The sequence below is a fragment of the Reinekea sp. genome (assembly GCF_046710285.1).
In the GTDB taxonomy this organism is placed as follows: Bacteria; Pseudomonadota; Gammaproteobacteria; order Pseudomonadales; family Natronospirillaceae; genus Reinekea.
Map to the genome: position 1 here is coordinate 1 of NZ_JBKEGY010000020.1, position 57,671 is coordinate 57,671.

General features: G+C 44.1%; 55 protein-coding genes and 7 tRNA genes (1 of these 62 running past the window's edge). 9 read left to right on the plus strand and 53 right to left on the minus strand.

The genetic code is table 11. The annotated features are described in order from the left end of the window. Positions 1-18: 18 nt before the first annotated feature. From ACI882_RS13360 to ACI882_RS13420, 13 genes are all read right to left on the minus strand, one after another. A tRNA-Val gene (locus tag ACI882_RS13360) sits at positions 19-94 on the minus strand. Between the two features lie 161 nt (positions 95-255). Then, positions 256-332 (minus strand) — tRNA-Asp (locus ACI882_RS13365). A 6-nt stretch (positions 333-338) separates the two neighbouring features. Further along, positions 339-414: transfer RNA gene (locus tag ACI882_RS13370), tRNA-Val, on the minus strand. 118 nt (positions 415-532) lie between these two features. Beyond that, a complete protein-coding gene (locus ACI882_RS13375; RefSeq protein ID WP_411746071.1) occupies positions 533-1,810 on the minus strand; it encodes a TRAP transporter large permease in 1,278 nt (425 codons plus the stop codon). Beyond that, positions 1,807-2,280: a TRAP transporter small permease gene (locus ACI882_RS13380; RefSeq protein ID WP_411746072.1), complete on the minus strand. Its 474-nt coding sequence runs from the start codon at positions 2,278-2,280 to the stop codon at positions 1,807-1,809. The genes ACI882_RS13375 and ACI882_RS13380 overlap by 4 nt, the downstream gene beginning before the upstream one ends. A 2-nt stretch (positions 2,281-2,282) precedes the next feature. Further along, positions 2,283-3,275, minus strand: a complete 993-nt coding sequence (gene dctP, locus ACI882_RS13385; protein ID WP_411746073.1) for a TRAP transporter substrate-binding protein DctP — start codon at positions 3,273-3,275, stop codon at positions 2,283-2,285. A gap of 11 nt (positions 3,276-3,286) precedes the next feature. Beyond that, entirely contained in the window at positions 3,287-4,123 is an 837-nt protein-coding gene (locus ACI882_RS13390) for a TRAP transporter TatT component family protein (protein ID WP_411746074.1), read from the minus strand. A 60-nt stretch (positions 4,124-4,183) separates the two neighbouring features. Beyond that, positions 4,184-4,681, minus strand: coding sequence for a hypothetical protein (locus tag ACI882_RS13395; protein ID WP_411746791.1), 498 nt, complete (start codon positions 4,679-4,681; stop codon positions 4,184-4,186). Beyond that, positions 4,681-5,379 carry a flagellar motor protein MotB gene (locus tag ACI882_RS13400; RefSeq protein ID WP_411745645.1) on the minus strand — a complete coding sequence of 233 codons (699 nt, stop codon included), beginning with the start codon at positions 5,377-5,379 and terminating at the stop codon, positions 4,681-4,683. The genes ACI882_RS13395 and ACI882_RS13400 overlap by 1 nt, the downstream gene beginning before the upstream one ends. Before the next feature lies 1 nt (position 5,380). After that, a complete protein-coding gene (locus ACI882_RS13405) occupies positions 5,381-6,619 on the minus strand; it encodes a hypothetical protein (RefSeq protein ID WP_411745644.1) in 1,239 nt (412 codons plus the stop codon). A gap of 149 nt (positions 6,620-6,768) precedes the next feature. Beyond that, positions 6,769-7,899, minus strand: a complete 1,131-nt coding sequence (locus ACI882_RS13410; RefSeq protein ID WP_411745643.1) for a sodium ion-translocating decarboxylase subunit beta — start codon at positions 7,897-7,899, stop codon at positions 6,769-6,771. 11 nt (positions 7,900-7,910) lie between these two features. Then, positions 7,911-9,701: a sodium-extruding oxaloacetate decarboxylase subunit alpha gene (gene oadA / locus ACI882_RS13415; protein WP_411745642.1), complete on the minus strand. Its 1,791-nt coding sequence runs from the start codon at positions 9,699-9,701 to the stop codon at positions 7,911-7,913. A gap of 59 nt (positions 9,702-9,760) precedes the next feature. Continuing rightward, a complete protein-coding gene (locus ACI882_RS13420; RefSeq protein WP_411745641.1) occupies positions 9,761-9,985 on the minus strand; it encodes an OadG family protein in 225 nt (74 codons plus the stop codon). A gap of 301 nt (positions 9,986-10,286) precedes the next feature. On the opposite strand from ACI882_RS13420, the gene ACI882_RS13425 reads away from it, so the two are divergent. Next, positions 10,287-11,222, plus strand: coding sequence for a tRNA-dihydrouridine synthase (locus ACI882_RS13425; RefSeq protein WP_411745640.1), 936 nt, complete (start codon positions 10,287-10,289; stop codon positions 11,220-11,222). A 42-nt stretch (positions 11,223-11,264) separates the two neighbouring features. Here ACI882_RS13425 and ACI882_RS13430 read toward each other — a convergent pair. The 10 genes from ACI882_RS13430 to ACI882_RS13475 all read right to left on the minus strand — a co-directional run bounded on the left by ACI882_RS13430 (position 11,265) and on the right by ACI882_RS13475 (position 18,396). Next, positions 11,265-11,341, minus strand: a tRNA-Arg gene (locus ACI882_RS13430). 40 nt (positions 11,342-11,381) lie between these two features. Then, positions 11,382-11,458: transfer RNA gene (locus ACI882_RS13435), tRNA-Arg, on the minus strand. A 40-nt stretch (positions 11,459-11,498) separates the two neighbouring features. Next, positions 11,499-11,575: transfer RNA gene (locus ACI882_RS13440), tRNA-Arg, on the minus strand. A gap of 36 nt (positions 11,576-11,611) precedes the next feature. Further along, a tRNA-Ser gene (locus tag ACI882_RS13445) sits at positions 11,612-11,701 on the minus strand. Positions 11,702-11,817: 116 nt separating this feature from the next. Further along, complete coding sequence (gene csrA, locus ACI882_RS13450) at positions 11,818-12,009, minus strand: carbon storage regulator CsrA (RefSeq protein ID WP_411745791.1); 192 nt, start codon at positions 12,007-12,009, stop codon at positions 11,818-11,820. Between the two features lie 180 nt (positions 12,010-12,189). Further along, on the minus strand, positions 12,190-13,422 hold the full coding sequence (locus ACI882_RS13455) for an aspartate kinase (protein WP_411745790.1): 1,233 nt from the start codon (positions 13,420-13,422) through the stop codon (positions 12,190-12,192). 2 nt (positions 13,423-13,424) lie between these two features. Beyond that, a complete protein-coding gene (alaS, locus tag ACI882_RS13460; protein ID WP_411745789.1) occupies positions 13,425-16,031 on the minus strand; it encodes an alanine--tRNA ligase in 2,607 nt (868 codons plus the stop codon). A 174-nt stretch (positions 16,032-16,205) separates the two neighbouring features. After that, positions 16,206-16,676, minus strand: coding sequence for a regulatory protein RecX (locus ACI882_RS13465; RefSeq protein WP_411745788.1), 471 nt, complete (start codon positions 16,674-16,676; stop codon positions 16,206-16,208). A gap of 83 nt (positions 16,677-16,759) precedes the next feature. After that, a complete protein-coding gene (gene recA, locus ACI882_RS13470; RefSeq protein ID WP_411748511.1) occupies positions 16,760-17,848 on the minus strand; it encodes a recombinase RecA in 1,089 nt (362 codons plus the stop codon). 86 nt (positions 17,849-17,934) lie between these two features. After that, positions 17,935-18,396: a CinA family protein gene (locus ACI882_RS13475; protein ID WP_411748512.1), complete on the minus strand. Its 462-nt coding sequence runs from the start codon at positions 18,394-18,396 to the stop codon at positions 17,935-17,937. 381 nt (positions 18,397-18,777) lie between these two features. Between ACI882_RS13475 and mutS the strand changes: the two genes are divergently transcribed. Continuing rightward, positions 18,778-21,390, plus strand: a complete 2,613-nt coding sequence (gene mutS, locus ACI882_RS13480) for a DNA mismatch repair protein MutS (protein ID WP_411744658.1) — start codon at positions 18,778-18,780, stop codon at positions 21,388-21,390. A gap of 132 nt (positions 21,391-21,522) precedes the next feature. After that, the gene (gene fdxA / locus ACI882_RS13485) at positions 21,523-21,846 is read left to right on the plus strand and encodes a ferredoxin FdxA (RefSeq protein WP_411744659.1); all 324 of its coding nucleotides are present in this window, start codon (positions 21,523-21,525) and stop codon (positions 21,844-21,846) included. A gap of 65 nt (positions 21,847-21,911) precedes the next feature. Here fdxA and rpoS read toward each other — a convergent pair whose 3' ends face one another. The 16 genes from rpoS to ACI882_RS13565 all read right to left on the minus strand — a co-directional run bounded on the left by rpoS (position 21,912) and on the right by ACI882_RS13565 (position 37,979). Further along, positions 21,912-22,928, minus strand: a complete 1,017-nt coding sequence (gene rpoS, locus ACI882_RS13490; protein WP_411744660.1) for an RNA polymerase sigma factor RpoS — start codon at positions 22,926-22,928, stop codon at positions 21,912-21,914. Between the two features lie 55 nt (positions 22,929-22,983). Further along, entirely contained in the window at positions 22,984-23,799 is an 816-nt protein-coding gene (locus tag ACI882_RS13495; RefSeq protein WP_411744661.1) for a peptidoglycan DD-metalloendopeptidase family protein, read from the minus strand. 149 nt (positions 23,800-23,948) lie between these two features. Next, complete coding sequence (locus tag ACI882_RS13500) at positions 23,949-24,821, minus strand: DUF368 domain-containing protein (protein WP_411746975.1); 873 nt, start codon at positions 24,819-24,821, stop codon at positions 23,949-23,951. Next, positions 24,821-25,486 carry a protein-L-isoaspartate(D-aspartate) O-methyltransferase gene (locus tag ACI882_RS13505; RefSeq protein ID WP_411744663.1) on the minus strand — a complete coding sequence of 222 codons (666 nt, stop codon included), beginning with the start codon at positions 25,484-25,486 and terminating at the stop codon, positions 24,821-24,823. Before ACI882_RS13505 ends, ACI882_RS13500 begins: the two co-directional genes overlap by 1 nt. Next, a complete protein-coding gene (gene truD, locus ACI882_RS13510; protein ID WP_411744664.1) occupies positions 25,486-26,532 on the minus strand; it encodes a tRNA pseudouridine(13) synthase TruD in 1,047 nt (348 codons plus the stop codon). The genes ACI882_RS13505 and truD overlap by 1 nt, the downstream gene beginning before the upstream one ends. Further along, the gene (gene ispF / locus ACI882_RS13515) at positions 26,529-27,020 is read right to left on the minus strand and encodes a 2-C-methyl-D-erythritol 2,4-cyclodiphosphate synthase (RefSeq protein ID WP_411744665.1); all 492 of its coding nucleotides are present in this window, start codon (positions 27,018-27,020) and stop codon (positions 26,529-26,531) included. Before ispF ends, truD begins: the two co-directional genes overlap by 4 nt. Then, on the minus strand, positions 27,013-27,714 hold the full coding sequence (gene ispD / locus ACI882_RS13520) for a 2-C-methyl-D-erythritol 4-phosphate cytidylyltransferase (protein WP_411744666.1): 702 nt from the start codon (positions 27,712-27,714) through the stop codon (positions 27,013-27,015). The genes ispF and ispD overlap by 8 nt, the downstream gene beginning before the upstream one ends. Next, positions 27,711-27,995 carry a septum formation initiator family protein gene (locus ACI882_RS13525; protein WP_411744667.1) on the minus strand — a complete coding sequence of 95 codons (285 nt, stop codon included), beginning with the start codon at positions 27,993-27,995 and terminating at the stop codon, positions 27,711-27,713. The genes ispD and ACI882_RS13525 overlap by 4 nt, the downstream gene beginning before the upstream one ends. Before the next feature lie 110 nt (positions 27,996-28,105). Continuing rightward, positions 28,106-29,407 carry a phosphopyruvate hydratase gene (gene eno / locus ACI882_RS13530; RefSeq protein ID WP_411744668.1) on the minus strand — a complete coding sequence of 434 codons (1,302 nt, stop codon included), beginning with the start codon at positions 29,405-29,407 and terminating at the stop codon, positions 28,106-28,108. Between the two features lie 264 nt (positions 29,408-29,671). Continuing rightward, positions 29,672-31,297, minus strand: coding sequence for a CTP synthase (locus ACI882_RS13535; RefSeq protein ID WP_411744669.1), 1,626 nt, complete (start codon positions 31,295-31,297; stop codon positions 29,672-29,674). Between the two features lie 131 nt (positions 31,298-31,428). Further along, on the minus strand, positions 31,429-32,754 hold the full coding sequence (gene tilS, locus ACI882_RS13540) for a tRNA lysidine(34) synthetase TilS (protein ID WP_411744670.1): 1,326 nt from the start codon (positions 32,752-32,754) through the stop codon (positions 31,429-31,431). 9 nt (positions 32,755-32,763) lie between these two features. Then, the gene (locus tag ACI882_RS13545) at positions 32,764-33,243 is read right to left on the minus strand and encodes a GNAT family N-acetyltransferase (protein WP_411744671.1); all 480 of its coding nucleotides are present in this window, start codon (positions 33,241-33,243) and stop codon (positions 32,764-32,766) included. Positions 33,244-33,315: 72 nt separating this feature from the next. Next, positions 33,316-34,269, minus strand: coding sequence for an acetyl-CoA carboxylase carboxyltransferase subunit alpha (locus ACI882_RS13550; RefSeq protein ID WP_411746641.1), 954 nt, complete (start codon positions 34,267-34,269; stop codon positions 33,316-33,318). A gap of 320 nt (positions 34,270-34,589) precedes the next feature. Beyond that, positions 34,590-35,600, minus strand: coding sequence for a class 1 fructose-bisphosphatase (fbp, locus tag ACI882_RS13555; protein ID WP_411746642.1), 1,011 nt, complete (start codon positions 35,598-35,600; stop codon positions 34,590-34,592). Between the two features lie 252 nt (positions 35,601-35,852). After that, positions 35,853-37,172 carry a diguanylate cyclase gene (locus ACI882_RS13560; RefSeq protein ID WP_411748513.1) on the minus strand — a complete coding sequence of 440 codons (1,320 nt, stop codon included), beginning with the start codon at positions 37,170-37,172 and terminating at the stop codon, positions 35,853-35,855. A gap of 213 nt (positions 37,173-37,385) precedes the next feature. Further along, positions 37,386-37,979, minus strand: coding sequence for a hypothetical protein (locus ACI882_RS13565; RefSeq protein WP_411745810.1), 594 nt, complete (start codon positions 37,977-37,979; stop codon positions 37,386-37,388). A 100-nt stretch (positions 37,980-38,079) separates the two neighbouring features. Here ACI882_RS13565 and ACI882_RS13570 point away from each other — a divergent pair, with 100 nt between their 5' ends. Continuing rightward, positions 38,080-39,063: an LLM class flavin-dependent oxidoreductase gene (locus ACI882_RS13570; protein ID WP_411745809.1), complete on the plus strand. Its 984-nt coding sequence runs from the start codon at positions 38,080-38,082 to the stop codon at positions 39,061-39,063. 173 nt (positions 39,064-39,236) lie between these two features. Here ACI882_RS13570 and cobO read toward each other — a convergent pair whose 3' ends face one another. Next, positions 39,237-39,860 carry a cob(I)yrinic acid a,c-diamide adenosyltransferase gene (cobO, locus tag ACI882_RS13575; RefSeq protein WP_411745808.1) on the minus strand — a complete coding sequence of 208 codons (624 nt, stop codon included), beginning with the start codon at positions 39,858-39,860 and terminating at the stop codon, positions 39,237-39,239. A gap of 74 nt (positions 39,861-39,934) precedes the next feature. Beyond that, positions 39,935-40,711 (minus strand): ferredoxin--NADP reductase, encoded by a 777-nt coding sequence (locus tag ACI882_RS13580; RefSeq protein ID WP_411745807.1) that lies wholly within the window; start codon positions 40,709-40,711, stop codon positions 39,935-39,937. Positions 40,712-40,823: 112 nt separating this feature from the next. Between ACI882_RS13580 and ACI882_RS13585 the strand changes: the two genes are divergently transcribed. Further along, positions 40,824-41,717 (plus strand): LysR substrate-binding domain-containing protein, encoded by an 894-nt coding sequence (locus tag ACI882_RS13585; protein WP_411745806.1) that lies wholly within the window; start codon positions 40,824-40,826, stop codon positions 41,715-41,717. A 4-nt stretch (positions 41,718-41,721) separates the two neighbouring features. Here ACI882_RS13585 and ACI882_RS13590 read toward each other — a convergent pair whose 3' ends face one another. The 10 genes from ACI882_RS13590 to ACI882_RS13635 form a co-directional block, all read right to left on the minus strand. Continuing rightward, positions 41,722-42,036 carry an AzlD domain-containing protein gene (locus ACI882_RS13590; RefSeq protein WP_411745805.1) on the minus strand — a complete coding sequence of 105 codons (315 nt, stop codon included), beginning with the start codon at positions 42,034-42,036 and terminating at the stop codon, positions 41,722-41,724. Next, positions 42,033-42,734 carry an AzlC family ABC transporter permease gene (locus ACI882_RS13595; protein ID WP_411745804.1) on the minus strand — a complete coding sequence of 234 codons (702 nt, stop codon included), beginning with the start codon at positions 42,732-42,734 and terminating at the stop codon, positions 42,033-42,035. The genes ACI882_RS13590 and ACI882_RS13595 overlap by 4 nt, the downstream gene beginning before the upstream one ends. A gap of 195 nt (positions 42,735-42,929) precedes the next feature. Next, positions 42,930-45,128, minus strand: coding sequence for a pilin (locus tag ACI882_RS13600; RefSeq protein ID WP_411746644.1), 2,199 nt, complete (start codon positions 45,126-45,128; stop codon positions 42,930-42,932). 264 nt (positions 45,129-45,392) lie between these two features. Further along, complete coding sequence (locus ACI882_RS13605; protein ID WP_411746645.1) at positions 45,393-46,049, minus strand: HAD family hydrolase; 657 nt, start codon at positions 46,047-46,049, stop codon at positions 45,393-45,395. Then, positions 46,028-46,732, minus strand: coding sequence for a hypothetical protein (locus tag ACI882_RS13610; RefSeq protein WP_411746646.1), 705 nt, complete (start codon positions 46,730-46,732; stop codon positions 46,028-46,030). The genes ACI882_RS13605 and ACI882_RS13610 overlap by 22 nt, the downstream gene beginning before the upstream one ends. Positions 46,733-47,000: 268 nt before the next feature. Continuing rightward, positions 47,001-47,300: a helix-turn-helix domain-containing protein gene (locus tag ACI882_RS13615; RefSeq protein WP_411744351.1), complete on the minus strand. Its 300-nt coding sequence runs from the start codon at positions 47,298-47,300 to the stop codon at positions 47,001-47,003. Further along, positions 47,293-47,601, minus strand: coding sequence for a transcriptional regulator (locus ACI882_RS13620; RefSeq protein WP_411744352.1), 309 nt, complete (start codon positions 47,599-47,601; stop codon positions 47,293-47,295). The genes ACI882_RS13615 and ACI882_RS13620 overlap by 8 nt, the downstream gene beginning before the upstream one ends. A 148-nt stretch (positions 47,602-47,749) precedes the next feature. Beyond that, positions 47,750-48,373, minus strand: a complete 624-nt coding sequence (locus ACI882_RS13625) for a peroxiredoxin (RefSeq protein WP_411744353.1) — start codon at positions 48,371-48,373, stop codon at positions 47,750-47,752. Between the two features lie 199 nt (positions 48,374-48,572). Then, complete coding sequence (locus ACI882_RS13630; RefSeq protein WP_411744354.1) at positions 48,573-51,074, minus strand: ABC transporter permease; 2,502 nt, start codon at positions 51,072-51,074, stop codon at positions 48,573-48,575. Beyond that, positions 51,071-51,760, minus strand: coding sequence for an ABC transporter ATP-binding protein (locus ACI882_RS13635; RefSeq protein ID WP_411744355.1), 690 nt, complete (start codon positions 51,758-51,760; stop codon positions 51,071-51,073). Before ACI882_RS13635 ends, ACI882_RS13630 begins: the two co-directional genes overlap by 4 nt. Here ACI882_RS13635 and ACI882_RS13640 point away from each other — a divergent pair. From ACI882_RS13640 to ACI882_RS13655, 4 genes are all read left to right on the plus strand, one after another. Beyond that, on the plus strand, positions 51,759-52,388 hold the full coding sequence (locus ACI882_RS13640) for an arylesterase (RefSeq protein WP_411744356.1): 630 nt from the start codon (positions 51,759-51,761) through the stop codon (positions 52,386-52,388). The genes ACI882_RS13635 and ACI882_RS13640 overlap by 2 nt on opposite strands. A 73-nt stretch (positions 52,389-52,461) precedes the next feature. Continuing rightward, positions 52,462-53,412 (plus strand): carbohydrate kinase family protein, encoded by a 951-nt coding sequence (locus tag ACI882_RS13645; protein ID WP_411744357.1) that lies wholly within the window; start codon positions 52,462-52,464, stop codon positions 53,410-53,412. Between the two features lie 16 nt (positions 53,413-53,428). After that, complete coding sequence (locus ACI882_RS13650) at positions 53,429-54,616, plus strand: AGE family epimerase/isomerase (RefSeq protein WP_411744358.1); 1,188 nt, start codon at positions 53,429-53,431, stop codon at positions 54,614-54,616. Beyond that, a complete protein-coding gene (locus tag ACI882_RS13655; protein WP_411744359.1) occupies positions 54,616-55,605 on the plus strand; it encodes a LacI family transcriptional regulator in 990 nt (329 codons plus the stop codon). Before ACI882_RS13650 ends, ACI882_RS13655 begins: the two co-directional genes overlap by 1 nt. On the opposite strand, the gene ACI882_RS13660 is transcribed toward ACI882_RS13655, so the two are convergent. Together ACI882_RS13660 and mrcB are read right to left on the minus strand one after the other, a co-directional pair. After that, on the minus strand, positions 55,602-56,219 hold the full coding sequence (locus ACI882_RS13660) for a tetratricopeptide repeat protein (protein WP_411744360.1): 618 nt from the start codon (positions 56,217-56,219) through the stop codon (positions 55,602-55,604). The two genes, ACI882_RS13655 and ACI882_RS13660, sit on opposite strands and share 4 nt — an antisense overlap. Further along, a protein-coding gene (gene mrcB, locus ACI882_RS13665; protein WP_411744361.1) for a penicillin-binding protein 1B crosses the window boundary here: on the minus strand, positions 56,189-57,671 show its 3' portion. It continues 866 nt past the right edge of the window; the window shows 1,483 of its 2,349 coding nt (coding positions 867-2,349); the start codon falls outside the window, past its right edge — the gene reads right to left on this strand; its stop codon occupies positions 56,189-56,191. Before mrcB ends, ACI882_RS13660 begins: the two co-directional genes overlap by 31 nt.

Below are 57,671 nucleotides of genomic sequence, written 5' to 3' on the forward strand. Positions count from 1 at the left end.
AACTACCGCTCCGCATTATGGTGGGTGTGAACGGGTTCGAACCGCTGACCCTCGCCTTGTAAGGGCGATGCTCTCCCAACTGAGCTACACACCCATAATACTGAATTTAACGTTTTCTAACGTCCTTTTATACTTAGGAGAAGTGGCGGAACGGTCAGACACGATGATCCGGCATTCCGGCTCGCGGCCCTAAGCTATGCTTCGGTCGCGATGTTAAGCTGTCACACTTAACGTTCCTTTTATACTTAGGAAAAGTGGCGGAACGGACGAGACTCGAACTCGCGACCCCCGGCGTGACAGGCCGGTATTCTAACCAACTGAACTACCGCTCCGCATTATGGTGGGTGTGAACGGGTTCGAACCGCTGACCCTCGCCTTGTAAGGGCGATGCTCTCCCAACTGAGCTACACACCCATAATGCACATTTAAAAAACACATAACTTTTCAGTTACTAGCTTCTTCAAAAGTGACGCGCATTTTAGCGATTTCTTCAATGAAGTCAAACATTTAGCGCTCTTTTTAGATAAATAAATTAATCTACTAAAAACAATACCATACTTGGCCAATAGGTAATCAGCAACACAACTGCCATTAAAACGAACATGATCGGTATAGTTGCTGCGTATAGTTCAGTGATTGACTTTTTAAATCGATAACTGGCAATGAACAGATTCATTCCCACTGGCGGCGTAAAATAACCAATCTGCATATTCGCTACAAAGATAATGCCTAGGTGTACTGGATCAATACCGTAATCTATTGCGACTGGCAATATCAATGGAACAATAATAATCAGCGCCGCAAAAATATCTAAAATAGCACCTAACATCAGCAAACCCACATTAAGACAAAGCAAAAACGCCCAACGACTATCAATATTCTCTCGAATAAACACAAAAACCTTTGACGGCACTTCCATATCAACAAGAAAGTTGGTGAACGCTAGCGCCACGCCGAGAATGAGAAGAATTCCACCAACCATTTTCATGGCATTGGCTGCGATAGCAGGCAGGGCCTTTAAAGAGACTTCGCGGTACACAAACACTTCGATAATTAGAACATACAAAGCCGTGATTGCCGCAATATCGGAGACCACTAACCAGCCACTGAGCAAGCCACCTAAAACGATCAACGGTATGGCTATTTCCCACTTTGCGATATTCAGTTGAGTTAGCAAGGTTTTAAACTTAAAAGGCGTCAGAGGAATAGACTGATGACGCTGACTCCACAAGCCATAACCCCACAGCGCTAAAATCATAATAAGTGCAGGAATCAACCCCGCCAGAAACAAGTCTTGAATTTCAACGTTAGCAACATTCATTTGTTGCGCCACGATACCATATAGAATGAGAGGAATTGCAGGAGGTAGTAGCAATCCTAAACTACCCGAGGTTGTAATTAGACCAAGTGAAAACCGTTCGGTGTAACCGGCTTGTTTAAGCGCAGGCAACAACAGCGCGCCAAGAGCAATAATAGTCACACCACTGCCACCGGTTAGCATAGTAAAGAATGCACAAGCCAGTAATGAAATCAGGATCATACCACCAGGTAACCAACCGAATGCAGCCTCTGATAGTGCAACCAAACGGTCAGCGGCTTTGCTTTCACTGAGTAAGTATCCAGCAAAAGCAAATAAAGGCAGTGCCATTAAAAGCGTGTTTTCAGTTAATCGAAATAATTCAATGGGCAAAACCATTAAATCAATATCATTAGCCCAAAAACCAACCGCGGCTCCGCCTAAAATAACGGCAAACAAAGGCGCACCGATTAAAGCGCCGACCAGTATCAAGGTTGTCCATAAGGAAGTCATAGTGCGCCCTCCTTTGGCTTCATCAACAAGCTCGCCGTAAACCGCAATGCCATGATGGTAAAACCAACGGGCATAATCAGCTGAAAGGGCCACGCCGGCAATTCTGAAAAAGTAGTGGTTTCGTACAAGTATTCTTCATATACAAAACGTGTGCTATGAAACGCCATGAGGCCGCATATAACTGCGGAGAACGCCAAAACCAACTTTGTGACCAACCAAAGTTTAACACCTGCTAAATAATGCTTTAAGGCATCTATAGCGATATGCTCGCCTTCTTTGGTCGCCACCATTGCACCCAATATTGCCAACCAAAGTACAAATAATCTATTGAGAGGGTCAATCCAGAACATACTAGTATCGAATACGTTTCTTAATATTATTTGTAAGACCGCTAAAATGATCATACATAACAATACCAGCACTAAAAGGCCCCGTTCAATGCGAGCCCAATGCTCTGCCCATTTACGCATGTTTATCCTTGTGATCTTAAGTCTTGCAGTATGAGTAATACTCGATCATAAAAATCTTGGCTAATTTCACCGGATTCGATCAATTTAGCGGTCGCTTTAGCTGACTCTAATTCAAGCGCTTTACGATCTTCAGGTGAGAGTTCTAAAATCTCAATACCTAGGCTCTGTAATGCATTAAAAGCCTTTTTGTTATCTACACGCGCTATTTGGTCGAGCACTTTGCTCGAAGCGGTTAGCTCTTCTTCAATGATGGCCATATCTTGCTCATCAATACCTCGTAGAGCCTTAGTTGAAACCCCCATAACACCATAGGTATACATGAAGGGTGCGTTGGTCAGATATTTAGTTTTGCTATACCACTGCAGCGTAATTGCGCCCACTGGCGGGGCAACGAAGGCATTAATGGCGCCAGTTTGTAGTGCCGTTAAAACATCACCTATATTCAAAACAATTGGGTTTATACCGAAAGATTTGGCTATTTGCTCTGTAAATGGGTCGTTCGCTGGCAACCAAAGTTTTTGTTGTTTAAGCGCTTCCATAGAGGTTGCAGGCTCAGATGTTAAGCCAAATGCAAAGCCCCCTTCAATAACGCCAAAGGTTTTCCAGCCGTTCTCTGTAAAACCTGCATTTATTTCTTCGTCGATGATGGCGCGCACCGCATCAACTTCTGCAAAGTCACGGAAGAGTAAGGGTGCATTAAGCACTTGCGAGTCTTTATAGACATCTGCAAGGCCGCCACTGTGAATAAATGCACCATGCAATTGGCCAATGCGGACTTTACGTTTAACCGCAACTGCATCGCCCATAACACCTCCAGGATAGAATTTTAGCTTAATTCTGCCTTCAGTCCGCTCTTCAATTCGTTTACCTGATGCACGTAATTCATTTAGAACAGAGTTACCGTCTGGGTATTCTGTTGCGATTTTTAATTCCTGCGCGGCAGCACCTAGGGCTATAAATGCCGTGCAAGTTAAGATTAATAATGACCTAATCATACTCATACCCTTTAAAAATAATCATTTGAGGTTGCTAGCAATGACTGCGCTTGCTGCTGCGCATAAACATTTTGCAGCGTATAACCTTCAATATATGGATCTAGACTTAACGCTTGCTGAAGCAATCGGTCATGCAACTCTTGGTCAAACACAAGACGAGCAAAGTTAGCCGCGTAATAGACGTGAATGATAATGTTTTCATTGTTCCCTGCTAACAGCGCACGCTCATAGTAGGCTTGCGCTACATCAGGCTTACCTCCTAGACTTGGCGGTAAAATACTGTTCATCACCCCCAAATACAGCAAGCCTGTGCCTTTTTCATAATTTTCATCGATACTCACCAATTGTTTCAAGACGGCTTCAGCTTGGCCTAACTGGGCAACCACCAACCAATCATCTGAATTTGCCTGAACATAGGATGCCCATGAGGTTCCAAGTGCGTAGAGGTAAGGTACATCTTTGGCAGATGTCCACTGAGCAATCGTTCGCTCAAATGCATCTCGATCTACAGTTTCCAGGTCGCAGGCTTTTTTATCATGCAGACAAAAGGCTTCAAAAGCATAGTGAAGCGCCTTTTTAGACATGTTCTTTCGACGTTCTTTTTGTTCCTCAGGGATAAACACGCCTGCATAGGAGCCATTTAAGCTCGATGCGGTTAGATGCATCGCTTCACTTTTAGGGTAAGTACTCACTAACGCGTCAACCATCAACAGATAAGCAGGAAGACCATCGTTCACGGTAGCCAAATCATCACTATTTAAGATCGCGCCGGATAAATTAGAAGGTAATTGCGTGGTTGCACATGCGCTGAGTAGCCACACACTGGCGATAATAAAAAACCGGGACATAAATCTCTCTTAATAAAATGGTTATAATGCACAGTATAACGAACTTCTATTACATTTCGATTAACTAATCTGTTTTCGAATATCTCGCTTTTCAGATACTGGATAAGTTGGAAACTGAGCCCAGAATTGGCTCAACTGAAATTCTTCTAATACTTTTAAGCTATATGCCTCTTTCCTAGCTTTTAACGGTTCATAACCCTTGTAGTGCAAGCGTGTTAAACAGTGTTCGCAGACCCGCAATTCAGATGAACCAATAAAATTCGTTGACACTAAATAATCCGTTTGTACAGGAAACTCACTGCAATACGCCACATGAAAGCGGTTATCTTGCATAACAATAACGCGCGAGTTTTTGTATACCAGCGTAAAGTCTAATAGGTGCATGAGTAAAGCACGAGGCAGTGAAACCCCAATTCGCTCTAAGTCTGATCGTTCGTTTCCGGTAAGATGGAACTGTGGGTTAAATATTTCGAAGAAGCCCAGCTCTGTCGCCTGCATTTTTTCGCGCAATGCATTAAAAGGCTCAAACTTGGTGAAATCTTGTAACTCAATAGCCATTATTTCTGACTCTCTAATATCGCTGCGATTCGGCTTTCGGCATCCGTTCTTAAGCGGAATTCAACTCGTCTTGAGCGCTCTCGATCTTCCTCGCCATCTTCTATATAAATGGGCTTAGAAGATGATAGACCATTGGCCGTCATATGGGCTTTCAGCCAGTCTTTTTCGTCTTGTACTTCAGGTATTTCTAACAAAAAACTCAAGGTCGAACGAGTTCGCTCTTGAGATAACCCCATGTTTAAAATATAGGCTTCATCTTCTTCTCGGCCTAACCAACCACTGGAGGTATGGCCTTCGATACGCACTTCAGCAATGTCATCTCGATATTTCAAAGAGGCTATAATTGACAAATATCTCGGAAAAAAATCCTCAAGAATAGTTTGAAACTCTTGCTTTAGATCGTTTTGTCCTTTATCGAAGATTAATTCTGGCCGCCCAAAGCGAATACTTAAATCCTCGTTGATTTCTGCCCCCCATTTGTCTAAATCGGGGGCAAATTCAGTGACCAAATCTTCATAAAGCTGGGTTCTCAATCGATCATAGAGCACGGCAACATCACGTATTTTATTGCGTTCAATTTCTGCGTTTACCATAAATACGATGGCGATTAGCAAAAATACCATCATCAGGCCAGCCATTAAATCACTGACCGACACCCAGTGCTCTTCTTGCTCAATATGCTCTTCAGAATTGAACATGTTACTTCTCGGCCGCGGAGACTAGATCACGTAGTTTATCGGTTAATGGCATATAATCATTAACAAACTTCTCAGACAGTGAGGTGAGCTGATAGCCAAAGCTGGTTAAGGCCTTATTTAATTCTGCTTCCATAGACTGCTCTAGGCGATCAAACTGTGCATTATTTTTATTGAGCAGGTCTTCCAATTGCACACCCATTTTATCTTGTGTCTTGCTGGTGCCTTCTAACAACAGCTGGCTCACTTCTTGAGATGTATCACGAATCCCTGTTGCAGTCGCTTCGAGCAAGGAGCGCATTTGCTCTGTTTGGCCTTTCACTAAGTCCTGCAGGCCTGTTGTGAGCGCTAAAATTCTATTTTCAATTTGGGGCAAACCTTGCTGTGCATCTACGATCAACGACGTGAAGGTGGTTAAATATTCTCTTAAATTCTCACTTTGACTTTGAAGTGCGTTAAGTAGGGTTTCCATGTCTTCTGCGACGGAGGTAAAGGAACTCGTTTGAGATATTAATTTTTCAAACGATTCAGCCGCTGTCTTAGACGATTGAGCATAGCGTTCATTGGCTGACATTAGGTCTTCAAGCTGGCCCTTATAATTTTCCTGCCATTCCATCATTTGGCCAACTGATTCATTTAGGCGTTTAAAATTATCGCCGTACTGGTCTTCTATGCGGGTATTAAACTCACGCATGACGTGTGTAATCGCTTTTTCGAGCGCTTCGCGGTTGGCCTCGGTCATCTTTGATTGATAGCCATTTAGTGTATCGAGCAATGCCTTATGGTGCTCAACAGCCATTGCGGCTTGTTGCTCTCGCCATGCCAGCCAATTATCACTACCATCTTGACTCACCGCGTTGGCAATTTTTTCTAAGTGCCAAGCTAGATCATCCATCGTTGCTGTTTGCTTAGCTTCTCGATGCGCTCTAACTCGCATACTTGCCACGGCATAGCGAAATTTAATGGACAACGCGCCTAATAGACCTGCAATGGAAGTCCAGAAAGCTGTTTTTAGGCCTTCTAGCAGCGCAGGTACACTATTTTCGACCGACTGGGTATCAAACTCATTCAAGCCCAAGGCGACACCTAAGAAAGTACCGAAAATACCAATACTGGTTAGGATTGAAGGTGAGTAGTTTGCCGTATGGGCTGAATAGACGGGGCCATGGAAATAAATTAGTAACGCAGCAATAACTGCGATAATTGCCCATGTCAGCGGTGGGAAAGATTGTAGCAATTCCATTGAAGAACCTAAGTTTTATGAACTAAAGTCAGTATGCCACCGCCATTAACTAAGAACAAAGCTTTGCTCTTTGCTGCTGTGATGTTTTCCGCAAAAAAAAACCGAAACAACGTAGTTTCGGCCTTTAAATTAGGACTTAAAGCTAAGCTTTAACCAAAATAAGACAACATAACCCCTGCAGCAACTGCGGAACCTACAACACCTGCAACGTTCGGACCCATAGCATGCATTAACAAGAAGTTTTGGTTGTTCGCCTGCAAACCGACTTTATTAGATACCCGAGCCGCCATTGGAACCGCCGAAACACCAGCCGAACCAATTAGTGGGTTAATTGGAATCTTAATAAATACGTTCATTAATTTCGCCATCAACACTCCCGTCGCGGTGCCTACACAAAAAGCAACCAACCCTAGTGACAAGATACCTAAGGTTTCTACATTCAAAAAGTAATGAGCACTCATTTTTGAACCTACACCTAAGCCCAGCATAATAGTCACAGTATTCATCAATGCGTTTTGTGCAGTATCACTCAAGCGATCGACAACGCCACTTTCTTTCATAAGGTTACCAAAGCAGAACATACCTAATAGCGGCGCTGCAGATGGCAAGAACATGGCGACCAGAAATAGCACCATTAAAGGGAAGACTATTTTTTCGCGCTTTGAAACTACACGCAACTGAGTCATGGTGATCTTTCGTTCTTTCTCAGTCGTGAGTAACTTCATTATAGGCGGCTGAATCAACGGTACTAGAGCCATGTAGCTATAAGCGGCTACTGCAATAGCCCCTAACAATTCAGGTGCCAACTTGCTCGCTACGAAAATTGATGTTGGACCATCGGCACCGCCAATGATACCGATAGCGGCGGCGTCTTGAAGGCTGAAATTAACCCAACCCATCGACGTCATCCACATAGCACCAATAACCGTTCCAAATATCCCGAACTGCGCTGCCGCTCCCAAAAACAATGTTTTTGGGTTAGCCAGCAATGGCCCGAAATCTGTCATGGCGCCTACGCCCATAAAGATAAGCAAAGGGAATACGCCTGAGGTGATACCAACAGTGGAAATGTAATAGAGCAATCCGCCTGGATCACCCATACCTGCACCGGGAATATTTACTAGTAAGGTACCAAAACCAATTGGCAGTAATAATAGCGGTTCGAATTGTTTATTAATGGCTAGGAATATTAGCACCAAGCCAATCACCATCATCACAAATTGGCCAAATTCTAAGTTTGCCAATCCCGAATCAAGCAGTAACTGCTGAAACTTATCCATCGAGTGGCTCCTTATAGTGTGATCAATGTGTCGCCAACAGAAACCGAATCACCTTCTTTCGCTGTGACCGAGCTCACTGTACCAGCGGATGGCGAGCTGACTTCTGTCTCCATTTTCATGGCTTCTAAAATCATCACTACTTGGCCTTCTTCAACGATATCGCCAGGCTGAACAAGCACCTTGAAGATATTGCCTGCCAACGGTGCTGATACTTCAACACCGGTATTACTTGGCGCTGCCGATGTTGTAACTTCGCCACCCTCGGTAATAGCGGTGTTATAAGTTTTTCCATTTATTGTCACAGCGACTTCACCACTAGCATCAACAGCAGCAACATAGTGCTTGCCATTTACCTCAACGGTGTAAACACCAGCATCTTTACCGCTACCTGCTGAGGCAGATTCAGCTGTCGGTACAGGCTCAAAAGCGTCTGGATTGCCACGATTTTGAAGAAACTTTAAACCAATTTGTGGAAATAGCGCATAAGTTAAAACGTCATCAACGCTTTCAGACGATAAGGAAAAGCCTTTCTCTTTAGATAATGCCGTTAAATCACTCGTCAGCGTTTCTAATTCGTTGTCGATTAGATCTGCTGGACGACAAGTGATTGCTTCAGCCCCATCTAACACGCGCTTTTGCAACTCTGCATCAAATGGCGCAGGTGCCGCACCGTATTCACCCTTAAGAATAGCTTGGGTTTCTTTAGAAATAGACTTATATCGCTCACCCGTCAGTACGTTTAAGACGGCTTGTGTACCTACAATTTGAGAGGTCGGCGTTACTAATGGAATATGCCCAAGATCTTTACGCACTTTAGGTATTTCTGCGATCACTTCATCGAACTTATCGGCAGCACCTTGTTCTTTTAGCTGGCCTTCCATGTTTGTTAACATGCCGCCAGGTACTTGAGCAATTAATATGCGCGAGTCTGTTCCACGTAGCTGCCCTTCGAACTTCGTATACTTTTTACGAACCACACGGAAATAAGAGGCTATTTCTTCGAGCAGGTCTAAATCTAACTCTGGGTCACGTTCAGTACCCTTCAACGCAGCAACAAACGCTTCTGTTGGTGAATGGCCGTAGGTCATCGACATAGACGAGATCGCCGTATCGATATGATCAATACCTGCCTCTACTGCTTTCAACAGAGTCATTGATGACAAGCCAGACGTAGCATGGCAGTGCAACGAAATAGGAATATCTAAACTAGACTTCAACTTGGACACTAATTCATAAGCGTCATAAGGCGCTAAGATGCCCGACATATCTTTTATAGCGATTGAGTCAGCACCCATATCTTCGATCTCTTTAGCAAGAGATAGCCACTTTTCAGTGGTGTGTACTGGACTGGTCGTATAAGAAATTGTTCCTTGTGCATGTGCGCCGTTATCGCGAACCGCTTGCATGGCTCGCTGTAAATTGCGAGGGTCATTCATGGCATCAAAAACGCGGAACACATCTACGCCGTTTTTGACTGCACGCTCAACGAACTTGTCGACTACATCGTCGCCGTAATGGCGATAACCGAGTAAGTTTTGGCCACGTAACAGCATTTGCTGTTTGGTGTTTGGCATAGCCTTTTTTAATTCACGTATCCGATCCCATGGGTCTTCACCTAAGAATCGTATACATGAATCAAAGGTAGCTCCGCCCCAAGACTCTAATGACCAAAAGCCGACTTGATCGAGTTTCTCACAAATCGGCAGCATATCGTCGATACGTAACCGAGTCGCAAACAATGATTGGTGCGCATCTCGCAGCACTACATCAGTAATTTTAATTGGGTTTTTCTTAACTGTCATGGCATCTCGCCCTTCATATTCTATAAGTTTTTTGACTAATTGCTGTGCTTAAACCGCGATTAACGCTGATGCACAAGTTTTACGGCTGCCGCTACTGCAGCAACCTCAGCCATTTCTTCATCGCTGGTTCGATTTTGCGGTCGCGCCGCAATTTCTACTTCAGGGAATCGCATGAGAATTTTTGACATTATCATGATGCCGAGCACCAGCAATGCGAGGAATACAAAGACAGATCCCATCCCCATAATCATGAGGTTGACGCCATCCCACATAATATCGGACATAAGGGTCGATTCCTGTGTGATCTAATTTAACAGTAATATGGTTTGTGCTTTTTTACTTTCAGGTCTATGACTGACCCTTCCTATCACGCTAGAGTACTCAAACAGCATGAAAGGCGCAATAACTTGACCATAACCATTGTTGCAATGATGCATTCCGACAGTTATAACCGTGTTTGATTTTTAACCAACCTTGACCGCCAATTCAAATAATAAATTGCATAGCTTTTGTCTTTATTACTCGAAATAGATAGCCGCTTCCACTACCATGCTCGCCTTATATGTCGGGGCACAGATTAAAGCAATGAATGTTTACTTAGCACCAATGGAAGGCTTGGCTGATGCTTATTTACGAGAAATACTCAGCAAAGCAGCTGGTTATGATTTGATCACTTCAGAATTTGTACGCGTAGTCGATCAATTATTACCTATTCGCACTTATTTAACTCAAGTACCCGAGCTCAACAATCTATCAAATACCAGCAATGGCACGCCCGTGCGCGTGCAATTATTGGGTAACCACCCGGACATGATGGCTCTCAACGCTCAGCGAGCGGCGGAGCTAGGCTCTCACGGCATTGATCTTAACTTTGGTTGCCCCAGCAAGACTGTTAATCGAAGCAAAGGCGGAGCAGTTATGCTCACCGACCCTCAGTCGATTTATAATACAGTCGCGGCGGTCAGGGCTGCTTTACCGAAAGAACAACCTCTTTCGGCTAAGATGCGCCTTGGTTATGAAGATAACTCACTGATGATGGAATGCGCTCATGCCATCGAAGACGGTGGCGCACAAGCTATAACCATTCACGCCCGAACCAAAGTCCAAGGCTACACGCCTCCAGCTTACTGGCACTTAGTTAAGGACATCAGTGACAAACTTAAAATAGATAAGACAATAAATGGCGATATTTGGACACTGGCCGATGCGCAGCAGGCACTTAAAGATTCTGGTTGCGATCATATAATGATTGGCCGAGGCGCCATAAAAAACCCTAAATTAGCCGACAGCATCAAGCTCGACCAAGACAGCACAGCTCAATGGTCTTCTACCGCGCCACTGGTGCAAGAGTTCTGGAATAGTATTACGAAAGAAATGTCGACACGATATTGTGCTGGGCGCTTAAAACAATGGCTGATTTTTTTGAAAGATCTATACCCGGAAGCCGAGATTCTCTTTATAGCGGTAAGAAAACTGACGGAAATAAATGAGATTCAGCCATATATTGATAAGTTGGTATGATCTATTAAATAAAGGGGGGGGTAGCGTAACTAGAAATAAAATTGGTGCGCCCGGCACGATTCGAACGTGCGACCGCCTGGTTCGTAGCCAAGTACTCTATCCAGCTGAGCTACGGGCGCGCAAAGTATTAACACATTTAGACTCTGGTTAATAAGGAGTTGGTGCGCCCGGCACGATTCGAACGTGCGACCGCCTGGTTCGTAGCCAAGTACTCTATCCAGCTGAGCTACGGGCGCGCAAGGTATTAACACGTTTATACTCTGGTTAATAAGGAGTTGGTGCGCCCGGCACGATTCGAACGTGCGACCGCCTGGTTCGTAGCCAAGTACTCTATCCAGCTGAGCTACGGGCGCATACCTTTTTTCCATTGCTATTAACATAAAAGTTAATGGCGGAGAGTGAGGGATTCGAACCCTCGATAAGATTTCTCCTATACGCCCTTAGCAGGGGCGCGCCTTCAGCCACTCGGCCAACTCTCCAAACAACGGCGCGCATATTACCATGTTTTTTCAAAAATAAAAGGAAAAAACTCAATAAAATTAAACAATTAGCGCGTTTTCTCAAAAAGTTAGGTCAGTTAAAATTAAACCAAGAATTAATCTTCTTCTTGTTCCGGAGTGCCTATTTCACGTTGAATTCGTTGATAGATCTCTTCACGGTGCACTGCGACATCTTTTGGTGCGTTTACACCAATACGCACTTGATTCCCTTTTACGCCTAATACGGTAACTGTGACTTCGTCACCAATCATTAGGGTTTCACCGACACGTCGGGTTAAAATTAGCATTCAAAGTCTCCTAAATTTCTGGAATATTCCTGCAATCCAGTCGCCCATCAAAATTTCGGGCAAAAGCACAACAATAGTTACTAGTATTGACCACTTTTCAAAAAAACTAAATTTTTTTTACACATCGGCCGCAGATAATAAGTACACATTCATTCATTGCCTAGAAGTAAAACATATAAATTAGCTTTTTTCTTCTACTGCATCTAAATCAAAAGCCGTATGGAGTGCCCTGACCGCTAATTCCAAGTATTTTTCTTCTATAACGACTGAAACTTTAATTTCAGAGGTCGAAATGAGCTGTATATTGATATTCTCTGAAGCCAAAGCATCGAACATTTGCGAAGCAACGCCCGCGTGAGAGCGCATTCCGACACCTACTATAGAAATTTTTGCTATTTCGCTATTGCCGCGAACTTCCTGCGCACCGAGATCTTCTGCGACAGAATTTAGCACCTTAGATACACGCTGATAATCGTTACGATGTACGGTAAAGGTAAAATCGGTCGCTTTGTCTTCTGCGATGTTCTGTACGATCATATCGACTTCGATATTTGCAGCGCTGACAGGGCCTAGAATCCGGCTTGCTGCCCCTGGTATATCTGGCACGCCAACCAATGTAAATTTGGCCTCATCACGATTGAACGCAATTCCTGAGATTACCGGTTGTTCCATTCTATGCTCACCTTCAAATGTAATAAGGGTGCCTTCACCTTCAACAAAACTTGAAAGCACTCTTAACGGCACATGATATTTACCGGCAAACTCTACGGCTCGTATTTGCAATACTTTGGAGCCTTGGCTTGCCATCTCTAACATTTCTTCAAATGTGATTTGCTCTAAACGCTGAGCCTTTTCAACGACTCTAGGGTCAGTGGTATAAACACCATCAACATCGGTATAAATTTGGCATTCATCCGCTTTAAGTGCCGCTGCTACAGCGACCGCTGAGGTATCTGAACCACCGCGCCCAAGCGTCGTTGTGTTACCAAACTCATCAACACCTTGGAAACCAGCCACCACAACGACTCGGCCTTTTTTAAGATCTTGAGAAATGGCACTGACGTCAATATCTTTAATGCGCGCCTTCATGTGGGCGCTGTCGGTCAAGATACGTATTTGATCGCCTGTATAGCTTCGAGCATCACAACCACGTGCCTGTAGTGCCATTGTGAGTAAAGCGATTGTTACTTGCTCGCCTGTAGACACCAGCACATCCATTTCACGTGGGCTTGGATCATCGGTAATTTGTTTTGCTAAGCCGATTAACCGATTCGTTTCTCCGCTCATCGCTGAAACGACAACAACGATATCGTGACCCTGGTCTTTAAATGACTTAATTTTGTCAGCTATCGCTTCGATTCTTTCAGGCGTCGCGACCGATGTCCCACCAAACTTTTGAACGTAGAGTGCCATAATTAGGCACCCAACTTCTGAGATACCCAGCTAACAACAGTTGCTAATGCTTCATCGAGTTTAGCACTATCGCCTCCGCCAGCCATTGCCATATCTGGCTTACCGCCGCCTTTAGCGCCAATGTGCGCGCCGACCGCGTTAACCAAATCACCGGCTTTTACTTGGCCGATGTTGTCTTTAGTTACGCCTGCCGCTAGCTGTACTTTATTGTCATTGACCGCAGCTAAAACGATGACGGCTGACGATAGCTTGTCTTTCATTTGATCCATTGTTGCGCGCAACGCTTTAGCATCTGCACCATCAAGACGAGCGGCCAATACCTTAACACCTTGAACATCTACCGCTTGGGATGTTAAATCACCCGCTGCAGCGGAGGCCATCTTGGCTTTTAATTGCTCAATCGTTTTTTCTAAGTCTTTAATCTGAGCTTGCCCCGCCTGTACTTTAGTAGGCAGTTGATCTGTTGAACACTTATAAACTGATCGTAACTGAGACAACATATCGTCCGTTGCATGAAGCTGAGCTATCGCATAAGGACCCACTACGGCCTCTATACGACGGACACCCGCTGCAATTCCAGATTCAGCAGTAATACGAAGCAAACCAATATCGCCTGTTCGTTCGACGTGGGTTCCACCGCAAAGTTCTTTCGAGAAACCATCGGTGCCCATGGACAAAACACGTACTTCATCATCGTACTTTTCACCAAACAGAGCCATCGCTCCGGCAGTGCGAGCTGCGTCAATATCCATTAGTTCAGTTACAACAGGCGCGTTCGCTTGAACTTGCTCATTCACTAGTTGTTCAATTTTTCTTAGCTCAACTGGCGTGACCGATTCAAGATGAGAAAAGTCAAAGCGCAATTTATCGAAGGCAACCATAGAACCACGCTGCTGAACATGATCACCTAGCACTTCTCTCAGAGCGGCATGTAGTAAATGCGTTGCACTGTGGTGGCGCGCTGTATTTAAACGCTCTTCACGCTTAACGGTAGCTGTTAGTTCTGCGCCGACTGAGACACTGCCTGAGCTCACTTCGACGGTATGTAAGTGATGGCCTTGTAATTTGGTGCAATCGGACACCTCCATAACTACACCATTGGCTGTGAGCGACCCCATATCACCCGATTGCCCACCTGATTCTGCATAGAAAGGCGTCTTATCAAGAATAACCGTGCCTTGCTCACCCGCAGACAGAGTACTTACTGATTCTTGGCCTTTTAATAACTTTATAACTTTTGCGGTTGATACAAGCGAGTCATAGCCTAAAAACTCAGTTGATCCATCTAGATTCAAATCAACGTCACGGTCCATTTTGAATTTACTGGCCGACTTAGACTGCTTTCGTTGCTCAGCCATCGAAGATTCAAAGCCTTCTAAATCAATAGTAAAGCCCTTTTCACGTGCTACATCGGCTGTTAAATCTGCAGGGAAGCCGAAGGTATCGTAAAGTTTAAAGACCAATTCACCCGGTATAACTTTAGAGGTTAGTTCACTAATACCTGCTTCTAGAATAGACATGCCGTTTTCAAGTGTACGAGCGAACTGCTCTTCTTCTATTTTCAATACTTTTTTAATATGATCCGCTTGCTTAGCTAAATCTGGGTAGGCTTCACCCATTTCAAGAATAAGATCGTCTATTAACTGATAGAAGAATATATTTTTACAACCTAATTGATAACCGTGGCGAATAGCGCGACGAATAATACGGCGTAACACATAACCACGCCCTTCATTAGAGGGTACGATACCATCAACAATTAAGAACCCTGCTGAACGAATATGGTCAGCGATAACACGTAACGAGCGATTTTCGATATCAGTACAACCTGTTTCACGCATCGCTGCCTTAATGAGGTTTTGAAATATATCGATTTCGTAGTTGCTGTGAACACCTTGTAGAATCGCAGCTAGTCGCTCTAACCCTAAGCCCGTATCAATTGATGGTTTAGGAAGTGGCACTCTAGTTCCGTTTTCTAACGTATCGAACTGCATGAAAACCAAGTTCCAAATTTCGATATAGCGATCTAAATCATCATCAGGTGAGCCCGGTGGACCACCTGGAACATCATCACCATGATCGTAAAAGATTTCCGAACTAGGTCCACAAGGACCAGTGTCACCCATCATCCAGAAATTATCTTTATCACCTAATCGAGATAGTCGATTTGGATCTACACCAATTTTCTCTACCCAAATCTCTTCTGCTTCATCATCGTCTTTGTAGACGGTTACCCATAGTTTTTCTTTCGGTAGACCTAATTCTTCAGTTAAGAAAGTCCACGCAAACCGTATAGCGTCTTCTTTAAAATAATCGCCAAAACTAAAGTTTCCAAGCATTTCAAAAAAAGTATGGTGTCTGGCTGTATATCCGACGTTTTCTAAGTCGTTATGCTTTCCGCCGGCACGAACACATCTTTGCGCTGTTGTTGCTCGAGAGTAATCACGTTTCTCATTACCAAGGAACACATCTTTAAATTGGTTCATCCCGGCATTAGTAAACAACAACGTAGGGTCATCATGAGGAACTAAAGACCCCCCTGAAACAATTTTATGTTGGTGTGATTCAAAATATTTTAAAAAGCGACTGCGGATTTCTGCGGTTTTCATGGGAAATGCGTTCTCAATATTAGTTTCAGTAATAAAAGACCGCTAATAGTACACAGAAGCTATGCCATAGGAAACAGTGAATAACGCGGTATAGCCCGAACAACGGGCAGCTTAGAGAGGAAATTTGTTACTATTGAGAGAAGAAGGAACCTATTACCAGCAAGTAGGGGCGGCCTATTCGGTTGAATCGTGTCCTTCTGTTAGATTTGTATATTTTTGAGCAAGTTCATCATATGCGTATTGAATCATATCTCCACTGAAGCCACGATAGCTCAAAAAACGATATATTTTACCTTTATCTTCGTAGGTAGCACCCGACGGATATCGCCTTGCGACTGCATCGTAAGCGAGCTGATACCAATCTTGTTCGACTTGACTTAGTAGTGCTTCGATACGGTCGGCAACACCTTTTTGCCGGGATTCATATTGAATCCGCTTTGGACCTCGATACTTTGCTATTTGGCCGTTAAACCAGATTTGAGCGTAGCGTTCATCACTTTGCAGTCCACGCTCTTGCAAACGCAGAATTACATCATCAATCTCATCTAGCTGCTCAGGAAATCGCGTTTGCAATTTTGTAAACAGTTCTGATTGGGAGTGTTCACGTCGAGCTAAGATATTTAAAGATGTATTCCAAATACTCACTTTAGCACCTAGTTGCTATCGCGCCTTACTTTAGCAGTAAGGCGAAGAAAGATTGTCATCCCTGACTCAGGTATTCCAAAAAGTTACTGCGCTGCATCTTCTTTTGCTTTCGCTTTAGATTTTGCTGCTTTTGGCTCAGCTGCTTTCGCGTCTATTGCCTTGGCATCGCCTTTATCGTCTTCAACTTTATTCGAGTACTTAGCCCGAATAGCGGTTTCAATTTCATTGGCAATATCCATATTTTCTTCAAGGAATCTGGCAGAGTTTGCTTTACCCTGACCAATTTTATTGCCTTTATAGCTATACCAAGCACCGGCTTTTTCAACAAGACCAATTTTCACACCTAAATCAATGACCTCGCCCATATGGTAAATCCCCTTACCATACATAATTTGAAATTCAGCTTGCTTAAACGGCGGAGATACCTTGTTTTTTACTACTTTTACGCGTGTTTCAGAGCCAATGACTTCATCACCGTCTTTTACGGTACCTGTACGGCGTATATCTAAACGAACTGATGAATAGAATTTAAGTGCGTTACCGCCACTGGTTGTTTCTGGATTGCCGAACATCACACCAATTTTCATGCGGATTTGGTTAATGAAGATGACCAAGCAGTTAGCTGTTTTGATGTTACCGGTAATTTTACGCAACGCTTGCGACATTAAGCGAGCCTGCAAACCTACGTGGTGATCACCCATTTCGCCTTCAATTTCTGCTTTAGGGACTAAGGCAGCTACAGAGTCGACTACAATGACGTCTACCGCATTTGAACGTACCAACATGTCGGTAATTTCTAGTGCTTGCTCACCTGTATCGGGCTGTGACACCAATAAATCATCTACATTTACCCCAAGCTTTTTGGCATAAGAAGGGTCAAGTGCGTGCTCTGCGTCAACAAAAGCACAGGTACCGCCTGCTTTTTGCGCTTCGGCGATAACTTGAAGCGTTAGCGTCGTTTTACCAGAAGATTCAGGGCCATAGATTTCTACAACACGACCCTTTGGCAAACCACCTATGCCTAAGGCAATGTCAAGACCTAACGAGCCAGTTGAAATGGCTGGCATTACCACATCTTGCTGGTCGCCCATGCGCATAACAGAACCCTTACCGAATTGACGCTCAATTTGAGATAAGGCGGCCGATAGTGCTTTTTCTTTGTTGGTTTCCATGGTTTTTTGTATCCTGGTCAAGTGCTGTATGAATAAACAGTATTTTTACATGTTTGGATTTTAGATGACAAGCTTTAATTTGTTTTTTATCGCAAATAAAGCGTAAGTTGCTCTAATGCATAACGACAAGTTTGGGCTCTAACCGCCTCCCTATCGCCTTCAAAGCAGCGTTTGAAAGTGTAAACTTTATTTTTAGACGCTAGCCCAAACCAAACTGTGCCGACTGGTTTTTCTACACTACCGCCTCCTGGGCCCGCCACACCGGTCACCGATATTGCCCAATCCGCAGAAGAATTAAATAACCCTTGCTCAGCCATCGCTGCAGCCACTTCCGAACTGACTGCACCATGTTGCTCAATTAACTGCGCCGGAACCCCAAGGTTAACTTTCATTTCATTAGAATAAGTCACCCAACCACCTTGAAACCACACCGAGCTACCCGACAAAGACGTACAGTGCGCCGCGATCCCGCCGCCAGTGCAAGATTCAACCGTAACCAACGTTTCTTTTTTCTGCTCAAGCAGCTGCGCTACCAAATTCAAAATCATGGCTTCACCTTAACTAAAACACCTAAAGTTTAGACTTGAGTTTAACACCGAGTGCGCTGGAACGGCTAACGATTGGCTTGTGGCGATACCCGCTAGGGTGGTGGGGTTGGTTTGAGCGGCCGCTTCAAGCGCCTCCATGCGCCGCTAAACTTCGGCATCCATGCCTCAGATAACCGCTCAAACCAACCCCACCCCCCTAGCTAACCCCGTTCCGAGCTGTCTTTTACCCGCAGCCCGCAGCCCTAAACCGCCCTCCCCCATAGTGGTTTATCCTGAGGTTTGCTATTCTGTGCGCCGTTTTGATGCTGCCATTTTGTTATTGGGTTCGGCAGCTTTGAAGACGGCCAACTATTCACCATTTTTTATTTAGAAGCATTGATTATGACTAAAGCAAACAGCACCAAAAACACTAAGAAGGATAGTTCTGCGCACACGCCAATGATGCAGCAGTTCTTTCGCTTGAAAAAAGACCACCCAAACGATTTGTTATTTTATCGAATGGGCGATTTCTATGAGTTGTTTTTTGATGATGCTAAAAATGCTGCGCGTTTGCTTGATATTACATTGACCAGTCGTGGGCAAAGCGGTGGTCAGCCAATTCCGATGGCAGGCATTCCGTATCATGCGGCTGAAAACTACATTGCTCGGTTAGTACAAGGCGGTCATACCGTTGCGGTTTGTGAACAAATTGGTGACCCTGCAACATCAAAAGGCCCTGTTGAACGTAAGGTTGTTCGTGTTTTAACGCCGGGAACCTTAAGTGATGAGGCTTATCTGCAAGATCGGCAAGAAAACCTACTCGGTTGTGCGTTTCTTTACGATGAAACTTGGGGACTGGCAACCTTAGACATGGCTGGCGGTCGTTTCGCGGTTCAGGAGCTACCTGATTCAACTAGTTTAGAGGCCGAGCTTGAGCGCCTTAAAATTCGCGAGCTATTACACCCTGAAGATGTTGAGTTACCTTCGGTAGGCGCTGAAAGCGCATTGCGAGCTCAACCCATTTGGCAGTTTGACTACGATACCAGTGTTGATGCATTAACGACTCAGTTCAAAACAAAAGACCTCTCCGGTTTTGGTATCGAGAGCATGCATACCGCTATTCGTGCAGCGGGTTGCCTTATTCAATACGCGAAAGAAACCCAGCGTGGCGACTTGCCTCATATTCGAGCCATTACCGCGGAGCGCCATGAAGACAGTGTGTTATTAGATGGTGCTACACGACGAAATTTAGAAATAGATATCAATATTCGCGGCGAAGAAGGCAACACTCTTTATTCTCTAATGGATTGCAGTTCTACCGCAATGGGTAGTCGAGCACTGCGGCGCTGGCTTAACCGCCCTCTTCGAGATCAACATATTTTAAAACAGCGCCAGCAAGCCATTGCTGCGCTACTAAATAATTTTCACTATGAGGCTTTTGAGCAAATGCTTAAGCCCATTGGTGATGTTGAGCGTGTTTTAACACGTATTGCATTGGGCTCCGCCCGACCTCGTGATTTAATTCGGCTTCGAGAAGCCTTGATCGCGGTCCCCCAGTTGCAAGCACTTTTAGCGCAAATAGATTCTCCATTGCTGTCTGATCTTGCCGAACAGTTAACCGCAGATGAGCGCTGGGTAGAAGAGCTTCAATGCGCGATCATTGATAACCCACCAGTCATTATTCGTGAAGGTGGCGTAATTGCCGACGGTTATGATGCTGAATTAGATGAACTTCGAAACCTTGATTCAAATGCGACTGAGTTTTTAACTCGCTTAGAAACCGAAGAAAAACAGCGTACGGGCTTGGCATCGCTCAAGGTTGGCTACAACCGTGTGCATGGTTATTACATTGAAATCAGTAAGTCTCAATCTGCGAATGCGCCGGTTGAATATGTGCGACGACAAACGCTGAAAAACGCTGAACGTTTTATTATCCCAGAGCTTAAAGCCTTCGAAGATAAAGCGCTAAGTGCGAAGAGTCGTGCGTTAAGCAAAGAAAAAGCGCTTTATGAATCTTTGGTGCAACGTCTAGGAGAAGACATTGATGTGTTACAGAGCACTTGCAATGCCATTATTGAGCTTGATGTTTTATCTTGTTTAGCTCATTGCGCTGATCAATTAAACTGGGTAGCGCCTAACTTAGTTGAACAAGCAGGTATTAACATCTGTGCCGGGCGTCATCCAGTTATTGAAGCCCTTTCAACCGTTCCTTTTGTGCCTAATGATACTTTGCTAAACGCGAGTTCTTGCTTGCAAATTATCACCGGGCCTAACATGGGTGGTAAATCGACATACATGCGCCAAGTGGCGCTAATTACATTGCTCGCCTGTATTGGCAGTTATGTTCCTGCAGAAAAAGCGACTATTGGCGCAATTGATCGAATCTTTACGCGTATGGGCTCTTCAGATGACGTTGCTGGCGGTCGCTCTACCTTTATGGTCGAAATGACTGAAACGGCAAACATTTTACATAATGCGACTCAAAACAGCTTAGTCATTATGGATGAAGTAGGTCGTGGTACCAGTACCTTTGATGGCCTTTCATTAGCTTGGTCGACAGCTCAACAGCTCGTTGCCGATGTTAAAGCACTCACTTTATTCGCCACACACTACTTTGAAATGACGGCACTTGCCGAACAAACACCTGAGGTAGCCAACGTGCATTTAGATGCGACTGAACACGATGATCGTTTAGTGTTTTTACACAGGGTTCAACCTGGGCCTGCAAGCCAAAGTTACGGTATTCAGGTCGCTAGGCTCGCCGGTGTGCCAGAAATTGTAATTCGCAATGCCAAGCACAAGTTGCAAGAGCTAGAAGCAATCAGCTTAGGTGGTGAAGTCTCTATGCAACCTGCAAAACATAATACACAGGTAGTGAATGAGGCACCTCAGCAAGCAGATTTGTTCGCAGTTTCTCAACACCCATTAGTAGATGCATTGCAGTCTTTAGATTTAGATAATTTCACGGCAAAACAAGCTCTAGACTGGCTTTATGATAGTAAAAAGCGACTATAGTCATTAAAATATACTTTGATATGCTATTTAGAAATATCGTTGCGCTATAATTGAATCAATATCATCTTGAGACTCAGCGGTTTGGGCACTAGAATACGCTCATCGTCTAATTATTAACTAAAGAGAATTTTCATGGCCTTTGTTGTCTTAGAGAACTGCATTAAGTGTAAATACACCGACTGCGTAGAAGTCTGTCCAGTTGACTGTTTCTATGAAGGCCCTAATTTTTTGGTCATTCACCCTGATGAATGTATCGACTGTGCGTTATGTGAGCCTGAATGCCCTGCAGAAGCTATTTTATCGGAAGACGAAGTCCCTGCCGATCAAATTGATTTTATCGAGCTTAATGCTGAGCTAGCTGAAGTATGGCCTAACATTACCGAACAGAAAGATGCTTGCCCTGATGCAGATGAGCAGAACGGTGTGCCTGGTAAGCGTGAATTCTTAGAACGCTAATTTTTGAATGGCATAAAAAAACCGGCTGAGGCCGGTATTTTTATGCCTAAAGGTTAATTCAGTCTCTATGCACCAAACAGTGCGGTTGCTGACAATCCCTGCTTCTCCATAATATCGCGTAATCTGCGCAGCGATTCCACTTGAATCTGCCGAACTCGCTCACGAGTTAAGCCAATCTCTCGACCAACGTCTTCTAAAGTAGAAGTTTCGTGTCCGCGTAGACCAAATCGACGTGCAACAACTTCTCTTTGCTTCTCTGACAATTCATCTAACCAGCGATCAATAGACTGTTTTAAATCTTGCTCTTGCAGCTCATCAGATGGGTCATTTGCGTGATCATCAGCAATGGTGTCCAATAAACTTTTTTCAGAGCTCGGACCAACCGGAGTGTCAATTGAGGTGACACGCTCGTTAAGTGCCAACATTTTCTTAACATCTGCAACCGGTTTGTCGAGCAGCACTGCAATATCTTCTGGCGTAGGTTCGTGGTCAAGCTTTTGAGTCAACTCACGAGCCGCACGTAAATATACGTTTAATTCTTTAACGACATGAATCGGTAAACGAATTGTGCGAGTTTGATTCATTATTGCACGCTCAATGGTTTGACGAATCCACCAAGTCGCATAGGTTGAAAAACGGAAACCTCGTTCGGGATCGAATTTTTCAACCGCACGAATTAAGCCCAAGTTGCCCTCTTCAATTAAATCTAGGAGCGTTAAGCCGCGATTCAAATAGCGACGAGCTATTTTAACCACCAGCCTTAGGTTACTTTCGATCATTCGCTTTCGACCAGACGGTTCACCTTTACGAGCTAGGCGCGCAAAATATACTTCTTCATCTGGACTTAGCAGCGGAGAAAAGCCAATTTCATTTAAATAAAGCTGAGTCGCATCTAACGATCGCTGAATAGATCCATTGGCATTGAGTGCTTCCTGAAATTCACCGTCATTTTCTGTTTCATCGAATTGAGCTGATTCAGCTTCCGTATTGAAGGCTGATAGCTCGGGAGCACTAATTAGGTTAGTGAAACTCTTCATATTTTCTTCTGCAATAGCAGACTTATTGTCCCTGAGTTCTGTCATAGTCTTTCACCTGTGCTTCTATAGCTTCTTTATATCGGAAGGAATCCTAAAGTCTTTAGCGCTTTGGCAAATATGACTGTGGATCAACTGGCTTTCCGTTCCGTCTTATCTCGAAGTGCAAGCCTGGCTGGTCACCTTGCTTACCCATCGTGGCAATTTGTTGTCCAGCTGAGACCCTATCACTTTCGCTGACAAGTATCTTCTGAGCAAATGCATAGGCACTTAGAAGAGACCCTGAATGTTCAACTATGATCAAGTTTCCGTAGCCAGGTAACCCATTACCTGCATAAACGACAATTCCACTTGCCGTCGCAGATACAGAGTCTCCAATTACACCGCGGATATCAATGCCTTTTTGCGTAGACGAATTAGCCTGGTATGTTCGTACTATTTTCCCGTTATGTGGCCACAGCCATGATTGCGGTGCAGAACTGCCTAATTGGTTTACTGCATTTGACAGCTTAACACTATCATCGTTAACTTTTGTAACTGGTGTTTTTGCTGTGTTTGTAGTTGGTTTTTGAACGGGTTTACTGGCCGGTTTTGCTACGATTTGCTTTGCATTCGCTTCTTTTAACGCTAAAGCTTGGCCTTCATAAATCGCGTAACTTTGATCAATATTATTGGCATTCGCTAGTTTTTTATAATCCAGACCAAAGCGGAAAGCTATGGAGTACAAGGTGTCACCGGGTTTCACTAAATAGAACTCTGGATTAGATTCGACATAAACAGACTTTATCTCGGCGGGCTTTTTAACCGACGAAAGCACGGACTGGTCATTATCCAATGAGGTAAAGCGAGCTTGGTTAATACAACCACTCAATAAAATGATCAAAAAATAGACGAGCTTGTTTTTTGACACTAAAAACACTGGGTATTTATCCTCATTTATAGACGCCGTTCACATTATTTTTGTCGAATGAACACTGTTATTTAAGCAATTGTTATTACCACTTGTCATTCAAACAGAGTTTTAAATGACTAAACCATCTAATCAAATATCAAAAAAACTTGATTTTTTCAAACATTTGACCTTGTGGTCAATAACCAAACCAAGATACTGCCTATTAGAAAAGATATTAATGATAAAATTAAATAACTTGGCAAACCTGTAGCATCTGCATATTGGCTTGGCGACAACCAAAGTTGGCCTTCCGCTATTTGCCAAGGCCATACTTTAACCAACGCGCCCACGACAAACCCCAACATAAAACTCATCACTCGATCATGCCAGCGCTTTAACAGCCATTGCAAGACTTGCGAAAAAGATAAAATACCTACTAAGCAACCCAACGCTACCCACAACACAATGACGACATCTCGCGCATGAACCGCTTCGACCACTACAGGGTAAAGCCCTAGCAACAAGAGCATAAACGAGCCAGATATCCCCGGTAGAATCATCGCTGAAATAGCAATAGCCCCCCCTAAAATAAGTATCATTGGCGTCGCCTCTATGTCAGCGGGTGTTGAAAATATTAGGCCCAAGGCGATCACTGCACCTCCTACTAGCAACATAAAGTCGTTTAGCTGCCATTTTTTTCCCACACACATAAACCAAAGCGATACGATAATAACACCCATAAAGAATGCCCATACTACTGGCGCTAGGTTTTCCAGCAACCAATGCATAACCGACAAGGTACTAAACAAGCTTAGTAGAATTCCGGCACCCAGTGCGAGCAAAAAACGACCATCAATCGCTAGCCAGAGCCCGTTGAAGTCTTTTTGTTGCACAAAACGCCATAAGGAAGGTTTAAAAGCAGCAATTGCCGCAATAAAGCGTTCGTATATGCCAGTGATTAGGGCAATGGTGCCACCAGAGACGCCTGGAACCCCATCGGCAATACCCATTGCAGCACCTTTTAAAAACCAACTAATAATGTCTTTCATTACCCTTTTTTAACTCCTTGTAACATTGGTACAAAAACCACCGGCTCTATTTTTTGGATATCTAATTGGTCGCCATGCTTGTCTATAACCGTTAAATACTGCTCTTCTTCACCAATAGGCATAATGAGTCGACCACCATCAGGGATCAATTGGTCGATCAGCTCCTTTGGTGGAATAGCGGGTGCTGCAGTGCCGATAATAACATCAAAGGGAGCTTGCGACGGCCAGCCAAGAAAACCATCCGCCATTTTTAAGTTAGTGTTATAGAGCTTTAACGCTCGAATACGCTCTCGAGCCTTCTTTTGTAGGGGCTCAATACGTTCTACGCTATAAACCTCGTTGATCACATTGGCCAGTACACAGGTTTGGAAGCCTGATCCTGTGCCTATTTCTAATACGGTGTCATGGTGCTCTGCTTGTAAGACTAACTCGGTCATCCTTGCAACAATGTAAGGCTGCGATAAGGTTTGCGCATAGCCAATAGGTACCGATATATCTTCATAGGCTTTATGCCCAAGGGCTTCATCAACAAACAAATGCCGCGGCACTTTATCAAAGCACTCAAGAACGACGGGGTTTCGAATTCCTTGTTCGAATAATCTTTCTATCAGTCTTGCGCGTGTCCGTGCGGACGTCATGCCTATCCCTTGAATCTGTCCTCTCATTATTCGTTCCAATCCGCACTTAACGAGCCTAATTTCCAGTCAAATAATTCGGTCATCACCGCGGTGGCATAGCTGCCGGCCGGCAAGAAGAACGAAAAAACCGGATCGCCTTGTTCAAAACTCAACTCCGGTGTCTCCGGGAAAACTCGCAGCTTACGAAAATGCCGTGCGACGCGTTTTGCCTTCAATGCAGCTAAAACGTCTTTATGTTTGTCTAATAGTTGGCCTTCTCTCAAATCTAAACCAGTAAACTCATCACGGCTTTCACCTGGCAAGCTGGCACATGGAGAGATTTCACCTTGCGCACAACGCTCTATATCGTTATTTGCCAATGTCTCTAAATAGAAACCTGCTTTACCGGCATTAAATTGCGCAAAGTCATGCTCAATCAATTGATTCCAAGTGCCTTGCTCTATTCGATCAGCTAATAATTCATTAAAGAAATAGGAGCGAACGGCTGATAGGCAAATTGATTGCAGATTTTTCGGTAGTTTTTTCTGGCCCATTAGCCACTCTACACCGTCTTGAACATTGCGCCCTTCACGACCAAAACGTTGCGGTCCAAAGTAGTTTGGAATGCCTTGTTCGCAGAGTGTTTGCCAAGCTAAACTCACCTGCTCTTCGGTTTGCTCAACTTCACGAACTCGAATAGAAAAGTGATTGCCGATCAATTGACCCGTACGGAGTTTTTTCCCGTGCCGTTTGGCTTCGATTACGGTTACTTGATCAATGTTGAAAAGAGATAGATCTGGCGTTTCTTTACCCGGAAGGTGAATGGAAAAGGTTTGGATTGTCACCGCTTGACGGTCTTTCAAGCCGGCGTAACTTATATCACGCGCGCCAACGCCCGCCCACTTAGCTATTTGCCGAGCTACCCAAGCCGTATTTTGATTCGTTTTTTCTATTTTCAGCCATAGATGCTCGCCCTCCCCCGAAGGGGTTTCTGGTAAGCGTTCTACAACTTTGAAATCTTTTGGATACAGTTTTAGAGTGCCGTGAGTCCGGTCTATATTATGTGCATGCGGCCAAACCAAGGGGTAGGTCATTTATTCGCCTTCATCAATAAACACACGGCATCGACAGCAATGCCTTCCTTTCGCCCCACAAAGCCAAGTTTTTCTGTTGTGGTGGCTTTCACATTAACCTGATCTACATTTACATCAAGGTCATTGGCGATTGTGCTCGCCATCTTTGCTTTATAGTCTTTTAAGCGAGGTGCTTGCGCGGCAACGGTAATATCAAGATTGCTCAGCTGATAGCCGTGCTCACTGATTAAAGTAACAACATGCCGTAACAATGCCCGCGAATCGGCACCTTTCCACTGTTCATCAGTATCCGGGAAGTGCTCGCCAATATCGCCCAGTGCCACAGCACCTAATAATGCATCGCAAACGGCATGCAGAACCACATCGCCATCGGAGTGCGCTAGTAGTAAATGCTCACTTGGCACTTTAACGCCCCCCAGCATTATGTCTCCCGGGCTTGATTGCGTATCAAACCGGTGTACATCGTATCCATGCCCGATTTTAAACATTAGAAATTCGCTTTTGTTTTTTAAGATAAAAGTGGACCAACTCAGCGTCTTCTGCACGAGTTAGTTTGATATTGTCTGCACTGCCTTCGATCAATTGTACTGGCAGGCCTGCTTGCTCTATCGCACTGGCTTCATCGGTAATTGTTAAGCCTTTAGCAAGCGCCGATTCAAGTGCATCTGACAACTGAGCTAATTTAAAACACTGTGGCGTTAAGGCAGACCATAATGTTGAGCGATCAAGCGTTGATACCACTTGACCGGCTATTTGCTGTTTAACTGTGTCAGATATGGGCTTAGCAAGAATAGCGCCCTGATTATTCTTTAAACAGGCGTTTAAGAGCGCCTGAATATCGGACTGGCTCACGCAGGGTCGAGCTATGTCGTGCACCATGACCCAATCATCAGCTTTACCATGTTTGCGTAGATAGCTTAATGCATTGAGCACCGAATCACTGCGCTCCTTGCCGCCTAAAACGCTCTGAAACTGGCCATCGAATTGTTTAAGAATTTGGTTACTATGAGCATCATCTTTTGATTTAACTAGAATTCTCAAGCCGTCAATGGGTGCGTTCTGCCACGCAAGTAGCGTCCATTCCATGATTGTTCTTCCGGCAATTTTGACGAATTGCTTTGGAATGTCTGCGCCAAATCGAGAACCTACGCCTGCGGATGGAAAAACGACATGAACGGTCATTTAAATGTGCTCGGTTCATTGATCATAATGAACGTTTCGCCGGGTTTGATTAACCCCAAATTTTGGCGTGCTAACTCTTCAATGGCACCTGTACCATTTTTTAGGTCAGTGACCTTCGCTTCGAGATTGGCATTCTTTTGTTGTATTACCGACAAATCAAACTGAGCCGCCGCAATATTGCTTTCTAGCCGTTTACGATCGGTATAGCCATTCTCGGCAAACCAAAAACGGTACTGCAACATGACAATTAACACTAACAGGGCGACTTGGATCAGGCGCATATTCATCTCTTTGTTCTGGGTGGCCTATTCTTACGCATAAAAAAAAGGGAGCCAAGCCCCCTTTTCATATTTTCACCTATTCGTTGCAAATAAATGCAACAAATGCCTATTTAGGCTTGGCCTTTGACTTCTTTAAGACCATTGTAGGGAGCTTTATCACCCAATTCTTCTTCAATGCGGATTAACTGGTTGTATTTAGCAACTCGATCAGAACGGCTCATAGAACCTGTTTTGATTTGGCCTGCAGCGGTACCAACAGCTAAATCAGCAATAGTTGCGTCTTCAGTTTCGCCTGAACGGTGAGAAATAACCGCTGTATAGCCTGCATCTTTTGCCATCTTGATAGCAGCCAATGTCTCAGTTAATGAACCGATTTGGTTGAATTTAATCAAGATAGAGTTAGCAACACCCATTTCGATGCCTTTCGCAAGGATCTTAGTGTTGGTTACAAACAAGTCATCTCCAACTAATTGAAGCTTGTCACCTAACAATTCTGTTTGGTGCTTAAAGCCATCCCAATCAGATTCGTCTAATCCATCTTCAATAGAGACGATTGGGTAATCGTTAGCAAGGCCCTGTAGGTAGAAGTTAAACTCTTCAGAAGTGAAGATTTTGCCTTCGCCTTTCATGTTGTAGTTGCCCGCTGCTTTGTCATAGAACTCAGATGCAGCACAATCCATAGCAAGGGTAACGTCTTTACCTAATTCATAGCCGGCAGCTTCAACGGCTTCTTTTATTGCGGCCAATGCTGCTGCGTTACTTTCTAAGTTTGGTGCAAAACCACCCTCATCGCCTACAGCCGTGCTTAAACCCTTACCTTTTAATACTTTAGCAAGGTTATGGAAAACTTCTGCGCCAACACGAATAGCTTCTTTCAGTGTTTTTGCACCAACAGGCTGAATCATAAATTCTTGAATATCAACGTTGTTGTCTGCGTGCTCACCACCGTTGATGATGTTCATCATTGGTAATGGCATTGAGTAAACGCCTGGAGTACCGTTAAGATCGGCAATGTGAACGTATAGCTCAACACCTTTGGCAATAGCCGCTGCTTTAGCATTCGCCAAAGAAACCGCCAAAATTGCGTTTGCACCAAAGTTAGACTTGTTTTCGGTACCGTCTAAATCGATCATCACTTGGTCGATTTCAACTTGGTTTAACGCATCTTTACCGATTAGCGCATCACGGATAGGACCGTTAATCGCGGCAACGGCTTTTAGTACACCCTTACCTAAGAAACGACTCTTATCGCCATCACGTAATTCTAATGCTTCGCGAGAACCTGTAGATGCGCCAGAAGGTGCTGCAGCACGACCCTTTGCACCGCCTTCAAGTGTTACATCTGCTTCAACGGTTGGGTTACCGCGGCTATCAATAATTTCGCGTGCTTTAATATCTACAATCTTTGCCATGCTGTCACTCTCCTGAGTTTTGATTCAAAGTGCGTCCATTGTTCGCTACTTGAGGGAAGAAGTTATTGTTCAGGGTCAATCAAAATGTAATTTTGTTACAAAAAACTCTTTGCAGGCATTATATGCATCTAAGTCAAAATTGCGAGTTTTCAGTAAAAATGCTCAAACTGTTGCTCGGTTTTGGATATATAAACCTAAAAACCACCGAATTCAAAGGGCTGCAACCTAAATACTTGTAAAGCAGCCCTTCTCTGTGCAGTTAAACTATTTTGTTGCGTGATCATTTACTGCTGAAATAAAACCACTAAACAGCCCGTGTCCTCGACGAGGAGTAGAAGTAAACTCCGGGTGGAACTGGCAGGCAACAAACCAAGGATGATCTGGGTTTTCAATAATTTCTACTAGCGCACCATCTACTGATCGTCCAGCAATGCGTAAACCGGCTTTTTCTAGGTCAGAGATATAATGATTGTTAACTTCATAGCGATGACGATGACGCTCAACGATACGGGGCTCGCCGTAACATTCTAATGAGATAGACTCTTCAGCAAGCTGACACTCTTGCCCACCTAGGCGCATGGTGCCGCCAAGGTCGGTCGATTCATTACGTTCTACCTTCATGCCATCTGACTCAATCCATTCAGTAATCAAACCAATGACAGGGTGTCGTGACTGGCGGTCAAACTCAGTAGAATGTGCGCCGTCTAAACCACACACATTACGAGCATATTCAATTACCGCAACTTGCATGCCTAAACAAATACCTAAATAAGGTACTTTGTTTTCACGCGCAAACTGTGCAGTCTGTATTTTGCCTTCAACGCCACGATGGCCAAAACCACCGGGAACTAAAATGCCTGATACATCGTTTAGAATATCAGTGCCATTTTTCTCAATGTCTTCTGAGTCGATGTATTTAATTTTTACTTTCGTACGTGAACGGATACCGGCATGGTCTATTGCTTCAATAAGCGACTTATAGGCATCAAGTAGCTCCATATACTTACCAACCATGGCAATGGTCACTTCCCGCTCTGGGTTAAGCTTACGGTCGGTCACGTCTTCCCAATCAGATAAGTCTGCTTCGTCGCACTCAAGGCCGAAACGTTCTACAACAATGGCGTCTAAGCCAGCTTGAGATAATTTACCAGGAATGCGGTAGATAGTATCGGCATCTTCTAATGGAATAACCGCTCGTTCTTCAACGTTAGTGAACAGCGCAATTTTGCGCAATTCATTTTTACCAATCGGCATTTCAGAACGACATAATAAAATATCTGGCTGAAGACCAATGGTGCGAAGCTCTTTAACTGAGTGTTGCGTTGGCTTCGTTTTAACTTCACCGGCCGTTTTTAAGTAAGGTACCAAGGTTAAATGCACTGATAATGCTCGACGGCTGCCTAGCTCTACCTTCATTTGACGGATAGCTTCTAAGAATGGTAGAGATTCAATATCACCCACGGTGCCACCCACTTCGACTAGTGCTACATCGGCATCGCCAGCGCCATCAATTACGCGGCGCTTAATTTCATCAGTAATATGAGGAATGACCTGAACAGTGCCACCAAGGTAGTCGCCACGACGTTCTTTTTTCAAGACATCTTGGTAAATACGACCCGTGGTGAAGTTATTTCGATGCGTCATAGTGGTATTCACGAAACGCTCATAGTGACCTAGGTCTAAGTCAGTTTCTGCGCCATCTTCAGTAACGAAAACTTCGCCATGCTGAAATGGACTCATAGTTCCTGGGTCAACGTTAATATACGGATCGAGCTTTAAGAGGGTAACCTTTAGACCACGCGCTTCTAAAATTGCCGCTAAAGAAGCCGACGCAATGCCTTTACCAAGTGAAGAAACCACGCCGCCGGTGACGAAGATATAACGAGTCATAGAGGATCCCATCTATAAAAAATACGAAACGCTTCCAATGCATTATTGCCTTTGGAATGAGTTAAAAATTAAGGGTAATTGTGCTGTACAAGATGGGAGATCAGGATAGCAAAATATCTTGCTTGGCTCAATCAAGATTTTTGCCATTTCACGATTAAAGGCGAAATATTTTCTTCTGCAAGGTGGTCGGCAGAAATAAAAATATCGGCCACTGCAACCAAAGTATTACCGCTGTACAGCAGTGGTAACCTATCTCTTAGCCAAGGTTTGACTCGATATTCCTGGAGCAACCGTTTTAAATCCCGCTTTTTAGAACGACCTTGCGGGCGAATTTCCTCACCGCCTTGCCTGACACGCCAGTTTAGATCAGGTAATGCTGAGCTCAAGCCAATTTCAGAACCTGTTAAAAGCTCAGTTTCGACAGTTCCGACTCCTTGCCATTTTTGCTGTGTATTTAGTTCAAAACTAGGTGCTGGGCCAAGCTCTGGACCATCAACGACCCAATACAGCGCAGGACCATGTCGACGAACATAGCCATTACCAACCCTAACCATAGGGGTGGCATCTACGCGGGCGTCAATGACTTCATCCAAAATTTGTTGTAAGCGAGCTTTTGAAGGTACTTGAATGAGCAATCCCGTTAGCCAACCATGCAATAGGGTAAGTTTATCGGCTTGCGACCAATCACTCATTTGTACCCATTTTAACCCCCCGTCATGACTTAAACGGGTTTCCAGTGCATCATTAAATTGCTCGGAACTCTGGGAAGATTTCGTTGAATTTAGCTGCTCGACAACAGACTGTATTCTGTCTCGATATTTTGGCCATCGAGCTTCAATCTGCGGTAAAACTTGATGCCGTAGATAGTTTCGATCAAAGCTTACATCTTGATTTGATTCATCTTCAACCCAAGTTAACTCAAGCGCTTGAGCAGCATCGAGCAATTGCTTACGATCAAAGTCTAGCCACGGTCGTAATAACCTGTAGTTGTCTCGCACAACTTGCTTGGCCATGGCTTTTAAGCCATGAAGTCCGGTTCCTCTGAACATGCGCAAGAAAAAAGTTTCAATTTGATCATCAAGATGATGCGCCAATAATAAGGCATGATCAGCAGGGACTTGTTTAGCAAATACGTCATAGCGAAACGCTCTAGCAGCGGCCTCTACGCCCTTACCTTCAGAGTTAACTTCGCCGCTTTCAATGACAAACTGGCAGCCCAATGTTTGCGACGTTTGCAAACAAAACTGCTGCCATTCCCTAGCATTTTTAGAAAGACCATGATTAACATGAATAGCGATGACTTGATCAGCACCGACCACATCACAGGCTGCTTTTAATAACAGCATTGAATCCATGCCGCCGCTAAAGCCGACAAAAACAGGTCGTACTGAAATCGAGGTCAGCTGCTGTTTTAATTCATCACAAAGGAAGTGATATACCGAGGTGTTTAGATTCATTAAATACTCTTAAAATCGCCAGAGATAGCGCAGTTTCTCACGATCTCCACGGTGCCACAATTCGGTGTCTTTAGGGACAAGCACTTGCTCTACAAACTGAGCACCTATTTTGTCGAGTGTTTTAATTGAGGCTATATTATCAGGATTACAGGTTATCCAAAGCGCATCAAAACCCTTTTCTTTGGCGACCACCTTAATTAGTTCACACGCTTGTGCTGCGAAGCCTCTACCGCGATACGGCTTGTTTATTCCGTAGCCTATTTGGCCACCATACTTAATAAGACTGGGTGTGGTTTTTAATCGGAAATCTATTTGACCTATGCGACTGCCATCGTGCAAAACAATGTCATACAGCAAGGCAGGGACACCATCGAGCCCTTCTCTTGAATTCAAGACACGGTTTAATACCAGCGCGACTTCATCGCCTACAATGGGGTCCATAGTTTGTGTACCGGGGTACGTGTAATGGTGCGAGGGTAAATTAGCCATTAAGCTCAGTCTTCAAGTTCTGTATCTTAATGGCTAATGTAGATTCTTTACCGGAGAATGCAAGGAATCAGGCTATTCTTGGAAACCGAAAGACATTAGTCGCTTGTAACGTTCATCCAGTAGACTTTCAATTGGCTTGGTTTTTAAATCTGAAAGCTGCTTGATTAATGCTGTTTGAATGGTTTCAGCCATCTCGTCAACATTACGATGCGCACCACCTAATGGCTCTTTCAATACTTCTTCGACTAAACCTAACTCTGATAATCGCGCAGCTGTTATGCCCATCATTTCTGCCGCATCTGAGGCTCGCTCTGCCGTTTTCCACAAAATAGAGGCACAACCTTCTGGTGTAATTACTGAGTATGTACTGTATTGCAGCATGTTCAAGTGATCACAAACACCCAGTGCTAGTGCGCCGCCTGAACCGCCTTCGCCAATGACGGTGGCGATAACAGGTACTTTCAATGATGACATTTTCAGCAAGTTATAGGCAATGGCTTCAGATTGGCCACGTTCTTCAGCACCAATACCAGGATAAGCCCCCGGTGTGTCAATTAATGTCAAAATTGGAACATTGAAACGCTCTGCCATTTGCATTAGGCGCAAGGCTTTTCGGTAGCCTTCAGGCTTTGGCATACCAAAGTTACGACGTACCTTTTCTTTTACTTCTCGACCTTTTTGGTGACCAATAACCATGACTGATTGACCGTCGAGCCGGGCTAAGCCACCTACGATAGCCTCATCATCCGCATAGTGACGGTCGCCATGAAGTTCATCAAAATCAGTGAATACTCGTTCAATATAATCGAGTGTGTATGGTCGTTTTGGGTGACGTGCTATTTGAGAAACCTGCCAAGAGGTCATTTTTCCGAAAATTTGCTCTGTTAGTTTTACAGATTGAGCATTTAACTTTTCAATCTCACCTGAGATATTTAGATCATTCCGGTTACCAACGAGTCGAAGCTCGTCAATCTTGGAGATTAGATCAGCGATAGGCTGTTCAAAGTCTAAATAATCTGGATTCATGACATTTCCTGTATTTTATGGCCTCTTTTAGTATAGACGAGACACAAATTCGATAAAATGAGTAATTGAATACAGAGTAAAGACTCCTAGCTAGACAAACAAGGCCGCGAATAAAATTGAGCTATGACGAAAAGTAAATAATGGGGCTAAGTTAGCCTGAGGGGGTGCTGGGCCATTGGGATATAACTTGACAGGGGCGTCGTGAATCCGTCCATGGAGACTTAGTTGCCACATCCATGTGGCAAATACCCTGTCAAGCTACACCCCAACGACCTTTCTGCTGCTGCGTGCTACGTGATGTTAGTGATTACTCAGAGCTATTAAGTAAATTCTCTTAAGAAGCGTTCTAGCTTTTTCACCATGTTTTTCGATCCGACAAAAAACGGTACTCGTTGGTGAAGTTGCTCTGGCTCAAGCTCCAAGGTTCTCGTCTCAACGCCGCTGATAGCTACGCCTCCCGCCTGCTCTGCAATAAACGCCATTGGGTTACATTCATATAACAGTCTTAATTTACCCGTTGGGTGTAAAGACGAAGCTGGGTATAAAAATATGCCACCTTTTATTAGGTTGCGATGGAAATCGGATACTAATGAGCCAATATAACGACTTGTATAGGGGCGATTCGTTTTAGCGTCTTCCATCTGGCAGTATTTGATATATTGCTTTACGCCGTCATGGAAATGAACGTAGTTGCCTTCATTTACTGAGTAAATAGTGCCGTTTTCTGGGTAACACATGTTTTCATGAGATAAACAGAAAATACCTAAGCTCGGATCGTATGTGAAGCCATGAACGCCGTTTCCAGTGGTATACACCAACATAGTCGATGAACCGTATATCACATAACCTGCGGCAACTTGTTGATCGCCAGGTTGTAAAAAGTCAGCATCCGTTACGGGTTCGCCTATAGGAGATAAGCGGCGATAAACTGAGAATATTGTGCCAACGGATACATTTACATCAATATTTGAAGAGCCATCGAGTGGGTCGATCAATACAACGTACTTACCATGCTTACTGCGCTCGTCATCGAAGTGTACGTAGCAATCTTCTTCTTCGGAGGCGAGACCACATACAACACCGCGTGCGGCTAGAGCAGCTTTAAATTTGTCATTAGCAATAACATCAAGCTTTTGCTGCTGCTCACCTTGAATGTTTTCATTGCCGACTGCCCCAGTTATATCGGCCAAGCCAGCTTTGTTTATTTCTCTATGTACTATTTTTGATGCAAGTCGTATTGAGGAAAAAATAGAAGACAACTCACCCGTTGCATCTGGGTAGTCGGCCTGTTTCTCGATGATGAACTCACCCAATGTTTTGGTAATTTCCATGTGCTAAGCCTTCAATTGCTTTTTAATTGTTTATCTCGAAGAGTACTATTTACACGGATGTGCGCTAAAGCTTGCCTTTGGATACGTTGCCCAAAGTTTTTCAAATACTCTAGCTTTATGTTGTAGGGCTTAAGCTTAAACAGTTTTTTTAGCTGCGTCTTGTGTTGATTTGTCATAAGTTTTCTGACAAAACCCCCAAAACAGCCATTTTGCCTAACCTTGACGCAGTCCACCCTAGGTTTTTACTTAATATCAACTTAAACCAGAAGCGCTGACAACGACTCTATTCCGTCCTTGACGTTTTGCTTGATAAAGGGCTTTATCTGCGCGCTCTATTATCCGCTCTGGTGTATCTTCCTCTAGAAAACTTGATACGCCAAACGATGCACTCGCCCCGCTAACAATCGAAAAATCAAATGTTGCTATTTTTCCTCGTAAAGTTTCTGCCAATTGAACTGCGCCCTGCTGGCCCGATTCCATACAGATTATCAAAAACTCTTCGCCACCCCAGCGCCCTACGGCATCTGAACTTCTAGTATTTGACTTCAATAAAGCAGAGAACTCCTTTAAAAGGGTATCACCTGCTTGGTGACCAAACGTATCATTTACATTTTTAAAGTGATCGATATCGATAAGAATAATTGAAAATGGCGTTTTATAACGCTTAGATTTTTCAAGCACTTTCTCCAATATACCATCGAGGAAAAGTCGATTACTCAACCCAGTTAATTTATCTGTTGTAGATAGTTTTTCTAACTCTCTTGAATAACCACTAATTTCTTTTTCATAGCTATAGACTAACCTGCTAATATTTCGTTCAAATAAATAGATGAGAATCGCGGTAAAAAGCATCGTCATCGCTACTAGGATAGTTGACGTTAGTTTCTGGCTATCATAAACCTCATTTAATTTTTGACGTTCAAGTTCAATATAGTTTTCTAGATCATCTAAATAGATGCCTGTTGCAACAACCCAATTAAGAGGTTCGTATAATTTTGCGTAGGACAACTTATTGGATACTTCATTCGAACCCATTTTTTTGAAATAATAACTATTAAAGAGCTCACCCTGTTCTCTTATACCAGCCAACTCAACTTCATAAGGTTTATTCCCTTGGAAGTCTATGGTATTCGTGGACAGTAAGCCTCCTTCTGTTTCGGGTAAATTAGGATGAATTAAGCGTTGGGCATAATCATCCCCACCATTAAAATCAATAATGCTATTAATCCAAATATATTGATCTTTATCGATAAACTTCAAACCATATAGGTATCGTCTGACTTTATTTTCAAACGCAGTTTTCTCATCGGAGCTTAGCTGAAATTTCGCTTCGGTCTCGTCATCTTTTCCTAAGTATATATTGTCAATAATATAAATGGCTTGCTCGACAGAATTTTTAATGAAAAGTTTTTTCTCAATTAGGATACTTTCAGATAATTGATCGATACTCGCAATATGTTGTTTTTTAATACTGTTTGTAATGGTTAGCGAATAGACAAACATAAAAACAAATACAGGTACCACTGTGCCAATATAAAAATAAAGCCTGATGCGATTTTTTTTAATTTTCACATCGCTTCGTGTACTTCCTACTAACGTACTCATCTAATATTAATCGCCTATTTTATTTTTATACTTTGAGTTCACCTAAGCTCTTAATAAACCTAGCAAGTAGACATGGATCATCTAACTCAAGAGTCACTATAGTTTGTTTTTTAAAAAAATGTAGGACAGAAATCATCTATAAACTACTCACATTGACCACTATCATGCAAAAAAACTAAACTAATAAACATATTCTTTTTCAATACTTTCAACCCAAATTAGTTCACAAGCACCGGCACCAGTATCATCTCGCGAAAGAGAACTTTTCCAGCGCCAGCCATCGGCTGCCAACACATTAACTAAGTAACCTTTTATGGTAACGACATCATGTTTATTAAGATCTTTTAATGTATCTGCAACAACATCAGATGCCGCAATCATATGCATATTGGCACTGCTGCGCTCAATTTCTCTTAATGGGATAGGAGCATTTTTAGTTTGCCAACGGTACCAACGCCCACTTTGGCGAATGCTAATTTCGTTAATGACATCTATATCTGACATTCTTCCCCAGCCTAGGGCTAAATCATAAGTTGAGAGATCGGTTTCTCGGCCGCTAGTGTATTTCTTTTTACTAAGAATACGCGCCGTTATTTCAAACTCAGCCATGGGTGTTATTTGATATTCATCTTGGCTAAAGGCCGATTTAGAAATGTCGTTAAACTGCACAGGGGACTCTGGTGCAGAGATACCAGCAGAGGGCTCCACTGAACCGCCGGTTGACCATATAAATACGAATAAACTTACCAAGGCAACTAGAATATATTTGACCATATCAGAGTCCACTTTCAATATTAGCAAATCATAACATAACTTGCATAGTAGAGTGACTGCCCATATATAGACAATTACTATATTTAAATGAGCTGCCCAGATGATTCCTTTTTCTATCTTAGATTTGGCCACAATTACTGAAGGTCAATCCATCTCCAATTCCCTCACCATGACTCGCAATATGGCCATTGAAGCAGAAGCACTAGGCTACAAACGCTATTGGTTAGCCGAGCATCATGGCATGAGAGGCGTTGCCAGTTCAGCTACCTCTGTATTGCTGTCTAACATTGGCGCAGCAACCAACACCATCCGCCTAGGCGCTGGCGGGGTTATGTTACCGAACCACGCTCCTTTAGTGATTGCAGAACAATACGGCACCCTTGCTGAGTTGTATCCTAGTCGAATAGATTTAGGCTTAGGCAGGGCGCCGGGCACCGACATGCAAACGGCTCAAGCATTACGCCGTAACAGCCACAGTTCGGTTGACCACTACCCGAATGATGTTCGAGAGCTACAGGCATATTTAAGCAAAAAAGAGCAACCCGTCATTGCCGTACCAGGCCAAGGAACAGAAGTACCGCTTTGGTTGCTCGGATCGAGCCTTTACAGCGCTGAACTGGCCGCTAACTTTGGCTTGCCGTACTCGTTTGCCTCTCATTTCGCACCTGATCTATTAATTCAAGCCTTAGAAGTGTACCGAGAGACGTATCGCCCGAGTGAGCAGAACCCTAAGCCACACACCATGGCCGGCATTATGGTGGTATTAGCCGATACCCAACCCGAAGCCGATTATTTATTTACCTCTGTTCAACAAAAGTTTAAACAGATGCGCAGTGGCGGCAATACACCTTTCCCTGCACCCGTTGATTCTATGGATGGACGTTGGACCCCTGCCGACAAACAAATGGTCGATCACGTATTAACTTACGCATTGGTCGGCACAAAAGAATCAGTCAAAGATAAACTCGCAAAGTTTATCGCAATGACCAAGGTTGATGAGTTAATTATTTCAATACCGATTCATGATGCGGGTGCCCGCTCACACTGCTTGAAGTTGATCGCTGAACTAAGAGACAGCCTTTAAAAACCACATAGTGAGATGCAAGGTTGGTTTTGGAGTTTTGGACATCGAAGACATGGATGTCTTCGCTGAGCTTACATGGACGTACTTGAAGCGGCCAACACTCCAAGGCCAACCTTGCATCGTAGGTAGCCTAAGAGCATAGATAAGCCACCATAAAACCAACGGCTATTAAACTAGTAGTCAACACCTTGGCGAGCTTTTACACCTGAGTTATAGGCGTGCTTGATGTCTTTCACTTCAGAAACCGTGTCTGCAATTTCTTTTAACCCTGAACCGCCGCCACGACCCGTGACAACCACGCTCATGTTCTTTGGTCTATTTTTTAGAGTGTTGAGGATGGTTTCTTCATTAAGATACTTGTAGCCGATCATGTAGGTTATTTCATCGAGCAAGACGAGATCATACGATGGGTCGGTCAGAGCTTTTTCTGCAACTTTCCAAGTGGCCTCGGCGGCAGCTATATCGGCACTGCGATCTTGGGTATCCCAAGTAAAGCCGGTGCCCATCTGATAAAAAGTGACTTCATCTGAAAGCTTGTCTCTTATATACAGCTCTTCACCAGACAATTGCTGCCCTTTAATAAACTGCACAACCGCTACTTTTTGGCCGTAACCTAGAGCACGCATCACCATGCCAAAGCCAGAGCTACTTTTGCCCTTGCCATTGCCGGTTAGAAATATGAGTACACCGCGCTCTTCATCGGCTTTAGCGATGGTTGAGTCGATACTCTCTTTCTGTTTTTGCATGCTTTCTTTGTGTTTTTGATTCTTTTTATCTTGATCGCTAGCGTCGCTCATGTTGCTACTCAATTCTGTTATTTGCTCACATCATACGTGAGTTTTTAAGCAGAGTTGAGTAGCCGTTGAAAATTTTAGCTTTCGACAAACGCTCGCTCGATCACATAATGGCCGACGTTGCCATGACGCGCTTCTTTGAAGCCTCTTTCATCGAGTATTTTGCAGGTATCTTTTAACATACTCGGCGAACCACAAATCATGAATCGATCCGTTTCTAGGTTCATCGGCGGTAGGTTTACATCACTGAACAACTTACCCGACTCCATCAGTTCGGTAATACGACCCATATTTTGGTAAGACTCTCGTGTCACCGTTGGGTAATAAATAAGCTGATTTTTAATGAGTTCGCCAAAATACTCATTATTTGGTAAATCTTCATTAATAAGGTCTTTATAGGCCAGCTCATCTACCGTGCGTACGCCGTGTGTTAAAATAACCTTGTCATACTGTTCATAAGTTTCAGGGTCTTTAATGACACTCATAAACGGAGCTAAACCAGTGCCGGTGCTAATTAAGTACAGGTTTTTACCGGGCAATAGGTTATCGAGAATCAAGGTTCCGGTTGGTTTAGAACCGACTACAATTTCATCACCAACGGCTATACGCTGTAACTTAGATGTTAATGGGCCATCTGGCACCTTAATACTGAAAAACTCTAGCTCTTCTTCATAGTTCGCACTGGCGATGCTGTAAGCACGCATCAACGGACGGCCATCGTCTTGTTCAAGGCCAATCATAACAAAATGACCATTTTTAAAGCGAAACCCCGCATCACGCGTGGTTTTAAAGCTGAATAAGGTGTCGTTCCAGTGATGAACATCGGTCACAGTTTCTTTTCTTAACGCGGCCATTAATGGGTCCTTTTTAACGTAGACAGAATAAGTCAATTTGAGTTCAGTTTACGTTAGGCTTATTATCCTGTAAAACAGGATTATCAAATAACACTAATCGGAAATACCGATAATGAAATACAGCTTAAGACAACTCGAAATATTCTTAGCGACCGCTCACCATGAAAACCTGACCCTAGCCGCTAAAGAGCTCGCCATGTCCCAGTCGGCGGCCAGCGAAGCGTTAAAAACATTAGAGCAGCAGTTTGATATTCAACTGTTTGATCGAGCTGGAAAATCACTCAAATTAAATGAGCTGGGTCGGCAATTACGCTCAAAAGCGGAGGCGCTCATTGACCAAGCACGCACCTTAGAGCACGACTTTCGCTTGCACTCCGATATTGGCGATTTAAAAGTGGGGGCTTCGCTTTCCATTGGTAACTATTTAGCGGTCAGCATTGTTGCGCAATTTATGCGTGAGAACCCGTTAGCTAAGGTGTCATTAGAAGTTGAGAACATGACGGCTATTGCCCAAAAAGTGCGCAACTACAGCTTGGACATTGGCTTAATAGAAGGTGAAACCAATGACCCAGAACTGCAAACCATTTTTTGGCGCAAAGATGAGTTAGTCACCTTTTGCAATGCCGACCACCCTCTGGCTAAAAAAGCGAAGCTCTCAGAGCAAGATTTAATAGAAGCCTCGTGGATATTACGAGAAAAAGGCTCAGGCACTCGGCAAACCTTTGATTGGGCCATGCGCGGCATTTTACCCGAACTCACCATTGCTATCGAGCTTCAACACACCGAAGCCATTAAACGCGCCGTTGAAGCTAATTTGGGCATTGGTTGTTTATCTAAAATAACACTCAATGATGCGTTTAAACGCGGTAACTTGGTACCACTGGCCATTCCGTCGCGTAACTTTGAACGTAACCTCTACTTTATTTTGCACAAAGAAAAGTACCGCAGTGCCGGCATAGAAAAATGGTTAGCCTTGTGTCAGTCAGCTGAATATGTGAACCAATAATTTACTAACTGACTAACTGTCGCGTCAGCGCCGCCACCAAAATACCAACGCTGATAGCAATGAGCGGTTTTTTAACGACTACCATGGTCACCGCCGTTGCTAACAACGCCAGCTTAGCGCCGATATCGCCTTCTATAGCCAACGGCGTTAACAATGCTACCAATACCGAACCCGACATAGCGTTAATAAATTGTTGAACCCGATAACTAATGGGCACAAACCCCATAATAAAAATGCCGCCCCAGCGCGTGGCGAGCGTTACCAACGTCATGACGGCAATAATTATAAATACGCCAAACCCAGCCGTTTCAATCATCATGGTTTTTTACCTAACCAAACAGCGCCAATAAAACCTCCGACCAACGCCCCCACAATAACGTGGCTATTGGGCGGTAAGTACCAATACGCCAGCAACGAGCTCAGCGCGGCAACGCTCCAAATAACCATGATTTTAACGTCAATTTTCCCACCTGCGACCATCGACAATAAAAAGCACGCCATTACCATGTCTAAGCCTAAGCTCACCGGATCACTGATCGCGCTGCCAAAATAAAGCCCCAGCCAAGTACCAAACAACCAACACAGCCACAGCGCAACACCGCCACCAATTAAGATACCTAAACCTTGCTTGCCTCTATTAATGGCTTGCATGCTCATGGCCCAATTGGCATCGGTCACCAACAACATAGCGCCGTAGCGCTTAAAGGCAGAGTGATGTGCTAAATGCGGGTGCAAAGAAGCACCCATCAATAAATGCCGCGCATTAATCGCAAACACCGTCATCACTACAGGGATAATGGCCACCTCTGCACCCCATAAATCTAAGGTCGCAATTTGGGAAGCGCCGGCAAACACAAAAGCACTCATGGCGAGTATGGAATTGTTCTCCAACCCGAGCTGAGTAGCCGCTAAACCAAAAGCCAAGCCAAACGCAATCACGAAAATAGACAGCGGCAAGAGCTGTATAAAGCCAGCGTATATTAACTGGCCAGAGATGTGTTGTTGCGGGTTGGACATTGGAAAGAGTCTCTGTTTAAGTCTGAGGTAAAGCTTAGATCATTACGGCTTATAAAGCAGGGTTGATGTGCTGAAGCGCATAACTATTTTTTCCGTTCCACGATATTCGATGCATCATGGGTTGAGTATATGTTTTAATCACTAAAATTAAGGCACCTCATAGGTGCCCTAATTTAGTTTTAACCCTGCTTCAATTTATTTACAGTCAGGGGGTAGGTATTTGTTAGCCAAAGTTGATTCACACATGAATTCAATTCCACCGTAGGCGTTTTCAAAAGGTGTTAACAAAATTACTTCGTCAGATAAACCCTCGTTGATATCTAAATAGATTGCAACAACACCCGTTTCTGGATCTATTTCTGTGTAATAAACAATATCGTTATAAAAATATGAAAACTGAAGTGCTTCAAATGCGTCACTGTCTGGAAACCTTTCTGTTTTTAGGTGGTAATCAACAAGTTCGTCTTGGAGTAATTGGCTACGGGAATAGACATCCTGGATTTTTGATCTCACGACGTATTCTTGATACTGCGGTATCGCTATGGCCGCTAACACGCCAATGGTTGCTACGGTGGTCATACTGCTGTCGGCCATGAGTAATAAGTCTACTGGTGTCTTTTCATAGGTCAGCTCTAGGGCAATGCCTGTTGGCGCCCAGTCGAGCTGTACGCTTGTTAAACCTGGATCGCTTAATGCTAGCTCAGATGCGGTAGGAAATGAAAATATGTCGAACTCGGTGTCGAGCCCATCAGCAATGACTTTTAACAAGTTGAGATAATGATGATAAAGAGAAATTTTACCGCCATCAAATAAGCCACTCGCCGTTATAAAGCTGTGTTGCTGATCCAAACCGTTATTTTGTAACCACTGTTGTATGGTTACTGTTTTCTTATTGCGAGCGCGTTCAACCAATAGTTGAGGCAAGCTGGCGTATATAATAAAGTCGTCTTCCATCATCCAATATAGGTGACCATTGCCACCACCTAATACTTTCATTAAGGCTAACGGCATTGCATCGTCAAGTTCTTGAAGAATCATGCTGTTAATATAACTTGGCACAGTTAAATGAAATATTTCTTGCCCTGCATAAGTGCGGCTTTCAAGAGTCGTATGGTTCACCATCTCTATAAAAGCACCCAGTTCATTTTTATAATTTGCCCTTTCGATAAGTTCGTCTGAAGTAGTTAATTCTGTTAATGAATTCATGAAGCTTTTTACATAGGCCGTGTGACTTTCGCTATCACGTATATGCTGTGCAGCAAAAAAACCGATGTCATCTTCGAATAAAGTAAGGTGACCGAAATTATCGAAGTAGCCAAGAGCATCAAAGCCAGCGTCACTTATTTCTTTGTTCAGCGCGTCATATATCACTTGGATATCTTCATTGCCTTTAGATACTTGTTTAATAATTTCGCTTATTTGTGCTTGGTTAGGTAACCGAATTTGAGCAACAAAACTAGGTTCACCTACCGTTTTAAATTCTGGTTGAATATTTTGTGAAGGTGCCTGTTGAAACAATTTGCTTTGCGCAGAAGTGCTTATCTGCACTCGTAACCGCCCTTTACCGTTAGCAGAACCCATTCCAGCACCTACACTGCTAATATCTGCTAGTCCAAGCTTTGTGAGTTGCTTACCCTGCTCCGGCGCAAATAGGTAGACCATTGGCATTAATGTTTTAGTATTCACCCATACCAAAGTGCCATTGCCTGCAGCATCTACTGTTTTTTCAATGTTTAGGAAATCGACATCTATGGTAGGCTCTAACGCCGCTAATTGAGCGGTTAACAACTTATCTGTAGCGGCCATGCCGGCAAGTACGGTGAGGGTATGCTCACTGTTGTATTGCAAAATGATAGAAACAGGCCCCATAGTCAGTTTGGCATTTCCGGTATCGCTAAAGTATTGTGCAATATTTAACCCTGCAACCAAACTTTCAATTTCATCCAGCAAAGGGTTTAGCTGCGTTGCCGACTCATACGTAAGCTGAGCAGAGGCCAGTGCGTATGGCAGTGGAGTGCCATCGGCAGGGTAAAGCACTACTTCTAAAGGCGACTTTAACTTTTCCGCAAACAGATTTATAACAAGCTTTCCTTCTGCCTGAAACTCATCGCCGAGCACCTTTACCAAGCCTTTTTGCAATTGTTGCAGCTGAGCAACATGAGCTTCATTGCCTTGCGCTAAGTTAAAGGAATCATCTTCTGCGCTGAAAAAACTCCAAGTATTCGGTATACGTAAATAACCATAGGCTGAAGCGGGCAGTTTTTTATTCAACCTAGGTGCGCTCACCAGAGTTGATATTTCTGATTTAATGGGAGTTTGCTTTACGGTGGTGGTGGTACAGCCACTGATAACAAAACAGGCGGTGAGCACGGCAATCAGCCAGTATCGAGTCATATGTAACTTCCTTTAGTGGTTTTAAAATTTACGAGAATTGAGAAGAATTCCTACTATTCTCACTCGTGTTAGTAACTGGTTAGATTCCATTATAACTCTGCAGTCTACAATTACATTACACTTGCAGTGTTATTCTTTAATGTTAATCATGCAACGGTTCATGGAAATGGGGATTAAGAACCTCGCTTTATATTTGAATAGCCTAACTTGAGAATGTTTCTAGCTATGCGCTGAACATAGAGTTTTGCTGAGTAATGGTCTGTATCAGACTTTTGTAATTACTTGCCAAATACCAATAAAATCAGCGAATGTAGACAATTGATAATCTACGCATTCTGGCTTTGAATTGGTTTGACTATTCACCCAGATAGTCTTCATGCCCAGTTTTTTAGCGGGCTCCATATCAGATTTTAAACTGTCACCTATAAAAACTGACTCTTTTGCAAATGCACCAAGTCTAACTAGCGCAGTATTAAAAATAACTGGATCAGGCTTTTTAATAGCCAGTTCACCCGACGTGACAATAACATCAAAGTACTTCTCAAGACCAAGCGCTGTAATTTTATTGCGTTGAAAAAAGTCGCGCCCGTTCGTGACACAGGCTATTTTTACACCCTCGCTTTTAAGGTAATCCATACATTCAATTACGCCATCAAAACGCTTAGCGTAATGATGGAAAGATTCGTCAAAATATTTAAACATTTTAGATTTAGTATCTAAGTCGATATTAAACTTGGCTGCTAGAATTTCAAAGACTTGAGCTTTCGGTTGTATGATTGAGTTTTCGGTTACAAACGCGTCGATGAAACCATTAGCACTGACATCATTATTAAGGAATTTTGAATGGATTGATTTGGCACATAGTTTTAGGCTTTGTGTTTTATTATGGACAGTATCATCTAGATCAAAAAGTGCGTGCATTTGGTTTCCTTGCGGTAGAGCGCCGTGCTCAACCATTTTTCTGAATTGACATGGCTCATTGCTTTATTAAACTGAGATTCAAAGTTCCCATAGCCTGCATTAATAGTGTGGTATGTCATGCTTGTCTGTGAGATGAGTGAGTCACAAAGCTGTACGTATTCAGACCAAAAAGATACCATGCATTTTTCTCCTTGCCATTGCTGCTCAGAACAATAAGGCGTTTTTTCGAGATACTCAGCTACTTTGCTAGTCCACTCTTCGCCGCGGTGCTCCATAGTCCATTCAATGTGAGTTCTCGCGTCAATTGGACGCAAGTAAATTAACTTAGGATGCACACTGGAGAGTATTAATTGGCACTCACTGTAATAATCAGCAATTAATTCTTTGTTTTTCCCTTCCAGCATCAAACGAACAGTACTTTGAAAAAGACTTCCCTCGATAATGAAAAGGCGATCTTGGTGATTTTTTTCAGAAACAAACTTCGCCCATTGTTTCAAGCAACGCTCAGGATAATTCTTGTCATGCCGGTCATGCTTAAAGTCAGCAGGGTGAACTGGATGGACTTTTGATTCCTCTAAGTACCAGCTTGAATTTATTCCACTAACTTGAGCTGCCTCACAAATTTTTTCTGCCATCGCGCTTTTCCCACTACCCGGCAACCCTTCGATTAGAATAAGTTCCACTTAACCTCCTTTGGTTTAACGTTAAGCGCAGAGGTGAGATCGCGAAGTCAAAACCCGCGGCGACGTGGTTTTTAGGGGGCTGATTCCAGCTGCGTCTTGTATGATCCATTTATTAGTTATTCAGTTTCAATAAAGTAAAGCCCAAACCTTCCCACCAGGTTTTCAGTTCAGTAAATCGGAGCTGCTTTGGTGCCGTTTTTCGAGCCCGTTAACAGGCATGATTGCTGAATTGAACTTCATATTTCACTCGTAAAACCTAAGGAGCTTGTTAACCCCGCAACCCAAGACCTTCCCGAATAATCTCAGGATGACGGAAAGCAATTTCAATGAGTGCTTTTGCCGGGCCAGAGGGCTCACGACGACCCTGCTCCCATTCTTGTAGTGTACGGGCCGAAATATTCAATACATCAGCAAACTCTACCTGGGTCAGGCCAGTCTTACTCCGTGCTTGTGCTATTTCGTTAGGCTCTACACGACTAATTCGAGCAGCTTTACCTGCTTTCATCTCTTTGACGGATTGAAGCAGCTTGTTACCAAGCTCCTCTGCGCTAATAGTTTCGCTATTCATTTTCCAGTACCTCACGAATCGACTTCAGGATGTGGGCGGGTATATTGTCCTTGACCGCTTTTTTGTAGATCACCAATAACCAGATCTCACCATTTGCCAATTTGGTGAAGTAGATGACTCGCACTCCACCACGCTTCCCTGAGCCTGATACCGACCAACGAACCTTCCCGCCACTACCTGGGATAGGATCACCAACTTCTGGACTGGCAGCGAGCCAAGCAAAGAATGAACTTCGCTCTTCCTCAGTCCAGATTTTTCTGGCATCCGCTTCAAATGTAGGGGTTTCGATGATGGTAAACATGTCAACCAATATACGTCATTGACGGAGTTTTGCAAGGTTTCTGACGATAAGGGCTACTACCTCTAAATTCCGCCAATTTCTATGGAGCTTCAAATGTAAAAAACCCGCCGAAGCGGGTCTCTTAATTAACTCTTCAACTCAACAGCCTTTATAGCTTGTCAGAGTTTCCAGCTAGGTATTCTGCTACGCCGTCTGGTGTGTTAACCATGCCTGCGTCGCCTTTGTTCCAGCCTGCTGGGCATACGTGTCCGTTTTCTTCGAAGAATTGTAATGCTTCTACAACACGTACTAGCTCGTCGATGTTACGGCCAATTGGCTCGTCGTTCATGTGCTGTGCGCGAACCACACCGCTCTTGTCGATAACGAAAGAAGCGCGGAAAGAAACACCTGCTGGGTAGTAGCTGTCGCCACCAATAGACTCAACACCGAAAGACTTACATACGTCGTGGTTCATGTCGCCAACCATGGTGTATTGAACTTGGCCAATACCACCTTCGTTGATTGGCGTGTTGCGCCATGCGTTGTGTGTGAAATGCGAGTCTACAGACACGGCCATGACTTCAACGCCTAGTTCTTTGAATTTAGCCATACGGTGATCTAGGGCGATCAACTCAGATGGGCAAACAAAGGTGAAATCTAGTGGGTAGAAGAATACTAATGCATATTTACCTTTGATGTTTTCTGCAAGGTTAAATGAATCAACAATTTCGCCTGTGCCCAATACCGCTGGTGCTGTGAAATCTGGGGCTTTACGACCTAAAAGTACGCTCATTTTTTATCTCCATTTAGATTATTTTTAACAAGGTTAGCAATGTGAAGTTTGCTGTTTATTTCCCAACCGCAAACTTACTTCGATTCAATACCGAGCACTTTACCGTATCAAATCATAAAATGCTTGGTACTAAAGGCTATAACATCAATAGCTGGGGGCTATTAGCCCCCAGTTTAGCTATCAATTTAGCTATGTTCAGTTATAGCTGCCGTAATACCGTCATCGGCGGCACGCTAACCACTTTACGCGTAGACACCATACCAACCAAACCGATCAATAAACCGCCACTAATAGGGCCTATCAGCCACAACCAATAGCTGGCCTGATACTCTATTTTAAGCAGCTCGGTCTGTAAGAAATAAAGCGTCACTTCTGCACCCGCTACCGCTAAAATACCCGCTAGCGCACCTAGGGCGACAAACTCAATCGCTAAGGCTCCGCGTATCAGTTTGGCGCGTGCGCCTATGGTTCTTAAAATAGCGCTTTCTTTCAAACGGCTATCAAGTGTGGCTTGAACACTGGCAATTAATACTATTAACCCTGCCACCAGCACTAACGATAAAATAAACTCAATCGCCCGGGTTACCTGCCCCACAATGCCTTGAATTTGCTCGATAATGGCATCAACTTCAATTACCGTAATGGTTGGGTGCGCTTGCAATATTTCAACAAGTACTGGTTTTTGCTCTGGCGTTAAATAAAAGCTGGTTAAGTTAGCAGCTCCAGCGCCACCTAATATTGGCGAACTGAATATCACATAAAAGTTAGGTGATAGGCTGTCCCACTGAACGGTGCGTATGTTATCGACGGTCACGACAACATCTTGGCCACCAAAGGAAAAGACCAGTTCGTCTCCGATGACAATTTCCAATGACGCTGCATAGTCTTGCTCTATTGAAACAAGGTTACGCTGCGCATCTTCGGCATCAAACCATTCGCCTTCAACGACTTCGTTGTCGGGTGCGAGTGTATCGCCCCAGGTGTTGTTTAGTTCCCGACGAAAGTCATCACCGTCTGGATTTAAGCGCTCAATGCGATCAGCCATTAACTCATCATTAACTTCCGTCAAACGACCTCGAATCATTGGGTAAAAGGGTGTAGAGGCAATATCATTGCGTGCGAATATATCTTCAAGACCGCCGCGATCTTCTTCAAAAATATTAAACGCAAAATGGTTGGGCGTGCCTTCTGGCAATTGGTCTTGCCACTGCGTTAACAAGCTGGTTCTTAACAAAGTTAAAATAAACAGCAGCATTAACGACAATGAAAAAATAACAATCTGGAAGCTATTTTGGCTACTGTGTCTTTGCAAACTGGCCAAGCCTAAACGCCATGTGGTTCCTAACCGAGAGGCAATGCGTTTCGCAATGTAGATCATCCCACGCGCAAGGAAGCTAACGCCAATCACGGCAACCGCTCCGGCAATTACAACCGCGGCGGTAATTGATAAGCTTTTTGAATAAAAATATACCAAGCCGACAACCGCAACTGCGCCCAGCACCATGGTGCGTGCTTGGCTCAAGGTACCCCCAGCCATATCTGATCGCAGTACACGTGAAGGCGGTGTATTGCGTAACATCCAAACGGGTGGAAACGCAAAAGCAAACAAGCAAACAAAGCCGGTTAGTACGCCAATTAATAATGGTCGTGCTGTCGCAGGCTCAAGTTCTCTTGGAAATAAGCCACTAAACACTTCTAAGAATGCCCAATGTAAAAACCAACCGGAAAATAAGCCTAAAGCAACAACGATGACGCCCAAAATAACTAAGTTCCCGGCGTATAAAGTGGCGATATTCTTGGGTGTTAAACCTAAGGTCTTTAACAAGGCAACATGGCCTAATTGGCGTAAAGCATAACGCTTTGATGCTAACGCAAGTGCAACACCACCCAACACAACCCCTAAGGCTCCCGCTAACAACAAAAAGCTTTCTGCACGTTCTAAGGTTTCGGTAATACTGTCGTTGGCATCTTTGACATCACGCCAGCGGTGATGCTCGCCTTTTTCTGGCAACCATTGGGTTTTAAAAGGCTCAACATCACCCGCGAGCAACAATCTATAGCTCACTCGGCTACCCACTTGAACAGCACCTGTTGCGCCTACATCAGTTTCATTGATTAGCACTCTAGGTGCAAAACCAAGCCCACCACTTTGGCTGTCGGGCTCTTTAACTAATACATTCGCAACGGTTAAGTCGGCATCTCCCACACCTATGACATCACCCAGCTCTACGCCTAATGCCGCCATAACACGTGAGTTCACCCACGCTTGGCCTGCCAGCGGGCCTTTTGAAACAATGGTGACTGGGCCGTAAGGTACGTCAGATACTTCAAGTACGCCTTTTAACGGGTACTCATTGGAAACCGCTTTAACCGACGCTAATTGAATTTTGCCTTCGTTGCCAAATGCCATGGCTTGAAAGCTGGTAATGCTCGCAGTCTCTAAATTTGCGGCCTTCGCTTGCTCTACCCAACGGGTTTCAATAGCTTGGCTACCTGAAATTTGAGCATCGGCGGCTAATAAGGAACTGGCTTCATCTAATATTGAATTGCGGATACGGTCAGAAAACAGACCAATGCCCGTCACGGTGGTCACCGCAACCAAAAGCGCAGCAATTAATACGTTGAGTTCGCCACCACGCCAATCGCGCCACAATAATTTAACCGTCAAAGCACTGAGTGCGTTTTTGACTGGATTGCTCATTGCGTTACCTCAACTAACTCACCTGCAGACATTTCAAACTGGCGGTCACATCGGCTCGCCAACTGATGATCGTGCGTCACCAACACTAGGGTGGCGTTCTGCTCTTTATTCAAGCTAAACAATAAGTCGGCTATTTTTTCACCGGTTACGGTATCTAGGTTACCGGTTGGTTCATCGGCGAATAGAATAGATGCCTCACTGGCAAATGCGCGTGCTACAGCCACACGCTGTTGCTCTCCGCCACTTAACTGTTGCGGGTAGTGAGTAATACGATCAGCAAGGCCCACTCGCTCTAACCACTGTTTAGCTTTTTGCTCAGGTTGATTTAAACCTTTAACCTCTAAAGGCAACATGACATTTTCTAAAGCGGTTAGGCTTGGCAGTAATTGGAAGTTTTGAAACACAAAGCTGACTTTTTCACCGCGTAACAAGGCACGGCCTTCTTCATCCATCGCCGTTAAATCACGACCATCTATCATCACTTGCCCACCGCTTGGCGTATCTAAACCCGCCAACATGCCCAGTAAAGTAGACTTGCCCGAACCCGACACACCGACAATGGCAACACTCTCACCGGCATAAATTGCCATATTTATACCTTTAAGTATGACTAATGCCCCTTCCCGATTGGGGACTTCCTGTTTAAGATCTTTAGTCTGAATCATTAAGTCGGTCTGAGTTGTCATGAAAAAAGCCATCCAATATAGAGTTGTTAAACAGAATAATTTATTTATCGCACTAGTTTGTTCATTTTTACTGATTTTATTCAGTCCCATTAGTCACGCAAACACCTTATTAGTTCACGGGGACAGCTTATCGGCCGGTTACGGCATGTCGCCAGACCGGTCTTGGGTTACTTTGCTGGCCAACAAGCTTGGCGACGACTATAAAGTGGTCAATAGCAGCATTAGTGGAGAAACCAGTAAAGGGGGCCTAGATCGACTGCCTGGGTTACTCAACGAGCACCAACCTGACATGGTTTTAATTGAACTGGGCGCGAATGATGGTTTACGTGGCTACCCTATCAATCAGACCACTGCTAACTTACAAAAAATGATTAACCTTGCCCAAGCACAGGGCGCAAGGGTTGTTTTATTGGGCATTCGCTTGCCGCCCAACTTTGGAAATCGTTACACAGAGCCTTTTTTTAATCAATATGCGACACTGGCTGAAAAAAACAACACGGGCTATTTACCCTTTCTGTTAGAAGGTGTCGCAGGCTTTGAAAGCCTGATGCAGAGCGATGGTCTGCACCCAACCGCTGAAGCTCAACCATTAATTTTGGATAATGTCTTACCCTTTATTACAAAGTAATTACTGCATTTTTCGATTGATTTGACTTATTATAACGTTTTAAATTTTAATCAATCGATTTTCAGGAGTCATTATGGCTGGCGTACTTTGTTTTGGTGAAGCACTCATCGACTTTCTAAATACCGGCGTTACCGCAGAGGGCCCGATTAATGTCCCTGATTTTCGTCAGTTTCCAGGTGGCGCACCCGCTAATGTCGCCGTGGCGATTGCCAAACTCGGTGGCGATGCTCGTTTTGCTGGACAAGTGGGCGACGACACCTTTGGCCACTATCTGAAAGATGCTCTAGAAACTTACGAAGTCGACACCAGCAATCTGAGCTTTCACCCTACTGCCCGAACCGCACTTGCCTTTGTTTTTTTAGATGACGATGGTGAACGTTCGTTCGAGTTCTTCCGTGATCAAAGCGCCGATATGCTAGTCACACCGCAAGATGTTAAAGATATTTGGTTTCGTGATGCCGCCCTCTTCCATTTTTGCTCAAATACATTGACCGAAGCCGCTATCGCTAAAACCACCCTTCATGCGCTTGAGCGCGCTCGTAAGCAAGGTTGCGTGGTCAGCTTTGATGTGAATTTACGCCATAACTTATGGCCAACGGGTAAAGCCGATACAGCGATCGTCAATGATTGCTTTAAGCATGTTGATATTCTAAAGGTCTCGAAAGAAGAATTAGATTATTTAGAACCCGAAGGTGAAGCCGCTTTTGTGAAAGCCGCTATCGCGCAGGGTGTTAAAACCATTTTAATCACCGATGGCGGCAATGCCATCAAGGTACTGGCCAAGGGTGCTTACTCGGAAATATCGCCACCGGCAACCAACGTAGTAGATACCACCGCAGCAGGTGATGCCTTTACCGGCGGGTTCCTATTTGCGTTAAGTGAACAAAGTGATATACGCAAAGCCATAGCCAACCAAAGTACCTTAGAAGCCATGACCATTTTCGCCAGTAAATGTGGTGCATTTACGGTTGAAAGGCAAGGTGCGTTTACTGCTCTACCTACGCTTGATGAGTTAGCAGACTAACGTCAGGAGAATAATCATGGAACAACCAAATTTTCGTTCACCTGAGTTTTTACGTGAGCATATTAAAAGCATCATCAACTTTTATCAGCAAGCGAAAGATGATCAAGGTGGCTTTCATCACAATTATTTTGATAACGGTGACGTTTTCGATGCTGGTAATAAGCACCTAGTAAGCTCATGCCGAATGATTTTCAACTTCGAGCAAAGCCAACGTTTATTTGGCGGTGAAAAATACAAAGCCTTAGCCCAACATGGTTTAGATTATTTACGTTCAGCCCATTGGCAGAATGAACGTCAAGGTTACGTTTGGACCTTTGACCAATATAAGGACAGCGATGAAACCAACCAGTGCTATGGCTTAGCCTTTGTAATGCTGGCCTTTGCAACGGTTTTAAAAAACGGTGACGAAAGCGCACGCGCCGATATTTACCATACTTGGGGTTTATTGGAGCAACATTTTTGGCAAGCTGACATTGGGCTTTACGCCGATGAAATTACGCCAGATTGGTCAACTGTGTCTGACTATCGCGGCCAAAACGCCAACATGCATGCTTGTGAAGCATTGATCTTGGCGTATGAAGCCACCAACGATGAAATGTTTTTAGACCGCGCCTATTTGTTAGCAAAAAAAATAGCGGTCGAACAAGCTGATAAATCGAATGGTTTGATTTGGGAACACTTCAACAAAGATTTATCGATCGACTGGGACTACAACAAAGACGACCCGAAAAACCTCTATCGCCCTTGGGGCTTTCAGCCTGGTCACCAAACCGAATGGACCAAGCTGCTGTTAATGCTTCACAAGCATAAGCCAGAAGCATGGATGGTAGAGCGCGCTCAGTTTTTGTTTGATCAAGCCTTTGATACCGCCTGGGATGATGAAAACGGCGGCCTATTTTATGGCTATAACCCAGAAGGTGAAATTTGCGATGACGACAAATACTTCTGGGTACAAGCCGAAAGCTTTGCCGCTGCCGCCCTGTTAGCGATAGCAACCGGAGACGATAAATACTGGCAACGCTACGACCAGCTTTGGCAATATTGCTGGACGCACTTTGTTGATCATGACTTTGGCGCTTGGTTTCGAATTCTCAATGGCGATAACAGCAAAGTAACCGATAAAAAGAGTGAGGCCGGTGCCAAGTGCGACTACCACACACTCGGTGCTTGCTTATTGGTTCTTGATGCATTGGATAACCGCTAATGACACGGCCAACGCTTAAAACCATTGCCGAACAAACGGGTTTAGCCGTCACGACAATATCGCGAGCGTTGGCCGATGATCCTAAAATTGCCCAAAAAACGAGATCAAAAGTTGCCTTAGCTGCAAAAGCCATTGGCTATGTACCGGACCGAGCCGCGCAACATTTGCGTACGGGCAAAACAAAAGTTATTAGCTTAATTTTAGACCCACACCAAGAAATGCTCAATTTTGGTAACTCTTTAATCATTGGGCTAACGCAAGGGTTTAAAGAGTCCGGTTACCATTTAAATATAACGCCGCACTTTGCCGGCGGCGATTTAAACAGCCCGGTCGAACATATTGTTCGCAATAAATTAGCCGATGGCATTTTGTTTTCTCGCACAGAGCCGTTCGATGAACGAGTGCGGTTTTTACAAGAGCAGAACTTCCCTTTTGTAACACATGGCCAAACCGAGTTTAGTCAAGCACATGCCTTCGTTGATTATGATAACCAAAGCTTTGCAGCTCAAGCGACCCAAACATTGCATCGTCTTGGCGCGAAAAACATCACTTTAATTTTGCCACCTAAAAACTTCACTTTTTATCAGCATCTTCGCTACGGTGCTATAAAGACGGCAAGAGAATTGGGTATAGAATTATCTATTCCAGACCAGATTTCTTTAGACAGCAACCGTGAAGAGATTAAAAACTGGGCCATCCAACAGGCACAAAAAGAACACCGACCCGATGGTTTCATCTGCCCTGGTGAAGCTTCTTATTTAGCCATTATGGATGCCTATCGTTCAATGGGTTTTACTCACGGCAAAGACTACCATGCCGTGGTAAAAGCCAGCTCCGATTTACTGGAGCAAATAGACCCTAGCGTTGAATTGATTCATGAAGATATTATTTTGACGGGCGAGAAAATGGCCCAGTTTTTATTAGCCGCCATTGAAGGCAATGCGGTCGATTCGCTACAGTGGTTGCAGCGAATCAAGTTAAGCGATTAATCAACCATCCACTTGAGCATTTCATCTCTCGCTTCATTGGCACCTTCTATATCACCTTGCGCCGATCGGCATTGTGCAATAACTTCCCAAAGCGAAGATTTAAACTTTGGTGACTTATCTGTGTAAGTTAACCCTTTCATGGCAATCTGCTCTGCTTCAGCAAAACGTTGTTGGCCCATGCGAACCGTGGCGAGTTGATGGTATATATCAACTTTTTGTACATCAATTCGCAACGCACGCTGCAATACATTTTCTGCTTCTTGCCACTTACCTTCACTTTGAAATTGCAATGCTGTTTGCTGCAAGCGAATCACCACTTGTTCGGCATCGGGTTCAATAACAATATCGTTTGACGATACGTCGACTCCAGGGTCTTGCACGGGTTTAGCGCTTGATGGCTGGGTCGTTTTAGTTTCCGAATTGACCTTTGCCTTAGGAGTCGTCACCGGCGTTTTACTCTGTACCGCCGAGTTTGACGAATCTAGCTCGGTCAGTTCAGGCTGATTATTTGGCCGCTGATTTTCGTTTTGCGTCGCACCATTTGGTAAGGTAGAACAACCTGTCACAAACAATGCTGTCGCGATTAAGGTCGGCCAAAAAGCTTTTGTAACCATGTTGATTCTTCCGTATCTGGTTTTGTTTCATTACTGTGGCAGGTTAGTCCGCGCGGTGGTTCTTTGCCATTAATAAATGGCATGCTACGCACATCATCGCACCAATCGGGTACATTTCTTCCTGCATTATTTACATCCACTAAGACTACATTAGCAGGCAAGGTTCTACGCTCTTGAATAGGTCGCAACACGGTCATCACTTTTGCCCATATAGGCAAAGCACCGGATGAGCCTGTTAACGGCGTTGGGCTGTTATCGTCGTTTCCGACCCACACCACCAGCTGCCGATCACCGGTTAAGCCAGCAAACCAAGCGTCTCGGTTATCGTCTGTGGTGCCGGTTTTGCCCGCTACCCACCAATCTTTTGGCAGTCGCCATTGCAAACTTCGCGCGGTACCGGTGACGGTCACTTCGTGCATCGCTCGTTGAAGTATATGAATGTGTTCAGGCTCAAACTGTTTTTTAACCGATAAATCAAAGCGCTGAATCAAGCCCCGGTCAGGGTGAGAAACGGCTCGAATATAATTTAAAGGTGTATAAAAACCATTGCCTGCAATGGTCTGATACATTTGCGCGACTTGCATTGGCGACATGCCATGTGCGCCCAACATAACCGCTGGCACTTTCGCGACATTGTCTTGAATACCGAGTCGTTCCATCACATTAAAGACGTTAGCTAGCCCAACTTCCATACCAAGCCTAGCGGTAGCTTGGTTGTAGGAGTTCGCCATGGCATCAATTAACATAGGTTGACCATGACTGGTTTTGTCATAGTTTTTGGGTTGCCACATTGTGCCATCACCTGCACCAACCGTGACATCGGCATCACTGATTAAATCAGATAGGTTGTAACCTTTTTCTATTGCAGCTAAATAAACGGCAGGCTTCATCAAGGAACCGACTGAGCGTTGAGCATCTAATGCGCGGTTAAAGCCAGAAGCTCGACCATCTCTATCGCCCAATACCGCCAAGACATCACCCGTAGATGGACGAGTCATGACCGCTGCCGATTGTAAACTTTGATTGGGTAAACGATGTTGGCGTTCTATGTCGGTTAAGCCAACGGCCACTTGCTGTTCAATTGTCGTTTGGGCGACTGGGCTTAGGGTGGTGAAAATGGATAAACCCTCTGCCATTAGATCGTCTTTGCGATAATCTTTTTGTAATTGTCGACGTAATCCATCCATAAACGCAGGGAAACTTGCTTGGCCTGGTTTATCTGCAACGTCTAATGACGATTTTAATGCACTCTGGTATTCGGCGTCATTAATCAAACCTTTATCTAGCCATACTTCCAAAACCGTATTACGACGTTTAGTTGCACGCTCAGGGTTACGGCGCGGGTTGTAGTAAGAAGGTCCTTTGATTAAACCAACGAGCAGTGCTTGCTGGTGAATATCTAAATCTTGCAAGGTTGTCGCAAAAAAGAACTGTGCAGCTAAGCCAAAGCCG

Excerpts from the sequence above, each read along its gene's own strand:
- ACI882_RS13375 (WP_411746071.1), bottom strand. The coding sequence starts at position 1,810 with ATGACTTCCTTATGGACAACCTTGATACTGGTCGGCGCTTTAATCGGT.
- ACI882_RS13380 (WP_411746072.1), bottom strand. The coding sequence starts at position 2,280 with ATGCGTAAATGGGCAGAGCATTGGGCTCGCATTGAACGGGGCCTTTTA.
- dctP (WP_411746073.1), bottom strand. The coding sequence starts at position 3,275 with ATGATTAGGTCATTATTAATCTTAACTTGCACGGCATTTATAGCCCTA.
- ACI882_RS13390 (WP_411746074.1), bottom strand. The coding sequence starts at position 4,123 with ATGTCCCGGTTTTTTATTATCGCCAGTGTGTGGCTACTCAGCGCATGT.
- ACI882_RS13395 (WP_411746791.1), bottom strand. The coding sequence starts at position 4,681 with ATGGCTATTGAGTTACAAGATTTCACCAAGTTTGAGCCTTTTAATGCA.
- ACI882_RS13400 (WP_411745645.1), bottom strand. The coding sequence starts at position 5,379 with ATGTTCAATTCTGAAGAGCATATTGAGCAAGAAGAGCACTGGGTGTCG.
- ACI882_RS13405 (WP_411745644.1), bottom strand. The coding sequence starts at position 6,619 with ATGGAATTGCTACAATCTTTCCCACCGCTGACATGGGCAATTATCGCA.
- ACI882_RS13410 (WP_411745643.1), bottom strand. The coding sequence starts at position 7,899 with ATGGATAAGTTTCAGCAGTTACTGCTTGATTCGGGATTGGCAAACTTA.
- oadA (WP_411745642.1), bottom strand. The coding sequence starts at position 9,701 with ATGACAGTTAAGAAAAACCCAATTAAAATTACTGATGTAGTGCTGCGA.
- ACI882_RS13420 (WP_411745641.1), bottom strand. The coding sequence starts at position 9,985 with ATGTCCGATATTATGTGGGATGGCGTCAACCTCATGATTATGGGGATG.
- ACI882_RS13425 (WP_411745640.1), top strand. The coding sequence starts at position 10,287 with ATGAATGTTTACTTAGCACCAATGGAAGGCTTGGCTGATGCTTATTTA.
- csrA (WP_411745791.1), bottom strand. The coding sequence starts at position 12,009 with ATGCTAATTTTAACCCGACGTGTCGGTGAAACCCTAATGATTGGTGAC.
- ACI882_RS13455 (WP_411745790.1), bottom strand. The coding sequence starts at position 13,422 with ATGGCACTCTACGTTCAAAAGTTTGGTGGGACATCGGTCGCGACGCCT.
- alaS (WP_411745789.1), bottom strand. The coding sequence starts at position 16,031 with ATGAAAACCGCAGAAATCCGCAGTCGCTTTTTAAAATATTTTGAATCA.
- recA (WP_411748511.1), bottom strand. The coding sequence starts at position 17,848 with ATGGAAACCAACAAAGAAAAAGCACTATCGGCCGCCTTATCTCAAATT.
- ACI882_RS13475 (WP_411748512.1), bottom strand. The coding sequence starts at position 18,396 with ATGATTTTGAATTTGGTAGCGCAGCTGCTTGAGCAGAAAAAAGAAACG.
- mutS (WP_411744658.1), top strand. The coding sequence starts at position 18,778 with ATGACTAAAGCAAACAGCACCAAAAACACTAAGAAGGATAGTTCTGCG.
- fdxA (WP_411744659.1), top strand. The coding sequence starts at position 21,523 with ATGGCCTTTGTTGTCTTAGAGAACTGCATTAAGTGTAAATACACCGAC.
- rpoS (WP_411744660.1), bottom strand. The coding sequence starts at position 22,928 with ATGACAGAACTCAGGGACAATAAGTCTGCTATTGCAGAAGAAAATATG.
- ACI882_RS13500 (WP_411746975.1), bottom strand. The coding sequence starts at position 24,821 with ATGAAAGACATTATTAGTTGGTTTTTAAAAGGTGCTGCAATGGGTATT.
- ACI882_RS13505 (WP_411744663.1), bottom strand. The coding sequence starts at position 25,486 with ATGAGAGGACAGATTCAAGGGATAGGCATGACGTCCGCACGGACACGC.
- truD (WP_411744664.1), bottom strand. The coding sequence starts at position 26,532 with ATGACCTACCCCTTGGTTTGGCCGCATGCACATAATATAGACCGGACT.
- ispF (WP_411744665.1), bottom strand. The coding sequence starts at position 27,020 with ATGTTTAAAATCGGGCATGGATACGATGTACACCGGTTTGATACGCAA.
- ispD (WP_411744666.1), bottom strand. The coding sequence starts at position 27,714 with ATGACCGTTCATGTCGTTTTTCCATCCGCAGGCGTAGGTTCTCGATTT.
- ACI882_RS13525 (WP_411744667.1), bottom strand. The coding sequence starts at position 27,995 with ATGCGCCTGATCCAAGTCGCCCTGTTAGTGTTAATTGTCATGTTGCAG.
- eno (WP_411744668.1), bottom strand. The coding sequence starts at position 29,407 with ATGGCAAAGATTGTAGATATTAAAGCACGCGAAATTATTGATAGCCGC.
- ACI882_RS13535 (WP_411744669.1), bottom strand. The coding sequence starts at position 31,297 with ATGACTCGTTATATCTTCGTCACCGGCGGCGTGGTTTCTTCACTTGGT.
- tilS (WP_411744670.1), bottom strand. The coding sequence starts at position 32,754 with ATGAATCTAAACACCTCGGTATATCACTTCCTTTGTGATGAATTAAAA.
- ACI882_RS13545 (WP_411744671.1), bottom strand. The coding sequence starts at position 33,243 with ATGGCTAATTTACCCTCGCACCATTACACGTACCCCGGTACACAAACT.
- ACI882_RS13550 (WP_411746641.1), bottom strand. The coding sequence starts at position 34,269 with ATGAATCCAGATTATTTAGACTTTGAACAGCCTATCGCTGATCTAATC.
- fbp (WP_411746642.1), bottom strand. The coding sequence starts at position 35,600 with ATGGAAATTACCAAAACATTGGGTGAGTTCATCATCGAGAAACAGGCC.
- ACI882_RS13565 (WP_411745810.1), bottom strand. The coding sequence starts at position 37,979 with ATGGTCAAATATATTCTAGTTGCCTTGGTAAGTTTATTCGTATTTATA.
- ACI882_RS13570 (WP_411745809.1), top strand. The coding sequence starts at position 38,080 with ATGATTCCTTTTTCTATCTTAGATTTGGCCACAATTACTGAAGGTCAA.
- cobO (WP_411745808.1), bottom strand. The coding sequence starts at position 39,860 with ATGAGCGACGCTAGCGATCAAGATAAAAAGAATCAAAAACACAAAGAA.
- ACI882_RS13580 (WP_411745807.1), bottom strand. The coding sequence starts at position 40,711 with ATGGCCGCGTTAAGAAAAGAAACTGTGACCGATGTTCATCACTGGAAC.
- ACI882_RS13585 (WP_411745806.1), top strand. The coding sequence starts at position 40,824 with ATGAAATACAGCTTAAGACAACTCGAAATATTCTTAGCGACCGCTCAC.
- ACI882_RS13590 (WP_411745805.1), bottom strand. The coding sequence starts at position 42,036 with ATGATGATTGAAACGGCTGGGTTTGGCGTATTTATAATTATTGCCGTC.
- ACI882_RS13595 (WP_411745804.1), bottom strand. The coding sequence starts at position 42,734 with ATGTCCAACCCGCAACAACACATCTCTGGCCAGTTAATATACGCTGGC.
- ACI882_RS13600 (WP_411746644.1), bottom strand. The coding sequence starts at position 45,128 with ATGACTCGATACTGGCTGATTGCCGTGCTCACCGCCTGTTTTGTTATC.
- ACI882_RS13605 (WP_411746645.1), bottom strand. The coding sequence starts at position 46,049 with ATGCACGCACTTTTTGATCTAGATGATACTGTCCATAATAAAACACAA.
- ACI882_RS13615 (WP_411744351.1), bottom strand. The coding sequence starts at position 47,300 with ATGAATAGCGAAACTATTAGCGCAGAGGAGCTTGGTAACAAGCTGCTT.
- ACI882_RS13620 (WP_411744352.1), bottom strand. The coding sequence starts at position 47,601 with ATGTTTACCATCATCGAAACCCCTACATTTGAAGCGGATGCCAGAAAA.
- ACI882_RS13625 (WP_411744353.1), bottom strand. The coding sequence starts at position 48,373 with ATGAGCGTACTTTTAGGTCGTAAAGCCCCAGATTTCACAGCACCAGCG.
- ACI882_RS13630 (WP_411744354.1), bottom strand. The coding sequence starts at position 51,074 with ATGAGCAATCCAGTCAAAAACGCACTCAGTGCTTTGACGGTTAAATTA.
- ACI882_RS13640 (WP_411744356.1), top strand. The coding sequence starts at position 51,759 with ATGAAAAAAGCCATCCAATATAGAGTTGTTAAACAGAATAATTTATTT.
- ACI882_RS13635 (WP_411744355.1), bottom strand. The coding sequence starts at position 51,760 with ATGACAACTCAGACCGACTTAATGATTCAGACTAAAGATCTTAAACAG.
- ACI882_RS13645 (WP_411744357.1), top strand. The coding sequence starts at position 52,462 with ATGGCTGGCGTACTTTGTTTTGGTGAAGCACTCATCGACTTTCTAAAT.
- ACI882_RS13650 (WP_411744358.1), top strand. The coding sequence starts at position 53,429 with ATGGAACAACCAAATTTTCGTTCACCTGAGTTTTTACGTGAGCATATT.
- ACI882_RS13655 (WP_411744359.1), top strand. The coding sequence starts at position 54,616 with ATGACACGGCCAACGCTTAAAACCATTGCCGAACAAACGGGTTTAGCC.
- ACI882_RS13660 (WP_411744360.1), bottom strand. The coding sequence starts at position 56,219 with ATGGTTACAAAAGCTTTTTGGCCGACCTTAATCGCGACAGCATTGTTT.